At 65.9% G+C, this 41,153-nt stretch carries 39 protein-coding genes and 1 pseudogene (1 of these 40 running past the window's edge); 21 read left to right on the top strand and 19 right to left on the bottom strand.

Annotated elements, in window-relative coordinates:
• Positions 1-1,167: the 5' portion of an ABC transporter permease gene (locus KB201_RS20410; protein WP_058250519.1), read on the bottom strand. It extends 423 nt beyond the left edge of the window; 1,167 of the gene's 1,590 nt are visible here — the first part of the coding sequence; the start codon lies at positions 1,165-1,167; its stop codon lies beyond the left edge, outside the window.
• A 4-nt stretch (positions 1,168-1,171) separates the two neighbouring features.
• Positions 1,172-2,137, bottom strand: coding sequence for an ABC transporter ATP-binding protein (locus tag KB201_RS20415; protein ID WP_058250599.1), 966 nt, complete (start codon positions 2,135-2,137; stop codon positions 1,172-1,174).
• Positions 2,138-2,234: 97 nt separating this feature from the next.
• On the opposite strand from KB201_RS20415, the gene KB201_RS20420 reads away from it, so the two are divergent.
• The 10 genes from KB201_RS20420 to KB201_RS20465 all read left to right on the top strand — a co-directional run bounded on the left by KB201_RS20420 (position 2,235) and on the right by KB201_RS20465 (position 9,779).
• On the top strand, positions 2,235-2,438 hold the full coding sequence (locus KB201_RS20420) for a DUF2945 domain-containing protein (protein ID WP_004018570.1): 204 nt from the start codon (positions 2,235-2,237) through the stop codon (positions 2,436-2,438).
• 75 nt (positions 2,439-2,513) lie between these two features.
• A complete protein-coding gene (locus KB201_RS20425; protein ID WP_211540235.1) occupies positions 2,514-2,873 on the top strand; it encodes a PadR family transcriptional regulator in 360 nt (119 codons plus the stop codon).
• Complete coding sequence (locus tag KB201_RS20430) at positions 2,870-4,213, top strand: permease prefix domain 1-containing protein (RefSeq protein WP_211540237.1); 1,344 nt, start codon at positions 2,870-2,872, stop codon at positions 4,211-4,213. Before KB201_RS20425 ends, KB201_RS20430 begins: the two co-directional genes overlap by 4 nt.
• Before the next feature lie 86 nt (positions 4,214-4,299).
• Positions 4,300-4,896, top strand: a complete 597-nt coding sequence (locus KB201_RS20435; RefSeq protein WP_058250515.1) for a sulfite oxidase-like oxidoreductase — start codon at positions 4,300-4,302, stop codon at positions 4,894-4,896.
• Positions 4,893-5,609: a ferredoxin reductase gene (locus tag KB201_RS20440; protein ID WP_211540239.1), complete on the top strand. Its 717-nt coding sequence runs from the start codon at positions 4,893-4,895 to the stop codon at positions 5,607-5,609. The genes KB201_RS20435 and KB201_RS20440 overlap by 4 nt, the downstream gene beginning before the upstream one ends.
• 60 nt (positions 5,610-5,669) lie before the next feature.
• The gene (locus KB201_RS20445; protein WP_058250513.1) at positions 5,670-6,146 is read left to right on the top strand and encodes a glutathione peroxidase; all 477 of its coding nucleotides are present in this window, start codon (positions 5,670-5,672) and stop codon (positions 6,144-6,146) included.
• Complete coding sequence (locus tag KB201_RS20450; protein WP_211540241.1) at positions 6,146-7,078, top strand: DUF1295 domain-containing protein; 933 nt, start codon at positions 6,146-6,148, stop codon at positions 7,076-7,078. The genes KB201_RS20445 and KB201_RS20450 overlap by 1 nt, the downstream gene beginning before the upstream one ends.
• Positions 7,075-8,193: an FAD-dependent oxidoreductase gene (locus KB201_RS20455; RefSeq protein WP_211540243.1), complete on the top strand. Its 1,119-nt coding sequence runs from the start codon at positions 7,075-7,077 to the stop codon at positions 8,191-8,193. The genes KB201_RS20450 and KB201_RS20455 overlap by 4 nt, the downstream gene beginning before the upstream one ends.
• Before the next feature lie 55 nt (positions 8,194-8,248).
• Positions 8,249-8,974, top strand: a complete 726-nt coding sequence (locus KB201_RS20460; protein WP_058250511.1) for a hypothetical protein — start codon at positions 8,249-8,251, stop codon at positions 8,972-8,974.
• 4 nt (positions 8,975-8,978) lie between these two features.
• Positions 8,979-9,779, top strand: a complete 801-nt coding sequence (locus KB201_RS20465) for a crotonase/enoyl-CoA hydratase family protein (RefSeq protein ID WP_058250510.1) — start codon at positions 8,979-8,981, stop codon at positions 9,777-9,779.
• Between the two features lie 284 nt (positions 9,780-10,063).
• On the opposite strand, the gene fadD5 is transcribed toward KB201_RS20465, so the two are convergent.
• The 4 genes from fadD5 to KB201_RS20485 all read right to left on the bottom strand — a co-directional run bounded on the left by fadD5 (position 10,064) and on the right by KB201_RS20485 (position 14,373).
• Complete coding sequence (fadD5, locus tag KB201_RS20470) at positions 10,064-11,674, bottom strand: fatty-acid--CoA ligase FadD5 (protein WP_058250597.1); 1,611 nt, start codon at positions 11,672-11,674, stop codon at positions 10,064-10,066.
• Positions 11,675-11,863: 189 nt separating this feature from the next.
• Positions 11,864-13,099: an RNA polymerase sigma factor gene (locus tag KB201_RS20475; RefSeq protein ID WP_058250509.1), complete on the bottom strand. Its 1,236-nt coding sequence runs from the start codon at positions 13,097-13,099 to the stop codon at positions 11,864-11,866.
• Entirely contained in the window at positions 13,096-13,473 is a 378-nt protein-coding gene (locus KB201_RS20480) for a YciI family protein (RefSeq protein ID WP_058250508.1), read from the bottom strand. The genes KB201_RS20475 and KB201_RS20480 overlap by 4 nt, the downstream gene beginning before the upstream one ends.
• A 399-nt stretch (positions 13,474-13,872) precedes the next feature.
• A complete protein-coding gene (locus tag KB201_RS20485) occupies positions 13,873-14,373 on the bottom strand; it encodes a M15 family metallopeptidase (RefSeq protein WP_211540245.1) in 501 nt (166 codons plus the stop codon).
• A 103-nt stretch (positions 14,374-14,476) separates the two neighbouring features.
• Between KB201_RS20485 and KB201_RS20490 the strand changes: the two genes are divergently transcribed.
• Positions 14,477-15,658 carry a DUF2235 domain-containing protein gene (locus KB201_RS20490; protein ID WP_211540278.1) on the top strand — a complete coding sequence of 394 codons (1,182 nt, stop codon included), beginning with the start codon at positions 14,477-14,479 and terminating at the stop codon, positions 15,656-15,658.
• Here KB201_RS20490 and KB201_RS20495 read toward each other — a convergent pair whose 3' ends face one another.
• The 5 genes from KB201_RS20495 to KB201_RS20515 all read right to left on the bottom strand — a co-directional run bounded on the left by KB201_RS20495 (position 15,659) and on the right by KB201_RS20515 (position 21,407).
• On the bottom strand, positions 15,659-16,063 hold the full coding sequence (locus KB201_RS20495; protein WP_211540247.1) for a VOC family protein: 405 nt from the start codon (positions 16,061-16,063) through the stop codon (positions 15,659-15,661). It lies immediately after the preceding gene.
• Positions 16,060-16,374 (bottom strand): helix-turn-helix transcriptional regulator, encoded by a 315-nt coding sequence (locus KB201_RS20500; RefSeq protein WP_211540249.1) that lies wholly within the window; start codon positions 16,372-16,374, stop codon positions 16,060-16,062. Before KB201_RS20500 ends, KB201_RS20495 begins: the two co-directional genes overlap by 4 nt.
• A 219-nt stretch (positions 16,375-16,593) precedes the next feature.
• Positions 16,594-17,316, bottom strand: coding sequence for an ABC transporter ATP-binding protein (locus KB201_RS20505; RefSeq protein WP_211540251.1), 723 nt, complete (start codon positions 17,314-17,316; stop codon positions 16,594-16,596).
• Positions 17,313-20,105: a branched-chain amino acid ABC transporter permease/ATP-binding protein gene (locus KB201_RS20510; RefSeq protein ID WP_211540254.1), complete on the bottom strand. Its 2,793-nt coding sequence runs from the start codon at positions 20,103-20,105 to the stop codon at positions 17,313-17,315. The genes KB201_RS20505 and KB201_RS20510 overlap by 4 nt, the downstream gene beginning before the upstream one ends.
• Before the next feature lie 66 nt (positions 20,106-20,171).
• Positions 20,172-21,407, bottom strand: a complete 1,236-nt coding sequence (locus tag KB201_RS20515; protein WP_211540256.1) for an ABC transporter substrate-binding protein — start codon at positions 21,405-21,407, stop codon at positions 20,172-20,174.
• Between the two features lie 356 nt (positions 21,408-21,763).
• On the opposite strand from KB201_RS20515, the gene KB201_RS20520 reads away from it, so the two are divergent.
• Positions 21,764-22,369, top strand: a complete 606-nt coding sequence (locus KB201_RS20520; RefSeq protein WP_211540258.1) for a TetR/AcrR family transcriptional regulator — start codon at positions 21,764-21,766, stop codon at positions 22,367-22,369.
• A 7-nt stretch (positions 22,370-22,376) separates the two neighbouring features.
• On the opposite strand, the gene KB201_RS20525 is transcribed toward KB201_RS20520, so the two are convergent.
• The gene (locus KB201_RS20525; RefSeq protein ID WP_211540259.1) at positions 22,377-22,667 is read right to left on the bottom strand and encodes a hypothetical protein; all 291 of its coding nucleotides are present in this window, start codon (positions 22,665-22,667) and stop codon (positions 22,377-22,379) included.
• A 167-nt stretch (positions 22,668-22,834) separates the two neighbouring features.
• Here KB201_RS20525 and KB201_RS20530 point away from each other — a divergent pair, with 167 nt between their 5' ends.
• The gene (locus KB201_RS20530; RefSeq protein ID WP_211540261.1) at positions 22,835-23,590 is read left to right on the top strand and encodes a M23 family metallopeptidase; all 756 of its coding nucleotides are present in this window, start codon (positions 22,835-22,837) and stop codon (positions 23,588-23,590) included.
• A gap of 89 nt (positions 23,591-23,679) precedes the next feature.
• On the opposite strand, the gene KB201_RS20535 is transcribed toward KB201_RS20530, so the two are convergent.
• From KB201_RS20535 to KB201_RS20545, 3 genes are all read right to left on the bottom strand, one after another.
• Complete coding sequence (locus KB201_RS20535) at positions 23,680-24,111, bottom strand: hypothetical protein (RefSeq protein WP_211540262.1); 432 nt, start codon at positions 24,109-24,111, stop codon at positions 23,680-23,682.
• Positions 24,112-24,282: 171 nt separating this feature from the next.
• Positions 24,283-24,699, bottom strand: a complete 417-nt coding sequence (locus KB201_RS20540; RefSeq protein WP_211540263.1) for a hypothetical protein — start codon at positions 24,697-24,699, stop codon at positions 24,283-24,285.
• A gap of 29 nt (positions 24,700-24,728) precedes the next feature.
• On the bottom strand, positions 24,729-28,913 hold the full coding sequence (locus KB201_RS20545; protein ID WP_307848098.1) for an RHS repeat-associated core domain-containing protein: 4,185 nt from the start codon (positions 28,911-28,913) through the stop codon (positions 24,729-24,731).
• A gap of 1,255 nt (positions 28,914-30,168) precedes the next feature.
• Between KB201_RS20545 and KB201_RS25110 the strand changes: the two genes are divergently transcribed.
• Entirely contained in the window at positions 30,169-30,297 is a 129-nt protein-coding gene (locus KB201_RS25110; RefSeq protein WP_282958927.1) for a hypothetical protein, read from the top strand.
• Positions 30,298-30,493: 196 nt separating this feature from the next.
• Here KB201_RS25110 and KB201_RS24990 read toward each other — a convergent pair whose 3' ends face one another.
• The 3 genes from KB201_RS24990 to KB201_RS20555 are packed head-to-tail and all read right to left on the bottom strand — an operon-like array spanning position 30,494 to position 32,220.
• Positions 30,494-31,186, bottom strand: coding sequence for a putative T7SS-secreted protein (locus tag KB201_RS24990; protein ID WP_249146141.1), 693 nt, complete (start codon positions 31,184-31,186; stop codon positions 30,494-30,496).
• Positions 31,187-31,831, bottom strand: coding sequence for a hypothetical protein (locus KB201_RS20550; protein WP_211540264.1), 645 nt, complete (start codon positions 31,829-31,831; stop codon positions 31,187-31,189).
• Complete coding sequence (locus KB201_RS20555; RefSeq protein WP_211540265.1) at positions 31,828-32,220, bottom strand: SseB family protein; 393 nt, start codon at positions 32,218-32,220, stop codon at positions 31,828-31,830. Before KB201_RS20555 ends, KB201_RS20550 begins: the two co-directional genes overlap by 4 nt.
• Before the next feature lie 667 nt (positions 32,221-32,887).
• Between KB201_RS20555 and KB201_RS20560 the strand changes: the two genes are divergently transcribed.
• The 5 genes and pseudogenes from KB201_RS20560 (at position 32,888) to KB201_RS20580 (ending at position 37,066) form a co-directional block, all read left to right on the top strand.
• Positions 32,888-33,496, top strand: a complete 609-nt coding sequence (locus KB201_RS20560) for a DUF3558 family protein (protein ID WP_249146144.1) — start codon at positions 32,888-32,890, stop codon at positions 33,494-33,496.
• 329 nt (positions 33,497-33,825) lie between these two features.
• Positions 33,826-35,079, top strand: coding sequence for a hypothetical protein (locus KB201_RS20565; protein ID WP_211540267.1), 1,254 nt, complete (start codon positions 33,826-33,828; stop codon positions 35,077-35,079).
• 9 nt (positions 35,080-35,088) lie between these two features.
• A pseudogene (locus KB201_RS20570) lies at positions 35,089-35,717 on the top strand (uracil-DNA glycosylase).
• A gap of 151 nt (positions 35,718-35,868) precedes the next feature.
• Positions 35,869-36,387 (top strand): hypothetical protein, encoded by a 519-nt coding sequence (locus tag KB201_RS20575; protein WP_211540269.1) that lies wholly within the window; start codon positions 35,869-35,871, stop codon positions 36,385-36,387.
• 73 nt (positions 36,388-36,460) lie between these two features.
• Positions 36,461-37,066: a bifunctional 2-polyprenyl-6-hydroxyphenol methylase/3-demethylubiquinol 3-O-methyltransferase UbiG gene (locus KB201_RS20580; RefSeq protein ID WP_211540271.1), complete on the top strand. Its 606-nt coding sequence runs from the start codon at positions 36,461-36,463 to the stop codon at positions 37,064-37,066.
• Between the two features lie 61 nt (positions 37,067-37,127).
• Here KB201_RS20580 and KB201_RS20585 read toward each other — a convergent pair whose 3' ends face one another.
• Complete coding sequence (locus KB201_RS20585) at positions 37,128-37,619, bottom strand: nuclear transport factor 2 family protein (RefSeq protein ID WP_211540272.1); 492 nt, start codon at positions 37,617-37,619, stop codon at positions 37,128-37,130.
• A 399-nt stretch (positions 37,620-38,018) separates the two neighbouring features.
• Here KB201_RS20585 and KB201_RS20590 point away from each other — a divergent pair, with 399 nt between their 5' ends.
• Both KB201_RS20590 and KB201_RS20595 read left to right on the top strand, forming a co-directional pair.
• Complete coding sequence (locus KB201_RS20590; RefSeq protein WP_211540273.1) at positions 38,019-39,290, top strand: VWA domain-containing protein; 1,272 nt, start codon at positions 38,019-38,021, stop codon at positions 39,288-39,290.
• Positions 39,291-39,384: 94 nt separating this feature from the next.
• The gene (locus KB201_RS20595; RefSeq protein ID WP_211540274.1) at positions 39,385-40,914 is read left to right on the top strand and encodes an ADP-ribosylglycohydrolase family protein; all 1,530 of its coding nucleotides are present in this window, start codon (positions 39,385-39,387) and stop codon (positions 40,912-40,914) included.
• The last annotated feature ends 239 nt before the right edge of the window (positions 40,915-41,153 follow it).

A 41,153-nucleotide genomic window follows, 5' to 3' on the forward strand; every position in this document is an offset into this window, starting at 1 on the left:
GTACCTCGGACGGCTGACGCCGGTCGCGAGCACCGCTTCCGCGCGGTCGTCGAGCTCCTCGGTCCGGATGCGATTGACGATCTGGACCCCGGCCACGGATGCGATGATCCCGACCAGGCCGAGAATCGTTGTGACGAAGGCCGATACCAGGTCCGCGGGCGACGCCGCGCCGGAGGCGAAGATCTGGGCCATGGCGGGATTCGCGGTCAGCAGGCCGCGGACCGACCGGGTGAAGTAGCCGAAGATGACGCCGAGTCCGACGAACGCGACCGTCCACGCGACGATCGGCGCCCGGTTGAGGCGGATCGCCAGCGCCAGTGGCGAGCCGATGCGGCCCCGTGCCGGGCCCGGCCGGGCCGGTATGAGTCCCTGACCGAAATCCCGTGCACGCTGCAATGCGAAAGCCGCTGCGCCGACGACGACCGCGAACGCGACGCCGATCAGCAACGGCCACCAGTGATCGCCGGTCGCGGGTCTGGTCTCCTGAATCCATCCCAGCGGATTGACCCATGTGGTCCACGTCGGTGCGTCCACCGAGAACAGAAACCCGCGCAGCACGAACAGGACGCCGAGCAGCGACACGGCGATCGTGGTGGCGGCCCTGGCGTCGGAACCCACCTGGGCGCTGACCGCCGCGATCGCGCCGAACATCCAACCGGTGACCGTGAATCCGGCGCCGAGCAGGAACGACGACCCCCACGCCCCACCGCACAGCGACGTCGCGAGACCCGCCAGGATGCCGATGGCGATCGAGCACACGCCGGCCATGATCAACGCGGTCGACAGTCGGGCGGCACGTCCGAGCACCCCCGCGGCGAGAAGTTCGGCCTGGCCGGAGTCCTCCTGTCCCCGTGCGGCTTTCACCACGATCAAGATCGCGCCGAGCGCGGCGATGAACCCGCCGAGTGCGAGGCTGCGCCACGCGACGAATCCGTCGACCGTGGCCAGGTCGTAAGCGGGTCCGAAGATCAGCCCGAGTGCGGGATTCGAGCCGATCGTCGTGGCGAATGCGGCGCGTTCTGCGGCGTCGGGAAACAGTAACGGGTAGGCGATGACCGACGACACGGCCAGTGCGGTGGGCAAGACGATCCACGGCGCGAAGCTGCGACCTTCATGGTGCAGGGAGGCCCGTAACAGCGGCGGCGTACCGATCGTCGATGCAGTCATCGCCTCACCGTTCTCCGGCGGACACGTCGTTCTTCTCATACAGCGACAGGAACAGGCTTTCCAGTGAAGGCGGTTCGACCGTCAGCGATCGCAGGCCGCAGGCGGTCAGCGCTGACATCACCGGACCGATCTGATCCGAGTCCACGGTCGCACTCAGTCGGAGCCCGCCGGAGTCGTGGTCGTGCGAATCGATATCGTGCACCTCGGCGTTGTGCAGTTGCGCCACGAGGTCCGGGCTCGGCGCCGAATCCAGCTCGGCACGAACGGAAGTGCGGGTGTGACCCCGCAGCTCTGCCAAGGAGCCGGTCGCCACGACGGCCCCGTCGCGGATGATGCTGAGCCGGTCCGCCAGGGTCTCCGCCTCGGCGAGGATGTGACTCGACAGCAGCACGGTGGTACCGCGGGCGGTGGCCTCCCCCACGACCTCCTGGAAGACGTTCTCCATCAACGGGTCCAGGCCCGACGTCGGCTCGTCGAGGATGAGCAGCTCGACATCGGATGCCAGCGCCGCCACGATCGCGACCTTCTGCCGGTTTCCCTTGGAGTACTGCCGTCCACGTTTGGAGGTGTCGAGCTCGAACCTGGAAACCAGGTCGGCCCGGCGCCCCTCGTCGAGTCCGCCGCGCATCGAGCCGAGCAGATCGATCATCTCCCCGCCGGTCATCGTCGGCCACAACGCGACGTCGCCGGGTACGTACGCCAGCCGGCGGTGCAGCTCGACGACGTCACGCCAGGGGTCGCCGCCGAGGAGTCGGACCTCTCCCCCGTCCGCGCGCAACAGACCCAGCAGGACCCGGATCGTCGTCGACTTGCCCGCGCCATTGGGCCCGAGGAAGCCGTGGACCTCCCCTCGCGCGACCTCGAGGTCGAGTCCGCGAAGCGCCTCGAACCTACCGAACGACTTACGCAGACCCCGGACGTCGATGGCGGGCTCGGTTCTCTGCGGGTTCTCGGAACGTTCGACGCTCATGCGTACCTCCGGCTCGACACGACGTGATGATCGTTCCACAGCGACTGTTGCAGCGGAGAAGGTTTGACCGTCGTCGCCGGCGGGGCACACTGCCGCCATGGCGATCAAGAAGAACGACACCGTCCGCTGGAACACCTCTCAGGGCGAGACCGAGGGCACTGCGGAAGAGAAGCGCACCAAGGAATTCACCTTCGAGGGGCAGAAGTTCAAGGCCAGCGAGGACGAGCCGTACTGGATCGTCAAGTCGTCGAAGACGGGCTCGAAGGCCGCCCACAAGGAGTCGTCTCTGTCGAAGAAGTAGGCCGGCACACGCAGGTCCGAACACCCCTATACCTAGAACTGCTATGCTCCTAGCAGTTCTAGGTATAGGAGTGCTATGTATATCGAGAAGGACTTGGTGGCGGCGTCCGCGACCCCGCTGGTGCTGGGAATTCTCGCCGAGGGCGAGTCCTACGGGTACGCCATCCTCAAGCGGGTCAGAGTGATGTCCGGTGGTCGGATGGAGTGGACCGACGGCATGCTCTATCCCCTCCTGCACCGTTTGGAGCGCGCCGGCCACGTCGAGGCGAGCTGGGGCAAGGCCGAGACCGGGCGGCGTCGCAAGCACTACTCGATCACTGCATCGGGGTTGGCCGCGCTCGCCGAGCGGAGGTCGCAGTGGGAGGTCGTGGCCGACGCGCTCGACCAGGTGTGGCGGACGGTCGCCCTGCCGCCGGCCGCGGAGGGCCTGGCATGACCGCGGAGACCGAGCTCGAGAGCCAGATCGACCGATGGCGCGGATACGTTCTCCGACACCAAGCCATCGCCACCACCGACGCCGACGAGATGGAAGACCACCTCCGCGGGCAGATCGCCGACCTCGCCGCCGGTGGCCTCGACGACGACGAAGCGTTCCTGGTCGCCGTCAAGCGTATGGGCCGCGTCGATGCGCTGTCGCGTGAGTTCGCCCGCGAGCACTCCGACCGGTTGTGGAAGCAGCTGGTGCTGACCGCGGAACCATCCGGCGATCTGGGCCGACGACGTCATGAACTCGGAGTCGTGATCGGCCTCGTCGTCGCGGCCGCCACGACCGTCCGCGTCGCCGTCGAGGTCATGCCGGAATGGGTGCTCGTCCGCAATGCCGCGTTGCTCGTACTTCCTTTCATGGCACTGTATTTCGGTTGGAAGCGCCGCGTCTCGGCGCGAACCGCGCTCACGGTGATCGGTGCATTCGTCGTGACCGGAATCGTCGTCAACGTCTACCCGTTCGTCGACGACGGCACCACCCAGGCCATCGTCGCGATCCACGCGCCGATCGTCCTGTGGTTCCTCATGGGGGTGACCTACGTCGGTGGCCGCTGGACGTCCGGACCGCGTCGGATGGACTTCATCCGGTTCACTGGCGAATGGGTCGTGTATGCAACGCTTCTCGGCCTCGGTGCGGGAGTCCTCACCGGCCTGACCGCGGGGGCATTCGGTGCGCTCGACATCGACGTCGACACCGTGATCTCCCAGTGGCTGGCGCCCATCGCCGCGCCCGGCATCGTGCTGCTGGCGGCATGGCTGGTGGAGGCGAAGCAGAGCGTGGTCGAGAACATCGCACCGGTGTTGACGAAGGTCTTCACGCCCGTCACCGCGGTGATGCTCGTCGTGCTGCTGATCGCGATGGTGACCAGTGGCGACGTCGTGGACGTCGACCGTGAACTGTTGATCCTGGTGGACCTGATCCTCGTGGTCGTGCTCGGCTTGCTGCTGTACGCGATCTCGGCGCGCGATCCGCATCTGCGCCCGGAACTCTTCGACCGCTTGCAGCTGATTCTGGTCGTGACCGCACTCGCGGTCGACGCGGTGATGCTGACGATCATGGCGTCGCGGATCGCGGAGTTCGGGTTCACGGCCAACAAGACGGTGGCGCTCGGTCTCAATCTCGTCCTGCTGGTGAACTTGTCGTGGGCGGCGTACCTGCTCTTCGGTTTCGTCCGCCGCCGCCGCGGGTTCGATGCGACAGAGCGGTGGCAGACCGACTACCTGCCGGTGTTCGCACTCTGGGCGGCCGCGGTCGTCGTCGTGGTACCGATGCTGTTCGATTTCGCCTGACCGCACCAAAATGCCGCGCCGACTAGGCGGCGCCGGGAGCGAAGCGGGCGGGCCGAATACATGCGAGCCGCGTAGACTCCGCGACCATGGCGATCGTCAACCGAGGGTTCGTGGGGCGCCGCGACCGCGACGCGCGGCGTCTCCCTCCCGGTCAGTACACGACACTCGATTTCCCGGTCCTGTCCGCGGAGCCGACACCCGCGATCGTTCCGAATGACTGGATGCTGGCCGTGCAGTCCGCGGACCACCGGGCCGCCACGTTCACATGGGACCAGTTCCAGGAACTTCCGCACGACGACATCACCACCGACATCCACTGCGTCACGCGGTGGTCGAAATTCGACACCCGGTGGCGGGGGGTCTCGTTCGACACTTTGCTGCAGGCGCTGCCGTGGGAACCGGCCCCGTTCGTGATGGCGCACTGCCACGGCGGGTACACCACCAACGTGCCGCTCGCCGATCTCGTCGACGGCCGCGGGTGGATCGCCGACACCTATGACGGCGAACCCCTGTCCGCCGAGCACGGCGGCCCGGCTCGCCTCCTCGTGCCCCACCTGTACTTCTGGAAGAGCGCCAAATGGGTTCGGCGACTTCGTTTCATGGCCGAAGACGCGCCTGGATTCTGGGAGGAACGCGGGTACCACATGTACGGCGACCCCTGGCGCGAACAGCGCTACTCGTGACGACCTGGCATCTCACGACGGTCACCGCGGTCGTCGACCTCACTCCCACCGCGCGAGCGCTGCGCCTCGCTCTCCCCGAAGCAGTGCATGCGTTGCCCGGCCAGCACGTCGACATCCGGTTGACCGCCGAGGACGGCTACTCCACCGCGCGCGCCTACTCGCTGTCCGACGTCCGCGAGACCCGGTCGATCGAGGTGACCGTCGAACGACTCGAGGACGGTGAGGTGTCGCCCTACCTCGTCGACATGGTGGAGGTCGGCGACCCGTTGGAGATCAGCGATCCGCACGGATACTGGTTCACCTGGCCGTCCGGCGACGACCGTCCCGTCCAACTGATCGGCGGTGGCTCCGGGATCGCGCCACTCATGTCGATGATCCGCAGCCGCGAGGTCGAGGCGCCGCAGACCCCCTTCTCCCTCGTGTACTCGGTCCGCAGTCCCGAACGCGTCTACTACCGCGATGAGATCCGGCAGTTGATCGCGCACCGCCGCATGGATGTTCACCTGATCCACACCCGGGTGGCACCCGACGACGCGACGCGGCCCGCGGGACGTGTCACCGCCGACGAACTCGCCGCGCTGACCATGGATCCGGCCACTTCGCCGACCGTGTTCATCTGCGGTCCGAACCGGTTCGTCGAGAACTGCGCACAGTGGATGGTCGAGGCCGGACACGACCGCACCCGCATCCGGACCGAGCGATTCGGTGAGTGACCCCGCGACGCTTCGACGATTTTCCCAAGCAAGTGCTTGATCGGCACGTAGCGTAGCGGCATGACCTCTGTGTACGACTTCACCGCCACCGGCATCGACGGCGATCCCGTCGAACTCTCGCAGTTCCAGGGCTCTCCCCTGCTCATCGTGAACACCGCCTCGCAGTGCGGGTTCACCCCGCAGTACCGCGGTCTGGAGGCACTGCACCGGGATTACGCCGACAAGGGTCTGCGAGTGCTCGGCTTCCCGTGCGATCAGTTCGGGCACCAGGAGCCGGGCGATGAGGAGGAGATCAAGAACTTCTGCTCGCTGACCTACGACGTGACCTTCCCGATGTTCGCGAAGGTCGATGTGAACGGACCCGACGCCCACCCGCTGTTCGCGTGGTTGCGGGACCAGAAATCCGGCGTGCTCGGCGGCCGGATCAAATGGAACTTCACCAAGTTCCTCATCGGACGAGACGGGTCCGTCGTCGCGCGATACTCGCCGACGACCAAGCCGGAGAAACTCGCCGGATCCATCGAAGAACAGCTGTGATGGAGACGCCCGTGAGCACCGACAGCACCATCAGCCGAAGCGGTTCGTTCGTCCGCGTGACGATCGCCTACGTGCTGGCCTTCGCGGTCGCCGCCGCCTGGCTAGTCTGGGGTCCGGCCACCGCCTACCTCTGGCTCGACACCTTGATCGCCGATCTGCTCGCCACCCTCGTGATCTTCGCGTTCAGCCGGTTCTACGGGAATTCGAGCTTCTACGACGCCTATTGGAGCGTCGTGCCGCCCGCGCTGTTCGTCTACTGGTGGGCCGCCGGCGACGTCGGGATCGACGCTGTGCACTGCTGGGTCATCGCCGTCGTCATCGGTGCCTGGGCGATCCGTCTGACCGCGAACTGGGCGATCGGCTGGCCGGGTCTCCACCACGAGGACTGGCGGTACCCGATGCTGAAGTCCGGGGCCGGACGCGCCGAACTGCCCGTCGACCTGATGGCGATCCACGTCTTCCCCACGATCCAGGTGTTCCTCGGCATGATCCCGATCTACGTCACGGTCACTCATACCGGCGGCGTGCTCGCGTGGCTGACGGCGGTTGCGGCCGTCGTCGGACTCGCTGCGACGGCGCTCGAGTACGTCGCCGACGGGCAGCTGCGACGGTTCGCCGCACGTAAGACACCGGGCGCCGTCCTCGACACCGGCGTGTGGGCGTGGTCGAGGCACCCGAACTACTTCGGCGAGGTCCTGTTCTGGGTGTCGATGGCACTGTTCGGGCTCGCCGCCTCGCCCGGTGACTGGTGGTGGCTGTTCGTGGGCGCGGTCTTGATGCTGGCGATGTTCCTCGGCGCGAGCATCCCCATGATGGAGAAGCGCAGTCTGGAGCGGCGCCCCGGTTACCAGGACGTCATCGACCGGGTGCCGCGCTTCGTCCCCCGACCCCCGCGCTCGGCCGCACATCCGCCGGATCAGGTCACTGCGTGAGCCGACCACGCGTCGTCGTCGCCGGTCTCGGTGATTCCGGGGTGCTGACCGCGATCCATCTCGCCCGGCATGCCGACGTCGTGGGCATCTCGTCGAAGCCGGGGCTGGTCAGCGGGCAGGAACTCGGGCTGCGGATCAGCCGGCCCGATGCGTGGGCGCGCGACTACCGGATTCCGTTCGGGCGCTTTCGGAAGCTCGACGACATCCGGACCGTCCACGGCACACTGACGGGTGCCGACCTCGGTGACCGCACCGTCACCGTCGTCGACGCCAACGGCTCCGAGAGGGTCGAGCGTTTCGACGCGCTGGTCGTCTCCACCGGCGTGCGGAATGGGTTCTGGCGACATCCGGAACTGCAGTCGGAAGCCGACGTCGACGCCGAGTTGCGCTCGGCTCATGCGCGGTTCGCTGATGCCGAGACCATCGCGGTGATCGGTGGCGGTGCGGCGGCGGTGAGTGCCGCCGCCAACCTGGCGCAGACCTGGCCGGGCAAGCGAATCGACCTGTATCACCCGGGCGAACGTGCTCTGCCGCAGCATCATCCGCGGACATGGGCCATCGTCCTTGCGCGGTTGCGCCGGCTCGGCGTCGGCGTGCACGGCGGCCATCGTGCGGTCGTGCCCGACGGATTCGGCTGCGACGAGATCACTCCGGGGCCGGTGAACTTCTCGACAGGGCAGTCGCCGGTGGAGGCCGATGCAGTGCTCTGGGCCATCGGCCGGGTGAGACCGAACACGGAGTGGCTTCCGCGGGAGGTGCTCGATCCGTCGGGCTTCGTGCGCGTGACGGCCGAACTGCGCGTACCCGGTGCGGATCTCGTCTACGCGATCGGCGACGTCGCGGCGACCGACGACCTCCGCAGTTCCGCTCGGAATCGTGCCGATCGTCTGCTCGCACACAACATCCGGTCCGACCTCACCGGGCGGCCGGGCCGTGCGCGGCGCTACGCTCCCCCACGGCGGCGTTGGGGTTCGGTGCTCGGTGTCCAGGCCGACGGTCTGCAGGTGTTCGCGCCCAACGGGCGACCGTTCCGATTCCCGGCGTGGTCGGTCGACACGATCCTGCAACCGTGGATCGTCCGTCGCGGAATCTACGGCGGCATCCGGAAGCGGTGAGTGCACGGGTGCTTTTCCGGGCGGGCGGGCGGCGGTCCGCGCATACACTCGGCCCATGAGCAACGAACCGTTCTCTGCCAATCCATCCGGACAGCCGCCGACCCCGGGCGGGCCCGGACAGACGCCCTCCGGTGCGTACCCGACGGGAGCGGTGCCTCCCGCCGCGCCGCCACCGGAAGCCTCCCAGTATTCCGCCGGAGCCACGCCCGGCGTCGCGCCGACCGACTCGACGACCGATGGGACGACCCCGGTCAAGCCGACCGCCGCCGAACGCGCGAACTCCGTGGTGAAGAAGGTGGTGATCGGGCTCGTCATCGCCGCGCTGCTGGTCGTCACCTACTTCATCCTCGAGGCGTTCCTGCCGCGCTGGTGGGCCGGTCAGATCGGGCAGCGCGTCGAAGGATCGTTCAGCCGCGGCATCGGCACCGGCCTGGTTCTCGGCATCGTGTGCACCTTTTTGCCCGTGCTGTTCTTCACGTTGGCGTTCGTCAACCGCAGCCGCATGAAGAACGTCCCGACGATCATGTTCGCCGTTCTCGGCGTGCTCGTCGCGATCCCCAACCTGCTGACCCTCACGGTGGTCGCCGGCGGTGGGAACGGCGCGCATGCCGGCGAGCGCATCTTCGACGTCGAAGCGCCCGGCTTTCGCGCCGCCACCGCGTGGGGCGTGATCATCGGTGTCGTTCTGGCGATCGGCGTCGGCTACTTCATCTGGCGTTACCAGCGCCGCGGACGTCAGCTCCGCGAGATCAAACACCCACCCACAACAGATCGGAAGTAGATACATGACCGAGCAGCGGATCGTCGTGGACATCGACGACGCCGGTGTCGCCACGGCGACGCTCAACCGGGCCGACAAACACAACGCGCTCGATCCGGCGATGTTCAATGCGCTTATCGACGTGACGGGCACCCTCGCCGAGGACAACCGCGTCCGGGCTGTGGTGGTACACGGTGCGGGCAAGAGTTTCTGTTCCGGCCTGGACGTGTCGAGCCTGGGTCAGGGTGGCGGGGTGAACTCGCTGCTGGAGCGCGAACCGGGCGTGCTCGGCAACCACGCGCAGCGGGTGTCACTGGACTGGGGCCGCATCCCGGCACCGGTGATCGCGGCCATCACCGGCAACTGTTTCGGCGGTGGCCTGCAGATCGCGCTGGGCGCCGACATCCGCTATTCGACCCCCGACGCGCGCCTGTCCATCATGGAGGTCAAGTGGGGACTGGTGCCCGACATGGGCATCACCCAGACCCTCCCGCGACTCGTGTCCGCCGATGTGGCAAAGGAACTCACGTTCACCGGACGCATCGTCGACGGCGCCGAGGCCCAACGACTCGGGCTGGTCACCCGCGTCGTCGACGATCCGCTCACCGCCGCACTGGATCTCGCGCACGAGATCGCATCGAAGTCGCCGCACGCGGTCCGTGCCGCCAAGCGTCTCTACGACGAGTCGTGGGCGGGCAGGGATCCGGCCGCGGCGCTGATGCTGGAGAGCGAACTCCAGGTCGGACTGATGGGATCCCCCAATCAGATGGAGGCGGTACACGCCGGGATGGCGCGACGCGAAGCGCGCTTCGCCGACCCGGAGTGATCGGAAGCCCGTGGTGGCTCGTCGCTTTCGCTCTTGCGCCCCCTCTGCTTCCAAATCCGTGAGAACGACCTAACCCCTGCTCCCTGAGGTGCGAGGAGCGCAAGCGACCCACCCCCGCTCCCTGAGGTGCGAGGAGCGTTAGCGACGAGCCACGAAGGGCCTGGTGAGATGCGTCGCCAAACCCTTCGTGGCTCGCTTCGCTCGCACCTCAGGGAGCATAGAAATCGGACGCTCACCTCAGGGAGCATAGAAATCGGACGCTCACCTCATGGAGCGGGCGGTGATCAGTTCGACAGACCGGCGTCCTTGCTGCCGTAGGCATCTCGGAGCCGTGGCTTGACGACCTTCCCCCCGGCGTTGCGTGGGAGTTCGTCGATGATCACCAGGTCCTTGGGGTGCTTGAACCGCGCGAGGTTCTCGTTGAGGTGCGGCTCGAGATCGGCGAGGGTGAGGTCCTCGACGCCTTCGGCGAGCACGACCACGGCGACCGGCACCTCGCCCCACTTCTCATCTGCGCGACCGATGATCGCGGCCTCGGTGATGCTCGGATGGCTGAACAGGACGTTCTCGACTTCGGCGCAGTAGATGTTCTCGCCGCCCGAGATGATCATGTCCTTGGCGCGGTCGACGACGTAGAGGAAACCCTCTTCGTCCTGGCGCACCAGGTCGCCCGAGTGGAACCAGCCGCCGCGGAAGGCTTCTGCGGTCGCCTCGGGCTTGTTCCAGTAGCCGATCATCATGTTGGGTCCGCGATACACGATCTCGCCGACCCCACCGGGTTTGACGTCGTTCATCAGCGGATCGACGATGCGCGCGGTTACCGCCGGGACGACCTTGCCGATCGATCCGAGCTTGCGCAGTGCATCCTTGCCCTCGAGGATCGTCGTCACCGGTGACATCTCGGTCTGACCGAACGCGGTCATGTTGGCGGCCTCCGGGAAGGATTCGTTCATCGCGTTCAGCACGGTGTCCGACGCCGGGGCCGCGCCCCAACTCATCGTGCGCAGCTTGAGCTTCCGGGGGCGCGCCTTCTGCGCCGCACACACGGCCTGCCACTGAGCCGGGACCATGAAGACCGACGTGACGCCCTCGCGCTCCAGCGTGTCGAGCATGGTGTCGGGATCGAACGCGCCGAGCGGGTGGAGCACCGCGCGGATCCCGCGGTAGAAGATCGGTGCGAAGCCGCCGATCCCCGCGATGTGGAACAGCGGCGGCACGATCGAGGCGACGTCATCGGAACCGGACTGTGCCCCGGCCGTGGCGATCGTCGTCACCGCCTGCGCCTGGATGTTCTGATGGGTGAGCATGGCGCCCTTGGGTTTTCCGGTGGTGCCCGAGGTGTACATGATGGCGGCGACGGTGTCCTCGGGCACGTCGACCTCCGGCAGCTCCGACGCGCCCTCGGCCAGCAGGGTCTCGAAGTCGAGATGGTCGGCGTTGTCGCTGCCGTCGACGACGATGATGGTCTCGATCTGACCGGTCGACCCGGCGACCGCGTCCGCGATCGGCGCGAGGAGGGTCTCGGTGACGACGACCTTCGTACCGCTGTCGGTGACGAGGTAGGCCACCTCGGCGGGGCTCATGCGGATGTTGACCGGTACCGGGATGGCGCCGATGAGAGTGGCCCCGAGAATCGCCTCGATGTACTCGGTGCGGTTGAGCAGGGCCATCATGACCCGATCACCGAACTGGACACCCCGCCGGTGGAGTGCGGCCCCGAAGGCGCGCGACCGGTCGTCGAGTTCCTTCCAGGTCGTGTTCTTGTCGAGGTAGGTGATCGCCGTGTTGTCCGGGGTCATCATGGCGTGCCGGCGGACCTGGTTGTTCCAGTGATTGCGGCGCGAGCGGTACGGCTCGGTGGTCAGATCGTTCGTGACCTCGGCACTTGCAGTCATGACTGCCTCCATTCGTCGAGCGGGGCTCGACCCGTTGTGAAGCCCTCGGTGAGGGTCCGGCACAGTTGTGTCCCGAGTCACACATTAGGTCGTCCGTGTTGCCAGAATCAGGCATTCCCGCCGTTTGGTGACACCAGGCCGGCGCCACCCTCGACCGTGCGTCGTTTTCCGTCGGGCTCGCGACGATCCCTAAACAACCTCGCGCGCACGTCGTCGCAGATACTCTCGCGCTCGCTCGTCGCCGGTGAGCTCGGCGGCCCGCTCGAAGTGCTCACGCGCCGCGTCGGAGTGCCCGGCCCGAACCAGCAGATCTGCCTTCGCCGCGTGGAACGGGCCGAAACCCGCGGCGTCACCGCCCAACTCGTCAAGCAGGGATAGCCCATCTGCGGGAGAGCTCGCCCGCCCGACGATCGTAGCGTGGGCGATTCGCGCACCAAGCGTCGGCGCCACGGCCATGAGCGCGGACGACAGCGACTGTAATGCGGCCCAGTCGACGACACCGGTGCGTGCGCGGTCGGCATGGACCGACTGCATGGCAGCTTCGAGCTGGAACCGACCGTGCGGCCGGCCGAACGCCGATGCGCGTCGAAGCATCGCTTCCCCGTCCCGGATGAGCGCGGCATCCCAGGTGGCCGGATCCTGCTCCTCGAGCGGGATGAACGGGCCGGTCCGTGCCGGCGCCCGCGACAACGACAGCGCGATCAGTGCAGCGAGACCCCACGCCTCGGGATCGTCGAGCAGCGCGGCGAGCGTGACGGCCAGGTGCAGCGACTCCCCCGCCATCGATTCGACGGTGTCGGGATCGGTCCCGTCGGCGTCGTTCCATGCGATCGCGAAACACCCATAGACCGCTTCCAGCACAGCGGGGAGTCGCTCCGGCATCGCCGCGCGGTCGGGAACGACGAACGGTATCCGGGCGTCGCGGATCCGGCGTTTGGCGCGCACGAGGCGCTGCGACATCGTTGCCGGGGCGACCGTGAAGGCGGTCGCGATGTCGGCGGCCTCGAAGCCGAGCACCGACTGCAACATGAGTGGCGTGCGGGCGGCGGCGTCGATGGCCGGATGCGCACAGGTGAACAACAATTCGAGCCGCTTGTCGGGAATGGCGTCGGGGTCCACATCGTCGAAGGGGGTCACTGTGGTTGCTCCGGGAGAGATGGTGTCGTCGAGGATCTTCGACGTACGGTGCGCCGCCGACTTCCAGACGTCGCGCAGCTGGTTGCGTGCGACCGTGAGCAGCCAGCCTTCCGGGTTCGCGGGTACACCATCTGACGGCCACGAGGTGAGTGCACGTTCGAAGGCGGTGGCCAGTGCATCCTCCGCGAGAGCGAGATCCCCCGACGCGGCGGCGAGAAGCGCCACCAGCCGCGAATACGACTCGCGGGCAGCATGTTCGGCGGCGGTGTGCGCTTCTCGTCGGGTCATGCGTTGGGTGTCCACGCACCATCGACGGTGTAGGTCGCGCCGGGCCTGATCTCCACGACACCCCACTCGATCGGCGGTGCCTGACGCGCCCACTCGATTGCGGCGTCGAGATCGTCGACATCGATGACGACGGTTCCGCCGAGCTGCTCCTTGGTGTCGGCGAAGGGGCCGTCCTGAACGACGAGCCGGCCGTCGACCTTGCGCAGCGTCGTCGCGACGTCCGAGTGCTGTAGGACTTCGGCACTCACGAGCACGCCGGCGTCTTGGAGGGCCGTCGTGTAGGCGGCGAAGGCGGCTTGTCCCTGAGCGATCGCTTCCTCACCGAGGGTCGACGCGTCCATCTCCGGGTAGTGCAGCAGCAGCGAGTAATGCATGATCTGGCCTCTCGTTCAGCGGGCCGCTCGTCGGTCCGTGTGCAGTGATGACGAGCGTGCCGGACGCCATTCGACACATTCGGCCCGTCGTTCTTCGATTACCGCTGCCCTAATTCGAAGGAAGCGCATAACTCCTGCTCCCTGAGGTGCGAGGAGCGCAAGCGACGAGCCACGAAGGGCCCGGCGAGACAAGTTGCCACACCCTTCGTGGCTCGCTTCGCTCGCACCTCAGGGAGCATTCCTTTGGGACGTTCACGAGTGTTTTATTTGTCACGATGGCCGCCAGGCCGCAGGTACTGAGGAGGCCCGGAGCTTGCGGAGGGCCGTGTCCCCCCGTTCCCTGAGGAGGCCCGGAGCTTGCGGAGGGCCGTCACGAAGGGTCATCACAAAACGCCACCACTAACGAAGCCGGTCAGCGCGGGCCGCGGCGTCGGGCCACATCGCAGGGCATGGGAGACCGGGTACCGTCGCGAGCTCGAAGTGCCACCACTCGTTGGCGAAGGTTCGGCACAGACCCCAGCGGTAACCGGTTCGTTCGAGCCAAGCGGCGCCTTCCCGGGGGCCGACGTCGATGGCGTGGCCGCTCACATGTGGCGACTCCTCCGCCGGCAGGACCCACCGTCGAGCGGCTTCCGGGCTGCCATAGGTCGCGATCGCATCGCGCCACATCTGACGCTGCTCCGCGTCTGTCCGCTTACCGGACGTAATCCACAGCGAGACCCCCTGTGCCCGTGCGCTGTTCGACGCCTGCTGGTACGCCACCGCCAGCGCTGGATCGAGGCCGGCGGTGGGCGGCGCGGCATTCGCCGGTACGCCGCCGAGTCCGGATAGCAGCAGGGCCCCGAGTAGGGCGGTACAGATGACCGTGATTCGCCGGGCCGCGATGTCGATGAACCTCATGACCGCAGTAAACCGTACGACCGACGCCTATCGCATCGAACCGTCGGAGCTATTACCGTTTACTGCGGGTGGGCCGCATGCGAGCCTGTGGAGGGTCGGAAAAATGAAGAAGCGTCTGGTGGTCTGTTGCGACGGCACGTGGAAGTCGTCGAAAGACCCACGAATTTCGAATGTCGAGAAGATCGCCCGAGCCGTCACCACCGATGCCGACGACGGCGCTGTGCAGCTGGTCCATTACGTCAACGGCGTGGGAACCGGGTCGGGCTGGTCTGACCGCGTCATCGGCGGGGCGTTCGGTCGCGGCCTCGATGCCAACCTGATCGATGCCTACCGATTCCTCGCTCTGAACTACGAGCCCGGCGATGAGATCTTCGTCTTCGGGTTCAGTCGCGGCGCATACACTGCACGGAGTCTCGGGGGCATGATCTGGCACATCGGCCTTGTCACCCCGCTCGAACTCGCGCAGCACCCAACCGAGAACCTGTTTGAAACAGTCCTGCGGTACTACCGGATGAAGCGGGAGGATCGTCCGGCGAAGACCCCAGGCGCCCCGGTGCCGGTTGAGTTCATCGGGGTCTTCGACACCGTCGGTGCGCTCGGCGTTCCCGGCATCACCCGCGTCAAGCACAAGTTCCACGACGTGAAGCTCGGCAAGAACGTCGCAGTGGCCAGGCAGGCGCTCGCCATCGACGAACGTCGGCTGACATTCGATCCCTGTGTCTGGGAAGTCGACAAGGCAGATGAGGGCGAGATCGACGTCAAACAGGTGTGGTTCGAGGGGGTCCACTCCGACATCGGCGGTGGTCTGGCGGTCACTGAACCCTCGGAACTGAGTCTGTCCTGGATGGTGCGCGAGGCGGAGCTTGCGGGCCTGCAGTTCTGCTACAAGCGATTTACGCCTATCAGCTTCCCCATCGACCCGTCGAACGAGAAGTACGCGACCAACAAGTCGATGAACGCTGCCTACCGCATCGTCAACATCTTCAAGCTCGCGTTCGGCCCGCTGCGGATGCGCGGAGAAACCGTGCGTCACAAGGGTCAGTCGCGATTGCTCGAGGCGAGCAAGAATGATCCGGCAAGGCCGCTGTACATAGCCGCGCCCGCGCTTACTCGGTGGACTGACGACATCGGGTCACGCAAGAAGAGGGCGACGAACATCGGCGCGTGGGAAGAGCTGGTCAAGGACCTATCGGTCCGCGCGGTCGACATTCCTCCGCTCGAGGCGCCGGTGACTACCCGACAACCGGCATCCCCCGCGTCAGAGTCGCTGCTTCCACAGCAATAGTCACTGCGGGTCAACGTCTTTCGTTGCAGCGATCTGGATCAGATTGCCGCACGTGTCGTCGAAGACCGCTACGACCGCAGGTCCGATATCGGTCGGTTCCTGGGTGAACTCCACACCGAGGTCGCGTAGCCGCTCGTACTCGGCCTGCACATCGTCGACGGCGAACTGCGCCAACGGGATTCCGTCTTCGATGAGCGCGTCACGGTAGGGCTTGACCGCGGGGTGGCCAGACGGTTCGAGAAGAAGTTCCATCCCCTCGGGATCGTGAGGGGAGACCACCGTCAACCACCACGTGTTCTCCCCCATTGGAATGTCATGGCGAGTCGTGAATCCGAGTATCTCGGTGTAGAACTCGTGTGCCTTGCGCTGGTCGTCGACGAAGACAGACATCAGTGTCATTCTCATGGCAGGTCCTTTCGAGGGGCAGGCCACCGCTCGGCGATCTCGCCAAGCGGTGTGGGGTCGAAGTAGTGGAATTTGGAGCGTCCGCGTTTCTCGGTGTGGACGAGCCCGGCCGTTTCCAGGACGCCGAGGTGCTGGGAGATCGCCTGTCGGCTCAGGGTGAGCCCACGCCGGGACGTGAGGCGACCGCAGATCTCGAATAGCGTCTGGCCGTCCCGTTCGACCAGCTCGTCGAGGATTGCCCGCCTCGTCGAGTCATCGAGTGCATGGAACACGTCGGCCACACCTGATAATAGGCAAGTCGCTACTTGCATGTCAATGGTGGACGCATCGCTCCCGCCTTTGCTCCCTGCACCGATAGGACCGACCCCCCATGCTCCCTGAGGTGCGAGGAGCGTAGCGACGAGCCTCGAAGGGCTTGGTAAGGCGCCTCGCGATGACCCTTCGTGGTTCGTCGCTACGCTCCTCACACCTCAGGGAGCGAAGGGATCTGCCTCAGAGGCTGTGGGTGGCTCGCCTCGCCCCTTTGTGGCCTACGCCCGGGCACTCCCGAGGTACGCCTCCTCGATCCGCCCGATGTCACCGGCAAGCGACGCCGCGGAGTCCGTCAGAGCGATGTCCCCGTGGACTAGCACGATCGCCCGATCCGCGATGCCGAGCGCCAGCCGAACATGCTGTTCGACTAGAACCACTGCGGTGCCCTCGGTGTCGGCGACATCCCGCAGGACGGGCAGGATCGACTCGACGACGATGGGCGCGAGTCCCATGCTCAGTTCGTCGATCAGCAGTACTTTCGGCTGCTGCAACATCGCGCGTCCGATCGCCAGCATCTGCTGCTCTCCCCCGGACAGCTCGCCCGCGGCAACCTTGAGCCGCGCACGGAGGGACGGGAAGTGGTCGAGCACCCGGTCGACGGCGTCGGTCCGAGCCGCCCCGCGTCGGCGAATGGCCAGCTGGAGGTTCTGCCGGGTCGTGAGTCGCTTGAACAGCGACCGGTCGTCCGGAACCAGGACGAGTCCGGCACGCACGGCCGCGCGCGCATCCCCCGCCCGAACCGCGTGACCGCCGACGCTGACCTCGCCGTCGAGTCGCGGAAGCAGACCGGCAAGGGTGGTGAGCAGCGTCGTCTTTCCGGCCCCGTTCGGTCCGAGCAGAGCGACGATCTCCCCTCCTTCGACGGACAGGTCGAGACCGTGGACACAGGCATTGCCGCGCGAGTACCCGGCGTCGAGGCCGCGGCATTCGAGGACCGTCACGGCGTCATCTCCTTGGTCGTCGAATGGGTCTCGGAGACAGTTGCATTGGGTGGCGAAGGATCGTCGGACTCCGCGGTCCCCGCGACCGCCGACGACGGCGTGCCGAGATAAGCGTTGACGACTGTCGGTGAGCGTCGAATCTCGTCCGGGGTGCCTTCGGCGATGACGGCTCCGAGGTCGAGGACGATGACCCGGTCGCACAGGCTCAGTACGAGATCCATGTCGTGGTCGACGAGGACCATGGAAACCCCGTGTGCCCGTGCGGCCCGCAACCTGTCGCCCAGCCATCGACTCTCAGTGCTGTCGAGTCCGGCGGCCGGTTCGTCGAGCAGCGCAGCTTCCGGCTGGCCGGCGAGAACGCGAGCCACCGCGACGAGCTGACGCTGACCTTGCGAGAGATCAGCGGCCACAACATTACTGAGGTGGCTGATCTCCAGCATCCGCAGGACGGTGCGGACGTTCTCGGCGGTATCCCCCGGCGCACGGCGCGCGGCGATCGCCAGGTTCTCGGCGACCGACAGCTCACCGTAGAGCTCGATGTCCTGGAAAGTTCGGCCGAGCCCTTCGCGGCTGCGTCGATGTGGTGCAAGGCCGTTGAGGGTCGTGCCGCCGAGAGTCACCGTTCCGGACGCGGTCGCGAATCCGCTGATGGCGTCGATCAGAGTCGTCTTGCCGGCGCCGTTGGGTCCGATGAGGCCGACGATCTCGCCGGAGCGGAGGTCGAAGCTGACGCCATCGACGGCGGTCACCGCCCCGTAGCGCACCGTGACGTCGCGAGCCGAGAGCAGAACCTTGCCACTGGGCGGTGTGACCGGCGGAGTCGGCGCGGCCTGAGCGTCGTCGTGAGCCGATTGTGGTGCACGACGTCGAGCCGGCATCGGGATCTTGTGCAGATACCCGATCACGCCGTCGGGACTCGTGACGACGGTGAGCACCAGCAGGACTCCGCTGACCAGCATGTAGTAGTCGCCGAACGACGCGTACTTGTCCGCAGCGAAGTACATCAGCCCACCAGGCGCGATGATGCCGGCGAGGACGGCTCCGGAGATCGAGGTGACGCCGGCGATGTAGAAGACCGCGAAGAGTCCGATCCCGGCGAAGACGGCGTAGCTGCCTGCGGTCGCGAGGGTCTGCTGGTACGCCAGCAGCGATCCGCCCAGTCCGGCGAGGAACGATGCGATAGCGAAGGCGATGAGTTTGGTTGCGCCGACGTTGATCCCGGCCGCGGCTGCGGACCGTTCGTTGGCGCGCACGGCCAGCATCGACGCGCCGAGTCCGCTGCGACGGAGAAGTGCCACCGCGTACGCCACCAGGGTCAGCACCACGAGGCACAGGATGCCGAAGGCGATCCGCGGATATCCCTCACCCGCACCAATTCCCAGATCGATGCCGAACAATGACGGGGATTCGACAGGCGCACCCTGCAATCCGCCGTTGAGCGACGGGTTGCGGAACCAGAACGCCTCGCAGAACACGGCGAGGGCGAGCGTCGCGACCATGAGCGGTAACCCGCGCACCCGAAGAGCGGGCAGACCGACGATCACGCCGATGACCATCGCCGCGCAGGCTGCGAGCAGCGGGGCGAGCGGGAACGGGATGTTGAGGTCGTTGGTGAGTCGGCTGAGCGCGTAGGCGCCGACGCCGGCGAGCGTCAGTTGCGCCAGTGACACCTGGCCCGCGTACCCGGTGACGACGACCTGGGACAGCGCGATGATGGCGTAGATCATCGTGGCGATCACGGCGAGCCGGAGACTGCCGGAGGTGGTGACGAGTGCCAGTACCGCGACGACGACACCGACGATCCCGGGGATCACCAGACGGTTCGGACGCGGTGACCGGCCGAGGTCGTTGCGGGTGACCGCTCCACGGCCCGGCAATGGACGCCCGCGGATGAGGAGAAAGCCGATGATGAGGATCAGCGGGACCGCTTCGGCCACACCGGCGTCGGGCATCCAGTCCCAGGTGGTCTGGAGTTTCGTGGCCTCGGACTGCAGCATGCCGATGACGAGTCCGGCGCCGACCGTGATCGAGATCGCGGTGAAATTGCCGACCAGCGCCGCCGCGAGGGCCGGCACGATGAACATGGTGTAGGCCACGGGATTGAGTGGAACGATCGGGGCGATGAGCACGCCGCCGAGTCCGGCGGTGGCCGAGGACAACGCCCAGTTGGCGACCGCGATCCGGTCCGGTGAGAGGCCGGTGACGAGTGCACCCTTCTCGGATTCCGCGGCCGCCTCGGTCGCCACGCCGAAGCGGGTATAGCGCAACACGAGTCCCGCGCAGATCGCGAGTCCGACGATGACCACGGCCAACATCAGACGGTCTGTCGGAACGGCACTGGAGCCGATCGTGAATGTGTCGACCTTGAAGATGGGTCCGACGCTGGGCGCGTTCTCGCCGACCCGCAGCGCGATGAGCGCCTGGATGACCAGCATCAGACCGATCGCAGCGACCGCCTTGGCCAGCGCCGGGGCGGCCCGCATCGGCCGGAACACCAGTAGGTAGAGGAGAACACCGAGGATCGCGGCGACGACCACGGAGATGAGCAGCGCTGCAGCGACTCCCAGTTCGGAGCCGAGTGAGATGGTCGCCGGGAAGCCTGGGATGGGGTTGAGGAGTTCCCCCTGGCGCAGAAAGGCGTACGTGTAGGCGGCGTACAGCGCCACCGCGCCGGTCGCGAAGTTGACGACGCCGGAACTCTTGAACGTCATCACCAGCGCGAGGCCGAGAGCGGCGAAGACGGCTCCGTTGCCGAGGCCAAGGACCAGGAAGGCGAGATGGTCGGTCATGGAACTCCCACTGGGAAGTGCGGGGATCGGGGGCCGCGCGGACGCGACCCCCGATCTGGAGCGGAACTAATTGTTGGTGACGACGGTGTTCTCGAGCTTGGCGTCGGCGGTCACGTCACTGACCAGGATCGCCTTGCTGCACAACGACGTCAGCGGCGGGAACGCCTTGCCGTCGCAGGTGAAGGTGATGCCGGGTGCGGCCGGGAGCGGGACGTTCTTGGCCTGTGACAGCGCGGTGGTGAACGCTTGGGCGTCGACAGTGCCCTCGAGACCGTTCAGCTCGCCGAGCGCAGTCATGACCTGATAGCCGATGTAGGCGAGACCGGCCGGATCGGTGTCGGGTGCGTATTGCGCCATGACGCTGCGGTATTGGGTGACGCTCGGATCGTCGGAGCTGAGGTTGACCGTGGTGAACGCCTTGGCGCCGGAGACCGCTTCGTTGCCGACGGCGTCGAGGACGGGCTTGTCGAGGCAGCTGGCGATCAGGTACTTCGAAGCGTCGGGTGCGACGGTCTGGAGGGTCTTGAGGACCGAGATGCACTGGCGGGTGTCGCCGAGGATGCTGACGGCATCCGGGTTGTCGGCGAGGCCGGCGGTGATCTGCGGGGTCAGGTCGGCGGCGCCGACCGGCACGGTGACGACGTTGAGTGTGACGCCGGCACGCTGGAACATCGGGTCGCCCAGGGCTTTCACCGACGCAGCCGCATCACCGGAGTCGCCGATGATCAGGGTGACCTTCTTGAGTCCGTCCTTGGCGGCGGTCGCGGCCTGTCCCGCGAGGACGGCGACGATTCCGCCGGACAGCATGAACGAGCCGGGGGTCGCCATCTCGGCCTGGGACACCGGAGCCTGTGCGACGAACGGGATCTTGGCGCCGGCGATGATCGGCAGCATGACCGCACCCTGCGCGCCCAGCGGCGAGACCACAACCGAAACCTGCTGCTCCACCATCTGATTCGCGCACTTGGTGGCCGAGGCGGGTTCTTCCTGCTGCTTGCACACCACCAGTTCGATCTGGTGACCGCCGATGCCGCCGCCGTTGTTGTTCAGGTATTCGACGGCGGCTTCGCTGCCCTCGCGCACCATCGGCGTGGTCACGGCACCGCCCTCGGGCACGATCAGGCCGACCTTGACCGGGTCGCCGGTGGCCGGGTTGCTGGGGAGCTGGCTGGTCTCGCCGGCGGTGGAGCTCTCCGAGCTGTCGTCGGCGCAGGCCGTCAGCGCTCCGAGCGCGAGCACCCCGGAACAGCCGATCACCGTCGCGGTCCGAAGCACACGCCTGAGTGCACTGGGTGATTTCATGCGATCCCCTTCGATCGTGATTCGACAAGTCACCGCCCCGCTGCGGAGACGGACGAAATGTCGGGTTTGCTGACTCGGTGGCGACTGTAACCCGCAGGTCGCGGTCGTCAGTTGGATTCGAAATATTCTGTCCTGCAATGAGTCTCGGCTCGGTTGACGGCCGGTGCGCATGGCAGCACAAGCCGTCGGTCCGGCGCCGGAAGATCCCCCCGCGGTCGACTCGCGTGACGTCGTCTGATGGATCGACGACTTCACACTGGACTCAGAGGAAAAAGTTAGACGCCCATCCAAACTTTGGGGGCGGAATGCAAGAATTGGTCGGTCGGGGTCGCCCCGCCCGTACGGAAGGCACCACTGTGACCGAAGCTCCGGCCATGGGCCGGCGGGAACGCAACAAGCAGCAGACGCGCGAACGCCTGCTGATCGCTGCGCGTGAACTGCTCGCCTCCGAGGGGAGCGCCGCGACGGTCGAGTCGATCGCTGAGCGCGCCGAGGTGTCGCGGGCGACGTTCTTCAACTACTTCCCGAGCAAAGACGACCTGCTCACCGATCTGTACGCCCAGCTGATGGGCACGTTTTCGCACGTCGTCGACGCGATGCTCGAGAAGCCGCTGAGTACGTACGAGCGCGTGGTGGGTGTGTTCGTCGACTTCGCTCGTTCGTCGGTCGCCGACCCGGACTACATGCGGACGGTGACCAGCGAGATCGAACGGATCTCGTCGATGTCGGGGACACTCGGCGAACGCAGCCACGTGTTCACCTCAGAGGTGCTGCGGCTCATCGAGCGCGGCGTCGAACAGCAGGATGTACGGACCGATCATCCGCCGGAGTTCCTCGCCCAGATGGTCGCGGCGATCTACGTCTCCAGCATGCGGTACTTCCAGATCGACCCCGGCTTCGAGGTGAGCGAGAGTTTCGAACGCGCCGGACGTTATGCCGCGGAGTCGCTGCTGCCGCGGTAGGCGCCGGTCAGTCTTCTTCGCCGGGTTGCGCGACGTGGGTCTCCCATCGCTCGCGACGTTCGTCGTCGGTCTGTTCCCACCACGGGGTCCCGCGCTCCCCTAGCGCAACCTTCGCCGCCTGCACGCCCTGGCGTGATTCGGGTGCGCCCTTCGTCCGCTTCACGTCCCGACGCCACGCCATGAGAATCGACTGCAGTTCGGACCGCCTCTCGTCCGGGATCAGCGGGTCCGTCGCCCGCCACTTGCGGCCCTTCACGATGATGTGGTGGCCGTCGGGGGTGTGTTCGGGCTCGGACATGGTTTCCACGGTGCCACGCCGTTTTGCCGCCCTGTGTGACCGGGATCTCGTTTGGTGTCTCACCTGCGGTGTCGCGGGTGTCTGAAGCGAGCTCTCAGGGTCTGCTTAAGTCTCGGGAGGTAACTTCGCCGTGTCCTTGCCGATACCGAACTGTTACCCAATCTGAGATGGACAACGCTTTGCCTCTTCACCGACTGAACGCCGACTCTTCGACGCGCCCCGCCACTCGCGCCCTGCTCGACTCGACGTCGCGCACCCGGCGTCCCGGACGCCATCGTGCCACGTCGCACTCCACCGCCCGCACAGCCCTGCGAACGGGTGCGTTCGCCGCGTTCGTCGGTGCGGTCGGCCTGAGTGCCGGCACCGCCGCGCAGGCAGCGGCGCAGCCCGCTCCCCCGCCTGCGCCGAAGATCGCGCTGCCCGAGAACGTCAAGCTGCCGGCCGGCGTGGTCCTGCCGCCTGAGCTCGACAAATTCGCTCGCGACGTTCTGCCCCCCTCGGCGTTCGGCCCGGGCAGCTTGGAGCTCCCCGGTATCAAGAAGGCAGTGAAGCCGGTCAGCGGCACCGTGACCTCGGGCTACGGCCCGCGCTGGGGCACCCACCACAACGGAGTCGACATCGCCAACAAGATCGGAACGCCCATCTACGCCGTGACCGACGGCGTCGTCCTCGAGTCCGGACCGGCCTCCGGCTTCGGCCAGTGGGTCCGTGTGAAGCAGGACGACGGCACCGTCGGCGTCTTCGGGCATGTCAACGAGAGCTTCGTCCACCCCGGCCAGCACGTGCGCGCGGGTCAGAAGATCGCGACCGTCGGCAACCGCGGTCAATCCACCGGCCCCCACCTGCACTACGAGGTCTGGGACGCCAACGGCACCAAGATCAATCCCCAGGCCTGGCTCAACAAGCGTGGCGTTCACCCGTGACGGTTGGTCGTCCTCGCTATACGACGTCGGTCCTGTCGCAGGAGACCAGACAGAGGATCTGAACGTCGCCTGTTTTAGGTACCTAGACGTCAGCCGGATTGCGAGTACTGCTCGTCGCCGGAAAACGTGATGCAAGGCGACAGCGACGTTACTGTCCACGGCGGACCATACGAAACGATTGAACGAGTGAGGACGACGGAGAATCCCTCGTCGTTCGTGACCTTCCGTTCGTCCGCCGAATTCTTCCGCGCAATCTCAATGGGCTTGTATCCACGCGACTCAAGTACGGAGAAGCCGCGGTCAACCTGCGAGCGTGTCGTCGGTTCGTAGTAATCGACGTTTGTCTCCGACCGAACACTCCACGGCGGCCCGTCGACGAGCGAGTTCTTGCCGGTGCTGCATCCGTGAAGCTTTTCCGGATGCGTCATCGGCTGCTCGGGAAAAGGAAGTGCGACCTGCCATACAGGCACAAGTTCGTTGAGGTTCTGGTTGACCGTTCTCCAGGCCACGTCGACGGGCATCTCTTAAGACGGCTTCTCGGCGCGGATCGAACCTTCGCATCCGCCGGTGATTCCGATAAGGCATATTGCAAGAGTCGCCACTGCAGTGATTTGCCTCAATCCTAGGAACCTCAACGGAGTCCACGCTTGGGGTCAACGGCGTGACTCGTTGATCTTAGTTCGCGAATGTTATCAATTCGACGCATTGATTCTACGAGCGACTTCTCGCAGTTTCGCACCATTGGTCGCCTTCGCTTTGTTGGAGAAGTCGGTATTGGGAATGACAAAAAAGCGCACCCACCCTTGGTGATACCGTCGGAGAACGCTCGTCGTCTCGAAGTCCAGTTCCTCTCCCTCAATGGTGAGGGTGAACAGATCGCTGTCCAGGGTCGTCTCGGTGGGCTTGACCGTAAACCCCCAGCCATACCCGAGATCCGCGTGGATACGGTTCTCAGGGAGCGTGTCGACTGAAACAAGTTCTATGTACGAGTCGAGCGCCCTTCCTCGTGGGACGTCTGACAGTTCCATGTAAATCGGCGTTGACGTCGAGTACGTGTTGAAGAACTGAGTCAGTGCGTCGATTGCTAGCTGACATTGATTCTTGCCCAAGACTGCACCTCTCTGACTATGAGATCGGTCTAACGAATCCAAGAATTGGGAATCATCATGCCCGGCGTGAAGACTATCTGATTTCCACCGCCGAGAAGCACGCCACCTGCATAGATTTCCTGAGGCGCGACAGCTCCCTCGAAGTACTTCGTGCCAGCCGGAACTTCAATCCTGGTCACAGCTGTGGCTTGATTCATCCACTCCGGGTTCAGTGCGCTATCGATACGAGCCTGCAAAGGTCCGCTCGGTTCAGTCCGAGTCCAGAACTGACCAAGAGGACGTCCGCCTTCTGTGTATGTCCTGTACAACGTCATCGGACTCGTCGACACTCTTTCTGTATAGCTGCCACCTCGGAATGTTTCGGCCAACCACTTTTCCAGGGGCCCATCTACGTGAGGACCGTATCTCTTGACCGTTTCATCGCCAGAGCACGGGGTGAGGCCGAGTGGGTCGATAGTGGCGGTCGGGTCGGCGGGATAGGTGTGCGGGTTCGGCGCGGGCGCCAGCCCCAGCGGGTCTGGACTCAGATACCTTCCGGTCCCCGGTTGGTAGTACCGGTAACGGTTGTAGTACAACCCGCTCTCGGAGTCCGCGTACTGACCGGGAAACGCCCACGGCGTCGACGAGCCCACCCACGTGCCCTCGCCGTATAACGTTCTTGCCGCATGCCCGGCGACTTCGCCGGTGTGCGGGTCGACGAGTGTTGTTGGTGTCGCGACCTGATCAGTGATGATCGCGAAGAACTCTCGATCGACTTCAGTTTGGGTCCACTCGACCGGCCTGGACGGCGCGAACGTAGGTGACCCGAGGTTGAGGCTCACGTCCGCGTCGGGTGCGCTGTTCCTTTCGTCAGCACTGTCCGACGCCACTATCGTTTCCGTACTGCGTGTCTGCGCCAGAGGGGTGTACGCATAGGGCGCGAACGTCCAGGTAGTCGCCGTGAGGCCCGCGTTGGTTCCGGCGTCCGATGCATCCGGCACTGACTCTGTCTGTTCAACCAGCTGCTCGCCGTGCCAGTGGAACCGAGTGACTGCCCCGGTTGCCGTGTTGGTCTTGCTGAGGCGTCGCCCGAGGTGGTCGTACGCGTACGTCCACGTCGTCCCGTCGGGGGTGGTCACGCTGCGCAGTCGGTCGTGAGCGTCCCAGACGTAATGCCACACATCGGGTTTGCGCGACAATCGCCTGTGACTCATCGAGGTGAGGCGACCGGCGGGGTCGTATCGGTACGACGTCCGGCCGTCATCGACTAGGAGGGTGCCGGAGTATCGCCAGCGGGGACCCTTCGAGGCTCGGCTAGCGCCTCGCACCTCAGGGGACGGAGACTGGCTAGCGCCTCGCACCTCAGGGAGCGGGGGTCGGCTTGCGCCTGGCTGGCCAGGTGGCTGGGGTTGGCCGGAGTCTTGCGCACCGGGAGGCGTGGTCTCTGAACGCGAACCCGAGATCCCGTAGTCGGTGATGTTGCCGGCCGCGTCGTAGGTCAGCTGCTCCGTGCCGGCGGAACTGGCCGCCGCAGTGATCCGTCCAAGTACATCCACCTGGTAGTCGGTCCGGCCGCGATCGGCCAGCGTCGTCGTCGAAGCGGTGAGGATGCCGTCGGCGCGGTACCTGTACTCGGCTCGTGCGACGGTGCGCTCCGGTCCCCCGCCGGCCGATCCACTCGAACCCAGGTTCAGCGTCGCCGGGTTCGCCGAAACGGTCGCAACCGAGCGGCCCACCAGCCGACCGACCGGATCCCACGACGAGTCGATCGCCGTGCCCTCGAAGCGTCGACGCTGCTCACGCCCCGTGGCTGTGGTGGTGATGTCGCAGCTGCGGCCGGCCGATGAGAGGAAGTCGAGCACGCCGCGCGGGTCATACCCGTAGCGCGTGTGCACTGCGGTTGGCGTCGTCACCGATGCCGAACGGCCCGCGCCCGTCCAACCAGACTCGATCACCCAGTCCGCGGATCCGTCGTTCACGCCGGTCAATAGCGGCATTCCCGCCGCCGTATACGTCGAGTGCCACCGCCCGAACGCGCCGACGACACTCTCCGGCCGCCCGGCGAGGTCGTAGCTGTACTCGGTGACATCCCCGTCGAAGTCGGGGTTAAGCGGGTCGGAACTACGTTCGGCGACAACACGACCGGCCGCGTCGTACTCGAACGCTACAGTCTGCCCGGCCGCGTTCGACCGCGTAGCGAGCCGTCCACACGCGTCGTACGTGTAGGTCGTTGTCGCGTTGTTGAAGTCGATCTCGGACTGCAATGAGCCGTCCGCGTTGTACGAGTAACTCCACACCAGACCGTCGGGGTTGGTGACCGCGACGAGCCGGCGGGCGGTGTCGTAGGCGAACGCCGTTCGCGAACCATCTGCATCGATCCGCGCCACCGGCAGGTCGTAGTGGCCGTACTCCCAACGCGTCGTCGTATTAACGGGATCGACGTAGGCGACGCAATTGCCCTCCCCGTCGTACTCCCACCGCGACTGCCCACCATCGGGAGCGATGAGACTCGTCCGATTCCCCATCGCGTCGTACCCGACGGTGGTTCTGGCGCCCTCGGCGTCGACGACCTCGACCGGCCGCCCGAACGCGTCGTATCTGATCCGCGTCGTGTGGCCGAGCATGTCGATGATCTCGGTGGGTAGTCCGGCCGCGTTGTTGCGGTAGCGAACCATAACGCCGTCGGGGTCCGTGAGCGACGTCAGCGCGCCGTGTTCGTCGTAGGTGTACGACGTGACCGCGCCGGCATTGTCGGTCACCGTCAGCGGACTTCCACTGTCGGTGTAAGCGATACGCGTGGTGACCGGACCCGGTTCGACGATTCGGTCCAGCCGTCCCGGACCCGCGTAACTCACTTCCGCTGCTGCGCCGTCGGGTCCGACGATCCGCTCGACATCACCGAAAGCGTTGTAGTGCAGCCGTGTCGACAGTCCATCTGCACCAGTGAGCACCATAGGTTGTCGACTGTCGTTGTAGTCGGTCCGGGTGATCCGACCCAGCGCGTCGATCTCCTGCCGCACCCGATTGTCTGCATCGATGCCGTACAGCGTCGTCGCGTCGACGGCGTCGGTGTAGGTCGTCATCGATCCTGGACCCGCCGTGCGGAGCTGGTAGTCGAACCGCCCGGACCACACCCCGTTCATGCCGGATTGGATGGTCACACGGCCGAGGTCGTCGTACCGGTTCCAGTACTCCATCCCGATCGAGTCGCGCCACCAGGTCATCCGCCCGGCGTCGTCGTAGCCGAAACGCGTTGTTGCACCGACGGCGTTGGTCGACGCCGCGAGATGGCCGCGGTGGTAGGTGAACGTGCACAGTTGCTGGTCGACCGGAACCCCGTCCACCCCGGCGACCAGGCGATGCCCCAGGATCCGAGCGCCGTCGCACTGCACATCGATGCGGTAGCCTGCGGAATGCTCGACCGCCGAGGGTCTCCCGTGCTCGTCGAAGACGAAGCGGATGCGGTTGTGATGCCGGTCGGTCATGGCGGAGACCGCGATGCTGCCGGTCGCGATGTCGACACCGTTGAGCTCGGGGATCGGGATGAAGAACCAGCTGACGAGCGTGCGGACATGAGTCAGCTGGTACCCGTCCGTTGCTGTTGCTCGCAGTTCCCAGTCGGTGTCGTTCACGCTTCGTGACACGGAGTCATTGTGCGGCTTCGGGAAATTCGTCATCGTGCCGTCGGCGTCGACGATGGTCACCAGGTCGTCGGAGACGATGGCACGAGCATCGAACGTGGACGGTGTCGTCGGTCCCAGCCACCGACCCCACCGGTAGCGCGAGCGATGTCGATGTGTGAGCCGCAGCGGCAGAACGCCGGGTAGGTCGACGTCAGTCAGCGGAAGGAAGTACTCGCCGGTGGCGACGTTGACCGGCTCGCCGTTGCTCCGACACTGCTCGGGCGACTCGTTGCCTTCACTGGTGTCGGCGCGTTCCGTCGAGCCCGCGTCGGTGCGTTCGGGGTGAGCGGGGTCGATCGGTTCGCCGGTGTCGTTGTCCGGGGCGGGGTTATCGACGTCCGGGTTGTCACCGTCGGGTCGACTACCTGGGGCGGGGTCGCGCGGCGACGACGGTGCATCGGGGCTCGCCGGACGTGGGCTGGCCGGTGACGGGCGTTCCGGCGTGAACGGGCGGTCGGGAATCACTGGCGGCGGGATCGGACGGTCGTCGGGTCCGGTGCGCGGCGGGTTGGGTGTTGTATCCGGCGTGTTCCGCGCGGCGGGTTCGGGCACGTGATAGGTGCTCGACGGAACCGGGCGGCCGCGGTCCAGGTCGCGCGGTGTCGTCGATTCCGGTGTGGTGCGCGCAGGCGGCGTGCGGTCCGGGGTGTGATCGGGTGCGCGCGGAGGTGTCGTGGGAGCTTCCGCACGCGCCGGGGCGCCGGGACCAGCCGGCGTCGGAGCGGGTTTCGATTGCGCGGGATCGGGTGTGGCATGTGGCGTCGACACCGGGTGGTGGCCGGCGACCGGCCCGACGGGTCCGGTTGCGGGCGTGTCGGTGTGCTCAGGTGTGCGCGTTGGGGTTTCGACGACGTCTGGTCGAGTTGTCGGCGCGTCGGGATGGATCGAGGCCGGCGTGGGGCGTGGACCAGGCGCGTCTGAGTCGGGGCGCGTGTGAGGTGTTGTGGGACTTGCTGGTTCGTCGGCTTTGGGTGGGTGCCCGCCGATCGGCTCGTCGTGCCGGGTCGGGGTCCGGTCGACGACAGGCTCGTCGGGCTTGGGCGCCGACGGTTCATGGTGTGTCGGGATCGGTGCGCCATCGCGGTCGACGGCGTTGTGTCCGGGAGTTGACTGGCCGGGTGACCGGTCGCCACCGGGTGCGGCTGCGGGAGTGGTGGTGTCGCCGCGGTTCGGCCCGGGCGGGTCGTCGTCGCCCAGGTTTCGTGGTCCAGAGGGATTGTCCGTGGGTCCCGGCGTGGGTGATCCCGGTCCGTCGGAAACGGACGAGGGAGTGGTCTCGGGATTCGGAGTGGGCGCGGGGGTCTCGGGACCGGGTGTGTGCGGGCCGGGGCCGTCAACAGGTCCGCTGGCGACGGGCTGGTCCGGGGACGCTGCGTCTGGGCGTGGCGCAGGCGGTTCAGGCGCTCCCCCGCTGGGCGGAGTGTCGACGGCGCCCGGCGAAGGCGCGCCGGCGTCGGGGGTGGGCGCCGGATTCGGTGAGCCGGCGGGCGCCGGTGACTCGACAGCTGGAGCGTCCGGCGCGGGACCGTCAGCTCTGGGGACCGGAGGCGCGTTGTGGTCGACAGCGAGGTCGGGACCTTGTCGTCCAGGCAGGTCGGCACTGGGGCTGGCGCCAGGCGTGTCTGGCGACGATCCGTGTGGCGCGGGCGTCGGGTGTGGTGACGCGGGCGGGGCGCCTGGGTGACGTGGTGTCGGGTTGATGTGTGGAGTTGGTGGCGTCGACGGGATGTTGCGACCGGCCTTCATGAAGCCGGTCAACATACCGCCGCCCTTTGGACCCGGGGCAATCATCATGGCCGTGTTGCCGATGACATTGCCGAGTGCCTGGGACGGATCGGTCGACCATCCGGATCCGGCGAAGTTCCGGACGAACTCGTCGGGATGGGCGACCTGGTGCACGATCCCGGTGACCATGGTCGCCGAGTTGCGCATGTAGTTGTGGGGATTGGCAACGTTGTACGGGTTCTGCGGGAGCATCGTGTTCAGCCCCCTCACCACCTCGGTGACCGACCCGATGAGACCTGCCTCGAAGTGGTTGAAGCCGGTGACGGCGGCGGTCCCGACATCGGTAGCGGTCATGCGCGCCTGATCGAACGCGGACGGCATCGGCGGTGCCATGTTCGCGGCGCCGCTCAGTTCGGCCTTGACGCCCGGGGCCGACGAGTTGCGGTGGTCGCGGCCGACTTTGAGGACTCGCTCCGCCTCGGCCTTGTATCCGGGCCAGGGATCGGGTCCGGGATGGGTGGGCGGGGTGTCGCGTCGATCGTTCTTGTAGTCGTCGAGTTCGTCGTTGTAGATGTTGGCCTTGGTGACCCATTCGTCCCGTTGCGCTCGCCCTCTTCCCAGATGCGCACGGCCTCGGCGGCTTTCTGCTGCGCAAAGGTAACGACGCCGGCCCAACCTGTGAGTGCGGCAGCGGCTTTAGCCGCGGCGTCGCTGGCGGCGAACCATGGTGGAACTTGGTGGCCGATCGCATCGGCAAACTCTTGTGCGCCGTCGCCCGACCAGTGATCCACCGAAATGGCGCGCAAGCCCTCGCCGGCGGTGACGAAGTTCCCGGCGAAACCCGTGAACTTCTCAGCGAGCGAGGTGATACCGGCCGGATCACCAAGGATCAACTCCCTGGGGTCTTTGGTCTCGCCCAGATTCTTCTCGTCGGGCATGGCGCCCAGCGAGTTGGCGACGCCGTCACCGAAGTCCTCGACGTTGGTGGCGATGCTGTCGAGACCGACGGCGCGCAGGCCGCCGCCGAGGATCTCAGTCGCGCCGTCGACGAGTCCGCCGACGACCTCCTTGCCGCCCTCGAGGGCGTCGAACAGCCCCACTTACTTTGTCTCCGGCGTGCCGGTTGGTTCGCTCTCGGCGGTGCTCGGTGAGTCGGCGGTGAACCCGTCACGTTCGAAGCCGTCGATCGCGTCGGTGAAGCGAGACGACGGGTCGACCGAATGGCGTGCGATGGTCTCGAGGTCCTCGATCATCGTCCCTCGGAGTTGTTCACCGAGCTCCTGGTGTTTTCTCAGCTCTTCCGGCGTCAGGGCCCACTGCGGATCGGTGATGGCGTTCTTGTTGTGCTCCCACAGATCGCCCCACGACATTCCTTTGATCTTGTCCGGGGTGAGGCTTGGGTCGCCGAACACGTCCATCGCATAGTTCTTGAGCTGGTCGCCCGCCCATTTCTCTTCGCGCTCGTAGTGGCTGGCACCGAGCCCGAGTCCTCGCGACAACTCAGCGGCCCCGGTCACCAAGGCTCGAACACCCCACTCCCAGCGGTCGCAGTACTCCTCGAGTCCGCTCTTCGGGTCGGCGTGGCCGATGGTTCGACCGTCGAGGTCGAGGTCGCCGTATCCGCGACCGAGCGCGGCACTGTAGTCCGAGCCAACGCCGGTGTCGGCGAGTCCGTCGATCACGCCGTTGATGCCGGCGCTGGTCTTATCGAGGGCCGAGGGCTCAACGTGCAGGTTTTCGGTCATCGGACTACCTCGCCCTCGTCGTCGTAGTAGCAGTGCGGTGTCAGCTCGCGGGATGGCGGGAACGTCATCGTCGACGGTGTCGCGGGATCGACGACGAGGCCGGTGGGTTCGGGGGCTTCGTCCAGGACTCGGTCGATCAGCGCATGACCGGGAACTTCGAGGTAGCGGACCTCGTCCAGGTCGCGGTCGGTGAGTTCGGCGAAGTCACGCAGCCTGTCCGGCGTCGTGAACGCCAGCATCCACGGGATTCCGGCCGCCACCAGCGTGAACAGGCGTCCGTGGAGGTCGAGAGGGACAGCGAGGGTGACATCGCGGAGGGCATCGTATAGTCGAGGCGGATCGCCGAAACCGGACAAATACGCCCGCACCTCATCGACATATGTCGTCATCACCGGACTCCCCCGCAGTCATCACCGTGTGCCGGTTGATGCTAGATCATGAAGTCCAGGTTCTCGCGGCGGTGTCCACAACAGACATCAGTTCACCGCCGTCTTGCTGGGCAGGTCAGCGGTGAATCATCGAAGTGGTCCGCCAACTCACAAGACAGGTGGTTGACGTCGCGACCAGGGAAGCCGTACTACTGTGTTCGTCGAGGTAGACCAACGCTCAGGCCCGACACGGGGAGGAAGCCTGTGAGTACGCCCTTCGAAGACGGCTCGTTGCTGCCAAGGCCCGTCCCGGACATGCCAACTAGTCCTCACGGGCGTTCCACGATCCTACGGTCTGAGCGACTTGCGTGGGAGCAACGCGCGGCCGTCGCCTCAGACGCTGCGCATCACTTAACAGCCGCTTCGATAGCCCTGGGCGAGGTTGAATCGACGAACTACTTTGGCGATTGCATTGAAGGTGACAACTTCTTCAACGCATTCACCCGCGCACTTGATCAGCTGAGCACGCAGATCGATAAGAATCTCAGGACTGCGCGAAGCCTCGCGAGTCAGTGCGTACAAGCTTCACAGCAGATCTCGTCCACGGACGAAGAGAGCGCCTTGTCAATTGAGGCCTAGTGAGTCGAGCCGTCTGTTCATTTCTGTTTTCTTGGCGGCGGCGGCATCGTTGGCTATCAGCTCGTGCGCTGTATCGGGTACGCCGCAGGCGGGAAGCTCGGGTGTCTATGAATCATCGGCCCAACCGAGCGGAGAAGTCGCGGGCATCAGGCAGACCGACGATCAGGGACGAAATTTACCCTTTGTGAATCGTTTTCCGAATCGATGGAGCATCAACAATGATGCTACGAATTACGAACCATGCACTTACGTGGCCGAGTCGACGGTAATCCGTTTTGGACTCGATCCCGGGTCTGTGGAAGACGCCGCTTCATCCGACTTTCAGACAGCGCGCGGATGCCGTTGGTACTACGTCGATGACGCTCTTTCGTCACTCAGTCAGTCTGTGGGTAACCTCGTGCGGCCCGACCAAGGTTTGCGCGGCCACAAAGACCGAATCCGGAACACTTTCGATCTGCTACCCGACCTCGAGGTTGGCGGTAGGCAGGTGCTGCAAGGAAGCCGACTACCCGGTTCATGCTCGGTCTTCGTTCGTTCTGGCGATGCGGTAGTTGGGACTACCGTGAATAGATTCGACATAGTACGACCGCCGACTGCCGAAGTCTGCAATACGGCGGTTGAGTTTCTGCGCGCAACTATCGCCGATATTCCTTTGTAGCCCCGGCGACGGATGACTCACCGCTCCTAGATAATTGAATCGGGTCGGGCGCCTCGTGCGTGCCGATCGCGAAGTGGTGGCCGGGCAGACACCCAAGTGCCTGCTTGAGTACTTGGCGAACCTAGCGATTGACGATCGATCGGCGTCGCGGACTTCCATCATGAACTCCGAGTCGTATGCATAGTTCATCCGTCTTCCGGTTATGGGTGTCCGCGCTCAAACCGATCGGATCGGCTCAGCGCAGAGGTTCTGTCCACCGTTCGGACCAACCGTGACGGTGTCGGTCCTGTCCGATACATTCGGTTCGTTCCCACGCAGATGGAGGTCCGATGTCCAACGAGCTCGTCCAGGTACCGGTGTGGACGCTGGCCACAGATGAGGCGGATATCCCCGCAGTCCTGAGCGACACAGCGCTGACTCCCGATCGGCTCGCGGGCCTTCGCCGTGCGCTCGCTGAGTTCAGCGAGACGCCCCTGACGACGCTGGAGGCTCATGCGGCGCCCGAGTCACTCGATCGGTCGAAGGGTATCCACCTGCACGGCGTGAGTCCGCTGGCGCAGCAGCTTTCACAGCTCGTCAAGAACACGCCACAGGTCTTCACCGATGGCGGCGAAACGCTCTACCGAATGCAGGTACCGGCGAAGTTTGCGGCACAGGTCGCAGGCGGGATGGTCAAGCCGATGGCGTCGTCGAGCGCTGCGAGTGGGGTGCACACTGCGCTCACCGACGGATCAAGGATCGTCGGGCAGGCAACGATGGTTCCTGTGACCGCGGGAAAGGCAGCCGCTGCCGGTGCCGGTGCCGCGGCACTGACTGTCGCGGCGCCCTTGGTCCTGATGGCTGTGGCCGTTGGCGTAAGCGCATACGCCGACCAGCAGCGTCAGAAAACCCTCGAGAGGATCACTGAACTACTCGAGAAGCTTGTTGCTGAAAACCTGGAGTCCGAACAGCACGCGCTGGAGGCATGCCGGGGTGCTATCCAGAAGGCGACCGCCATCGTCCTAGACGAAGGGCGAATAGGGGTGTCCCTGGGACTTGACTCCGCGGTGTTCGCGATCGACAGCGCCGTGTCTAAAGCGTCGTCCCGGATCGTCAAGTGGGAGAAAGCACTGCAGACGTTCGACACCGACAAGGTCGAACTGAACCACCTCGCTAAAGCGATCCCGGGTGTGGAGGCCGCGGACAGCGAGTTCTACGTCCACGTCGAGCTCGCCCAGCTCGCCATCGCGATGAAGCGGCGTGTCATCGTGCTCCAGGCTGTCGAGCACGCGCAGCTGTCGGAAGGAAACCCGTTCGAACGCTTCGCTGCGATGCTGCACAAGGAGCAGCACGACATCGAGGCACTCGATCGCCGCCTGGATGGCGTTCTCCTCCGCCTGTCAGCGCTGCAACTTGACCGGTCTCACGGCATCCGCGACATCATGTTCTCCTCCGGCGAGGTGGACAAACTGCTGAACACAACGCGTCGACTGCGCGGTCTCGGGCAGACGGTGCAGATTGCCGGACGGCAGTCGGAGGTCACCATCGACATGGTCCAGGAGAAGGACGGTTCGGTGATCGTCTTTCCCGCGATCGCCTCATAGCGGTCGATCATGGGGCCGGTGAACGGACGCAACGCGGACCCCAGCGTGGTCGCGGCGAAGATGGCGCGGATTCGGGAACCCCACGTCGCGCCGCTCAACGACCTCGCCGATCGGGTCGCCGATGCCGAAGGACTACGCCGAGGTGAGGTGCCCTACGTCGACCCGGACGCAGGCGGCGTCAACGCTCGAATGCTCGTGCTCCTGGACAATCCGTCGACGAAGGCCGAATCGACTAGCGGGTCGGGCCTTCTGAGTCTGGACAACAACGACTGGACAGCAAGGAACTGCCGAAGGCGTATGCGCGCCACGGAGTCGACTGGGACGACGTTGTCCACTGGAACGTGGTGCCTTTCCCGGTTGCCGGTGTGAAGAACGGTGGATCGACGCCGACGGAGCGGGCGCGCGGTGCCCGTTGGACCCGGGAAGTGGTGAGTCTGCTAACGAATCTAGAGATCGTCCTGCTTCTCGGTGGTTCCGCTCGCGATGGTTGGCGTCGTGCATCCATCACGCGAGACGGCATCTACGTGCCGGCAGGCAAGATTCCGCACTGTTCGATGCGTGGATTGAATACCGCAGGCGGGCGCGAGCGGTTTGAAGCCGCGATAGCCGACGTAGCGACGAGACTCATGCTGGCCTGAGCACCCACCCGGAACGGATGAGGACTGCGGTGACGTTCGGCCACCGGCGTGCAGTCGCAGCTTCGGGACGCCACGCGGTTCCGACCAGCGTGGGCCAATGCGCTGTGCAGCAGGATCTCTCGCTGCCGTCGAACCGCCCTGTTGTCATCGCATGACGACTGACACGCATGGTGCGCAACGAGTGTTGCGAACACGCTCCGCGTCCACACCGTCCACGGTGTGGCTAGCCACCGGACTGATGATCACCGGAGCGAGCATCCAGCTCGTCGGCATGTTCCACGCGCTCTCGTTGGTCGACGCAGTTAGGGAAGAAGTGCGTCTGCGGCAGTCCGTTCGTCTCGGTGACGGATCGACTTATCGGAGCTCTGACGCACTAGATGTCGCGAGCGAGACCGGGACCAACGTCGCGACCGGTTTGATCGTCGCGTCCTGCCTCGCACTTGCCGGACTCTGGCTACTACTTGCGTACGCCAACCTGCGCGGTTTCCGCTGGGCACGCGTGGCGGCCACCGTCATCGGCGCGGTAGGCATCGTCTCCGGGATCACGTCCTTAGCAACCTACGACAGGTCAGTGACCAGCACGCTCGACGTCCTGCTGTTGGTCATCGAAGTAGCCGTACTGAGTCTCCTTTGGCATCCGCGTTCAGCGCCCCACTTCCGCCAGAAGTGACCTGACAGTCGGCCAACGCCACGCTGCGTCTCGGCACGGTCGATGATTCCGGCGGGTTTGGCAGAATGCGGGCATGGTCGAACAGAGCATTTGGATGCAGAAGTCCGCCGCGGATCCCAGCCACTCCAGCTGGTACGTCGAACGCTTCCGCACCCTGGCGCGCGAGGGCAACGACCTGGTCGGCGAGGCGCGGCTCATCGACGCGATGGCGTCGCGCGGGTCCCGCATCCTCGACGCCGGGTGTGGTCCGGGACGCGTGGGCGGGTACCTCGCCGAGGTCGGACACGACGTCGTCGGCGTCGACGTAGACCCGGTCCTCATCAAGGCCGCCGAAGAAGACCATCCCGGCCCGCGCTGGCTGGTGAACGACCTCGCCGAACTGGACCTCCCCGCCCGCGGCATCGACGAACCGTTCGACCTCATCGTCTCGGCCGGCAACGTGATGGCGTTCCTCGCGCCGAGCACCCGTATCACCGTCCTCGAGCGACTGCGCGCACATCTCCGCAACGACGGCCGCGCCGTGATCGGATTCGGAGCCGGCCGGGACTACGCATTCGACGAGTTCCTCAACAACGCAGCCACCGCCGGCTTCGCTCAGGACCTACTCCTGGAATCATGGGACGTCCGCCCGTTCACCGAGAAGTCGGAGTTCCTCGTGGCCGTCCTGCGGCCCGCGTAGAACCCCAACAACATGTCGACATCCTTGCCCAAACCGTCAAGAGCCTTGAACGGCAAGCGAATCAGTCGTCTGCGGTCCCAAACGTCCCCTTAGTGATCTCGACGTCAGGCGACAGCGGATGCCGCATCCGCCAGCGTTCAGTCAGCTTCGACGCGGCGATCTTCCACTCGCCGTCCTCGACGACGTACTCGTCGTCGTACTCCCCCACCATGACCGTCTCGGTCCGGTCGAGCAGGTTCACCTGACGGAAGCGCAACGACCATCGCCCCGTCGCAGTCGTCTCACTGGTGAGGGTGATGTCCGGATGCATGCCGTGATGCATGTCGAGGATGGCGAACCGGCCATCAATCTTGTGCAGCGCGACCCGCCGGAAGATGTCCGTCAGGGCGTCGGCGTCGTCGAAGGTGCCCATCGGTCCGTAGTCGATCCGCGCGCCAGTGCGGACGAAGCAGTCGCGAAAGGCGTCCGCGTCTTTGGCATCCGACGCTCGCCAGTAGCGGTACTTGAGTCGCTCGATCGCAGCGACGTGCTCGTGCTCCGAATCAGTCGTCATCGCCATCCGCTCTCCGCTGCAAGGCCCCCGGCCCTTCGGTCCGCTCGGGCGTCATGGGCAGCCTATGTCCGCTCGCTCCGACCTCACGTGGATTCGCCGACACTCGACGGGCTTGTCTTCGGAAGGCAGCGCTCGCCCCGAGGATTCGGGGCGCTACTGCGAGTCGGGGCACCTCGGTTCCGCGGACGCCAGAACGCTGCGGCGTCATCCCGCAGTCGCAGGCCGACCGAAATTGTCAGTGGTCGATGCGATCATCTGTGCGTCATAAGTGGTTCTCGCTCCTGTTCTGCGTTCGTCGTCAGTCGCCTTACCGCCGGCGCTCTCTCCCACCACGAGCAGCGTCGTCGCTTACGGCTTCGGTGACAACACGATCGAGGCGGGTTGGAGGAAGGAAGACGGATGAAACTCTCTGCTGCGCTTGATGTCGAGGTCGTCGCCCACGAAGCCGCCGACGAGGTGACCGTGCTGCTCGAACTGCAGGCACCTGCCGGGCCCGTCACGGACCGGACACCGACAGCGTTCCAGGTCGTCCTAGACCGGAGCGGGTCGATGTCCGGCGCCCCACTCGCCGGCGCACGGAAAGCGCTTGCGAGCGTGGTCGCCCAGCTCGACCCGACCGATGTGTTCGGGCTGGTCACGTTCGACGATTCGGCCGACGTCGTGGTCCCCGCTGGTCCACTCACAGACAAGCAGCGTGCTACCGATGCCGTTGCTCGCATCGACGCCGGGGGCCTCACCGACCTGTCATCGGGCTACCTACGAGCTCTGCAGGAGCTGCGACGCGGAACGACCGCAGCAGGTGTTCGAGGCGGGACCGTGCTGATCGTCAGCGATGGTCACGTGAATCAAGGGATCCAAGACGTCGACGCCCTCGCCGGCGTCACCGCGAAAGCCGCGGCTGACGGCATCGTCACCTCGACGCTCGGCTACGGCCGCGGGTACGACGAAACGCTGCTGTCCGCGATGGCGAAGGCGGGCAACGGGAATCACGTCTTCGCCGACGACCCGGATGCTGCTGGTGCGGCAATCGCTGGTGAGGTGGACGGGTTGCTGGCGAAGTCGGCTCAGGCCGTCACCCTCACCGTACGTTTCGTTCCGCAGGTGCAGAAGCTGTCCCTGTACAACGACCTTCCAGTCCACCAGACCGCTGAGCGCGAGCTGATGATCGAGCTCGGCGACCTGCATGCGCTGGAGCAGCGAAAGCTGTTGCTGCAGATGAAGGTCGACGGGCTTGCCGCGCTTGGGGTCACACAGGTCGCCGGTCTGGAGTTGCGCTACGTGGAGACGGCCACGCTGACCGAGCACACGGTGACGCTGCCCATTTCGGTCAACGTGGTGCCGGGCGATGAGCTCGGAGATCGGATACCGGATCCGAAGGTGCAGTCCGAGAAGCTCTACCAAGAAGGTCAGGCGGAGAAGCTCCGGGCGTCGCAGGCCTTCGAGCGTGGGGACATTGAGGGTGGCGAGTCCGCGCTCGGTGTCGCTCGGGCACGCCTCACCGAGGCCGCCTCATTCTGCCCGCCCGAGGACCGCGAGGCCATCGATGGGGAGGTTGGCGCGCTTGACGTGCTCGCTGCCGATGTCCGTACGACAGGTGCCGGTTACGTGTCCAAGGCGACCCGCGACTCGTATCATCTCGCCAACCGGAAGCGTGGCCGGCGCCGGGACTGAGCTCGTCCTCGATGACGCTGTCCGCAGGTTCTGCCCTCGACGCCGACGACCCACCGCGTCGAGCGCGCCCGAACTCTTCACCAGGAGGAACTATATGCACCTCACCACCGCCCAACTCGACCGCGCCGCAGGTGTTCTCCTCGGGACAGCCGCTGGTGACGCGCTCGGCGTTCCGTACGAGTTCGAGTCCCGCGTCCTGCGCGGTGACGAGGCGCCCCAGATGCTCGGCGGAGGTCTGGGCGACTTCGCTCCCGGCGAATGGAGTGACGACACGTCCATGGCGATGGCGATCGCCGACGTCGCGGCGACCGGCGCCGACCTCACCAGCGACGAGGCACTCGACGCCATCGCCGACAACTTTCTACGCTGGTTCGACGGCGGACCCGCCGACATCGGAATCCAAACCCGAGCTGTTCTGAGCGCGACGAGGCGTCGACTCAGCGGCAGTGGACTCGGCGCGGGCGCGATCATGCGCGAGGAGGCGAACGCCTACGCCGAGCAGCATCCGCATTCGGCCGGCAACGGTGCGTTGATGAGAACCGCACCCGTCGCGCTCGCGCACCTCGAAGATCGGGACCGCCTCGCTGACGCCGCGCGGCTGGTGGCCGGTCTCACCCACGCCGACCCCCTCGCCGGCGATTCCTGTGTCTTGTGGTGCGAGGCGATCCGGGTGGCGGTTCTGGACGGTAAGTTCGACGTCCGCGCCGGACTCGACCTACTACCCGACGAGCGAGTCGACCAGTGGTCGGCATGGCTCGACGCTGCCGAGTCACAGCCTCCGATGTCGTTCTCGCCGAATGGGTTCACCGTCACTGCGCTCCAGGCAGCAGTCTCGGCTATTCTGCAGACCCCGATCCCCGACACGATGCCATGCCGTCACCTGCACAGTGCACTCGACGCCGCAATCCGGATCGGCAACGACACCGACACGGTCGCCGCGATTGCCGGCGGACTGCTCGGCGCTCGATGGGGTGCGAGTGCGGTCCCGTGGTTCTGGCGTCGCGCCATTCACGGCTGGCCGGAACGCGACGGACGACCCAGCGACTCGCACGACCTGATCGCGCTGGCAACCCTCGCGGTGCGCGACGGCGAGCCGGATGGCAAGGGCTGGCCGCTGGTTGACGACGTCCAGTACTCCGAGCACGCATTCACCGACGCGGTCCCCCACCCGTTCGACCACGGGGTGCTGCTCGGCACACACGCGACTGTCGACCACAGTGCTGACGCGGTGGTGTCGATGTGCCGGGTCGGACGGCACCAGGCGTGTTTCGGGAAGGCAACCGAGTTTGTCGCGTCCCGGCTCATGGACTCGGGAGATCCTGCCGAGAACCCGAACCTCGAGTTCGTCCTCGCGGACACAGCTGATGCCGTCCGTGGTTTGCGTGCTGAAGGCAAGGCGGTGTTGCTCCACTGCGTTGCCGGACATCAGCGGACGCCCAGTGTCGCGGTCGAGTATGGCGTGATGCTTGGACATTGCCTCGACGATGCCCGCGCCTCGATTCTGGCGACGCTTCCGAGTGCTCGGGCCGATGGGCTCGTATGGGACCGGGCAGGTGAACGAGATCGGGTCGCGCTAGATGAGGCGCACGGAACCGCGTTGCGCGGCGGGGGCGCCGCGCAATGACAGTATCGGTATAGGTGTGAATCGGCGAGACTGGGCGCGACATTTGAGAGTCGTTGTTCTCGCAGTGATCTGGCCGCCTGCGCGCTCCCGTTGAGCGTCAACGTTCGCAATGTGATCGCTTGGGTCCTGCCCGTGCGTTACCAACCGATTCACCTCAAATCGTGTCAACGGCCAGTTTGATGTCCCCGCTGGTGGCCAGGTAGAAGTCCCCACCCTGTGCGGGATGTTCTTAGGTTGGC

Origin of the sequence: Gordonia sp. SCSIO 19800, from assembly GCF_018132775.1 — a bacterium.
In the GTDB taxonomy this organism is placed as follows: Bacteria; Actinomycetota; Actinomycetes; order Mycobacteriales; family Mycobacteriaceae; genus Gordonia; species Gordonia hongkongensis.

Coding starts and splice junctions, on each gene's coding strand:
- KB201_RS20415 (WP_058250599.1), bottom strand. CDS start 2,137: ATGAGCGTCGAACGTTCCGAGAACCCGCAGAGAACCGAGCCCGCCATC.
- KB201_RS20420 (WP_004018570.1), top strand. CDS start 2,235: ATGGCGATCAAGAAGAACGACACCGTCCGCTGGAACACCTCTCAGGGC.
- KB201_RS20425 (WP_211540235.1), top strand. CDS start 2,514: ATGTATATCGAGAAGGACTTGGTGGCGGCGTCCGCGACCCCGCTGGTG.
- KB201_RS20430 (WP_211540237.1), top strand. CDS start 2,870: ATGACCGCGGAGACCGAGCTCGAGAGCCAGATCGACCGATGGCGCGGA.
- KB201_RS20435 (WP_058250515.1), top strand. CDS start 4,300: ATGGCGATCGTCAACCGAGGGTTCGTGGGGCGCCGCGACCGCGACGCG.
- KB201_RS20445 (WP_058250513.1), top strand. CDS start 5,670: ATGACCTCTGTGTACGACTTCACCGCCACCGGCATCGACGGCGATCCC.
- KB201_RS20450 (WP_211540241.1), top strand. CDS start 6,146: ATGGAGACGCCCGTGAGCACCGACAGCACCATCAGCCGAAGCGGTTCG.
- KB201_RS20460 (WP_058250511.1), top strand. CDS start 8,249: ATGAGCAACGAACCGTTCTCTGCCAATCCATCCGGACAGCCGCCGACC.
- KB201_RS20465 (WP_058250510.1), top strand. CDS start 8,979: ATGACCGAGCAGCGGATCGTCGTGGACATCGACGACGCCGGTGTCGCC.
- fadD5 (WP_058250597.1), bottom strand. CDS start 11,674: ATGACTGCAAGTGCCGAGGTCACGAACGATCTGACCACCGAGCCGTAC.
- KB201_RS20475 (WP_058250509.1), bottom strand. CDS start 13,099: ATGACCCGACGAGAAGCGCACACCGCCGCCGAACATGCTGCCCGCGAG.
- KB201_RS20480 (WP_058250508.1), bottom strand. CDS start 13,473: ATGCATTACTCGCTGCTGCTGCACTACCCGGAGATGGACGCGTCGACC.
- KB201_RS20485 (WP_211540245.1), bottom strand. CDS start 14,373: ATGAGGTTCATCGACATCGCGGCCCGGCGAATCACGGTCATCTGTACC.
- KB201_RS20490 (WP_211540278.1), top strand. CDS start 14,477: ATGAAGAAGCGTCTGGTGGTCTGTTGCGACGGCACGTGGAAGTCGTCG.
- KB201_RS20495 (WP_211540247.1), bottom strand. CDS start 16,063: ATGAGAATGACACTGATGTCTGTCTTCGTCGACGACCAGCGCAAGGCA.
- KB201_RS20500 (WP_211540249.1), bottom strand. CDS start 16,374: ATGCAAGTAGCGACTTGCCTATTATCAGGTGTGGCCGACGTGTTCCAT.
- KB201_RS20510 (WP_211540254.1), bottom strand. CDS start 20,105: ATGACCGACCATCTCGCCTTCCTGGTCCTTGGCCTCGGCAACGGAGCC.
- KB201_RS20515 (WP_211540256.1), bottom strand. CDS start 21,407: ATGAAATCACCCAGTGCACTCAGGCGTGTGCTTCGGACCGCGACGGTG.
- KB201_RS20525 (WP_211540259.1), bottom strand. CDS start 22,667: ATGTCCGAGCCCGAACACACCCCCGACGGCCACCACATCATCGTGAAG.
- KB201_RS20530 (WP_211540261.1), top strand. CDS start 22,835: ATGGACAACGCTTTGCCTCTTCACCGACTGAACGCCGACTCTTCGACG.
- KB201_RS20535 (WP_211540262.1), bottom strand. CDS start 24,111: ATGCCCGTCGACGTGGCCTGGAGAACGGTCAACCAGAACCTCAACGAA.
- KB201_RS25110 (WP_282958927.1), top strand. CDS start 30,169: ATGACATTGCCGAGTGCCTGGGACGGATCGGTCGACCATCCGGATCCG.
- KB201_RS20550 (WP_211540264.1), bottom strand. CDS start 31,831: ATGACCGAAAACCTGCACGTTGAGCCCTCGGCCCTCGATAAGACCAGC.
- KB201_RS20555 (WP_211540265.1), bottom strand. CDS start 32,220: ATGACGACATATGTCGATGAGGTGCGGGCGTATTTGTCCGGTTTCGGC.
- KB201_RS20565 (WP_211540267.1), top strand. CDS start 33,826: ATGTCCAACGAGCTCGTCCAGGTACCGGTGTGGACGCTGGCCACAGAT.
- KB201_RS20575 (WP_211540269.1), top strand. CDS start 35,869: ATGACGACTGACACGCATGGTGCGCAACGAGTGTTGCGAACACGCTCC.
- KB201_RS20580 (WP_211540271.1), top strand. CDS start 36,461: ATGGTCGAACAGAGCATTTGGATGCAGAAGTCCGCCGCGGATCCCAGC.
- KB201_RS20585 (WP_211540272.1), bottom strand. CDS start 37,619: ATGACGACTGATTCGGAGCACGAGCACGTCGCTGCGATCGAGCGACTC.
- KB201_RS20590 (WP_211540273.1), top strand. CDS start 38,019: ATGAAACTCTCTGCTGCGCTTGATGTCGAGGTCGTCGCCCACGAAGCC.
- KB201_RS20595 (WP_211540274.1), top strand. CDS start 39,385: ATGCACCTCACCACCGCCCAACTCGACCGCGCCGCAGGTGTTCTCCTC.